Here is a 48,576-nt window from a genome sequence, read left to right on the forward strand (position 1 = left end):
CATATAAAAAATAGAAAGGGTTTCGAAATACGACCATTTCGAAACCCTTTTGTCTACAATCTGAGGTGTTGCCAACAGGCAACACCTTTTTTCTAAACCGATCGTCTACCAGTAACAAGTTGAATAACAAAGATAATACCGGCAATAATTAATAGGGTGTGGATAAGACCCCCACCTATTTTTAACACTAAACCTAATAACCATAGTACAATTAGAATAACGATAATTGTCCATAATATTTTACCCATTGGAAACATCCTTTCGATTAATGTATGTTGTTATTAAAAAGTTACCCTTTCAGATATAGTATTAAACATCTAGTACCTTTTTATGAAAAAAATTAAATGCGAGTAAGCCTTATCTAGCGTAATGGATAAGGTTTATTATTTTTTTGAAAATTTTTCGTTTCATAAATCTAGTGTTTCTGCGATGAAAAAACGATTCTTTTATACAGTTGATTTCCGTTCCAGGCGAACGCTTTCCGCGGGGTGAACGATGAACCATCACCGCCCCTGCGGGTACGGTGTGATGTTTCATCTGTTTCACTCATCCCGCAGGAGTCGCCTTTCACTACAATCATTCATATATGTATTGCTTGGTGGTACCTGTTGTATTGGTAGCGGAATAGCAAATAGTAAGTGTTTCCTAATAGAGAATGTGAGGTGCGACCGAAATTGTATCTTCGGTCGCTTCTTCAAAAGGTAGGAAAGTGTTGCTTCTCTTCTTCCCTAAAGCAGTACGTAACCAGTACCTAAAGTTTGAGAAGGGTGACGGATAGATAAATGCCATACGATTACCGAGAAAGCCCTGTTGATCATGACGTCAGTCATGGTCAACAGCTCTAAAAAAACGGTTATCTTATAGCATGAGTCTTTCCAAAGGACTTCGAAAACGATAGATACAGGTTTTGATCTTAAAGGGCACTTGCACTTTTCTTAATGATTATAGGAAAAAATGTCTATAATTGTGATAGGGCACGGTATGTAGTAAAATAAACAAAGCAGTGATGAAAGGAAGAGACGTATGCCAACACCAAGCATGGAAGACCATATTGAACAAATTTATATATTAATCGAACAAAAAGGATATGCCCGTGTGTCTGACATAGCAGAAGCATTATCAGTATTACCATCTTCCGTAACTAAAATGGTACAAAAACTAGATAAAGATGGTTTCTTAATATACGAAAAATATCGTGGACTAACCCTTACAACAAAAGGAATGAAACTTGGTAAAAAACTAGTGAAAAGACATGACTTGCTAGAGGACTTTTTGCGTTTGATCGGAGTAGAAGAAGCCAATATTTACGGGGATGTTGAAGGTATTGAACATCATTTGAGCTGGAATTCTATCGATCGTATTGCCGACCTAGTATTATTTTTAGAAGAAAATCCAGAACTGCAATCGAGACTTATTGCATTGAAAGAAGAGACAAAAGATTAAAAGGAGAGTGATACATTTGACAGAACTAACATCTGGAGAAATTGTAAAATTGCAAGTAACATCCCAAGAGGGTTCTAAATGGATTCTTAGCCATAATTCTATGGATATATCATTAAACGCATCCGAAGCACCTGAGGACTTGCAAATAGGCGATATGATTGAAGTATTTTTATTTGTTGACCGAAGAGGTAATCTATCTGCCACAACTGGTCTGCCTTCTATTCAAAAAGGGACGTATGGATGGGCACGAGTGATTAAAGTGTCAGAAAAAGAAGGGGCTTTTGTGGATATTGGAACTTCAAAGGAAGTACAAGTAAAAGCAGAAGACTTACCGAAAATTAAAGAACTTTGGCCGGTAAATGGAGATCATCTATATATGACTCTTCGTACGGACAAAGATGGAGAGTTATTTGGACGTTTAGCTACGGAGGATCGTGTAGAAGAGTTGTATATTGACGCACCTACTACATTGTTCAACCAAAACGTACAAGCAAGACCATATAGACTTCTCCCGATTGGAACTTTCTTGTTAAGCGTGCCAGAAAATTATCGCATTTTCGTGCACCAATCGGAACGAATAGAAGAGCCAAGATTAGGACAAGAGTTAACAGTTCGAATTATCGATACGAAAGAAGATGGCTCTTTAAACGGTTCGCTGCTTCCTCGCAAACATGAACGTTTGGGAGACGATGCTGAATCGATTTTCCGCTACTTAAATGATGTAGGAGGCAAAATGCCATTTACGGATAAGTCCTCACCTGATGAAATCCAAGAAATGTTTACAATGAGCAAAGCGGCGTTTAAACGTGCATTAGGTAAATTAATGAAAGAAGGAAAAATTGTTCAAAACGATGGCTGGACTCAATTGAAGCAATAAGGAAATAGGAGTGAAAAGAATCGATTAATCGGAACTTTTTACTCCTTTTTACGTACTAATGGGAGAGCTGACTGGAAAGGGGTTTGATGAAATGAAAAGGTTTTTACAAACAATAATAGCTGTTGTTTTTCTAATGGGAGTTTTTATTGCTCCATCTATTACACTAGCAGACTCAGATGGATCAACAGAAACAGAAGCGATTAATGAAAAATTTGGTGCACCAATTGTCGTTTATGGTGGCAATCTAAGTGAAGCGGAAAAGCAAAGTGTAAAAGAAAGCTTAAAAATAACAGATAGTTCCGATGTACAGGAAATTGAAGTAACAGGGCAAGACTTAGCAAAGTATTTAAAAGATGGAGATGCATCTGCACGGATGTTTTCATCTGCAAAAATTACGAGAAAAGATGCTGGTAAAGGACTAGTCATCAATATCGTTACACCAAACAATATTACAGAAGTAACAACAGAAATGTATGCAAATGCAATGCTAACTGCTGGAATCCAAGATGCAGTCGTTGAAATTGCTGCACCTAAGCCGGTAACTGGTCACTCCGCATTAGTTGGTATTTATAAGGCGTATGAAGTAACAGGTGAAAAGTTAGATCCTGAACGTACAGACGTAGCAAGCGATGAGTTGTCCGTAGCAACAATTCTATCAAAAGATGCTGGGATTGATGAAGCGAAGGTAAGTGAGTTACTTACGGAAATTAAAAAGCAAATTGCTGAACAAAATCCGGTATCGCGTGAGGAAGTAGAAAAAATTGTAACGGAACAGCTTTCCAAATTGAAAATTGAGCTTTCTGAGAAAGACCGCCAGTTACTAATCGATATTATGGACCGTATTCGTCAGCTTGACATCGATTTTAGCAAATGGTCAGATCAGTTAAATGATTTGAGTAAAACAATAGAAGACAAGATTGGTAAAATTGTAGATAACGAAGGATTTTGGCAAAGTGTAAAAGATTTCTTTAAAAATTTAATTGATTCTATTCGTTCTATTTTTAGCTAAACGGAGCACCCTAATTATCTGGCTTAGGATATAGGGTGTTTTTAATTGCGTGCTAGATGCTTTTTTGTTATTATATGATTAATATATCTCGAATTCAAGATAATTAAAGGAGGTAACAATGATGAAATTAGCAGGAATTCACCATGTATCTGCCATCACTGCAGATGCAGACAAAAACCACGATTTTTTTACACGAATATTAGGTATGAGATTAGTAAAGAAAAGTGTGAACCAAGACAATACATCTTCATACCATTTATTTTATGCAGACGCAGTTGGAACACCTGGAACGGACATGACTTACTTTGACATTCCTATGGCAGGTAGAACTTATCCTGGAGTTTCAAGTATTAGTAATACGGGCTTACGTGTTAAAAGTGATAAAGCACTGCAATTTTGGAAAGCTAGATTTGAACAATATGAAATACCTCATGATCAAGTCGTAGAAAGATATGGTAGAAAGTCTCTTTATTTTGAAGACTTTGAGGGTTCAAGAATGATGCTAGTAGTTGATGATGGAAAAGGGATACCATACGGGGAGGCATGGGTAAAAGAGGAAATTTCAGCTGAAAATGCTATTGTCGGCTTAGGTCCAGTTAAATTGACAGTTAGAAAATCAGAACCAACTGAAAAAGTACTTCAAGATGTACTCGGCTTTACATTGGCAGGCTCTTATCCATCGGAAATAGAAGGGATGCCTGATATTCTTGTGTATACAATAGGAAAAGGTGGACCAGCAGGAGAAGTGCATATAGAGACTCGAACAGACCTGCCAATCGAAAGACCAGGTAGAGGAAGTGTCCATCATGTGGCATTTCGTGTTCCAGCTATGGAGGATTATCCTCGATGGGAAGAGTTATTACGTTCCCAAGGCTTTGCAACTTCTGGATTAGTAGATCGTTATTATTTCAAATCAATTTACTTTCGAGAACCAAACGGAATTTTATATGAATTAGCAACTGATGAACCAGGTTTCGATTCTGACGAGCCAATGCAAACACTCGGAGAAAAACTTGCACTTCCCCCATTTTTAGAGGGGCAAAGAGCTCAAATTGAAGCCAAGTTGCGTCCGTTGTCAATTAATAAATAAATGTGTTAAGATTCAGAAAAGGAGTGGTAATAATGGATTTTCAATACAAAGAACTAGGCAGTGATGTTTTTGCATATGAGTATGTTCAGGACGGTGAAAAGCTTGGTGAAATAACGTGGACATTACTTGGAGATATTATGGTAATGGATCACACATACGTTTCAGATAGATTGAGAGGCCAAGGGGTAGCGAAAAAACTACTTGATGCTGCTGCTTCTTATGCGCGTGAAAAGGATTTGAAAATGGAGGCTGTTTGTTCATACGTCGTAGCAGCTTTTAATAAATCTGAAGAATATAATGATGTAAAAGCTTAAACTTATCCAATAAAAAGGCAATCCGCTTCTATTTTAAGTGGATTGCCTTTTTATGTTATGTCCATTAAATTTGCGTAAAGAAAACCAAAATACCTGTTAATACGGATGCACCTGCCAACGTATAAAAGAAATCAGATTGGCTAAATATTAAATTTTTCTCCATCCAAATCATCCTTTCTAAAGTGGGTAATAGTATATTTATACCCATTTCATAGAGCTTCTAAACAGGTTTAACTTACTATACTGTTTGAAATTCTAAAATAGACGAAACTTTTATTAATTCTATTCGTAAATACTATAGATAATATGATTTTTATGGAGGTTTAAAAATGTCGCGTATAGGTGAATTAGTTTTAGGTGTAATAAGTGCAGTTTTTAGTGTAATTGCCATCATTCTACTTTCTGTATCAGTAGTTCAAGGGAGCACTGTATTCCAAGAAGAAGGATTTAATGACCTATTTGAACAAGAAATTATGAGTGATCCTAATTTATCTTCTCAAGATGCAGAAGCGATTACACAAGGTCTAGATGTCTTTTTGGATCTGTTCACTATTTTAGGATGGGGATTCATAATTTCCATTGTTATCAGTTTAGTGTTAAATATTTTGGGCATTTTGTTTATAAATAAAAACAAGAAACCCAAGCTTGCAGGGGTTATGTTTATACTAGCAGGTCTTCTTGCTGGAATTATTTCTTTAACATCAATTCTATTATACATAGCAGCAATTATGTGCTTTGTTCGTAAACCGCCGATGCAATTAGCTGAACAAGAATACTATACATCAACTAAAATGGAATAGTATAAAAATGTCTAGATTATAAAACGATATAAGATGAAAACACCAGCTTAATAGGCTGGTGTTTTCAATAAATACATATATTTTGCTGTAGATAATGGATGACCTTCAAAATATTCGTCAAATTCTTCGAGGCACTCAAAACCAAATTGTTCATAAAAACCACGTGCACCACTATTTTCGCTTTCTACATATACAAATAATTGGCGACCAGTATGCATTTCTTCTAAGCCTGCTTGAAGTAGCTTTCTGCCATAACCAAGCTGTTGATATTCGGGTAATATATAAATGGCGGTCAATTCCGCGTCGCCGTCTTCATCTACATATGTAAAGCTGGCAAATCCAACTGGCTGCCCATTATATTCGGCGAGTAAAAAGATTGTTTTTTCCATTCGTTTTGCAAGCATCGTATTCGAATAGGCTTTCTCTAAAAAGAGTTCTTGTATATTATCTGGGATAATGTTTTTGTATGTGTCGTTCCAACTGATCTTTGCGATTTGTTGTACAGTTGAAATATCATCTAACGTCGTCGCCCTAATCATTTGAAATCACCTCTAAATTCTTTTTGTTATCATACCAAAAATACGAACAATCTTCTACAAATAAGTAGGATAAAATAGAAAACAATATTTAATAATGCAGGAGGAAAAATATGAGCTGGAAATTAATGCAATACAAAGAGTTAGATACAAATCTATTGTATAAAATATTAAAGTTACGAGTAGATGTCTTTGTAGTAGAACAAAATTGTGCATACCCTGAATTAGATGGATACGATCAAAACTCGTTTCACTGTTTGTATTTAGAAGAAGGGGAAGTGCTGGCTTATTGTCGTATACTGCCACCGGGAGAAAAATATGATATATGTTCAATTGGAAGGGTCATTGTAAATGAGAGAGCCCGTGGAAAGGGTTTTGCACGACAGTTGATGGTGCGAGCAATAGAAAGTGCAAAAAAAGAATGGAATGTGACGTCCATTAAAATTTGTGCCCAAAGCCATCTGCAAGAGTTTTATAGATCACTTGGATTTGAGACAGTGTCCGAAGAATTTGACGAAGATGGAATACCCCATGTGTATATGATCCTATATGAAAAATAAAAGGTGTTTTAAATAGAAAATAAGGGTATATATGATAATAGATAAAATTTTAAGATAAACGCGGAGGTAATTAAAATGGCAAAAAATAAATCATTATTATTAGCAGGTCTTGCAGCAGGGGCTTATGCTTATTTCAGAAAAAAAGAGAATAGAGACAAAGCAATGGTAGCTTTTAATAATACAAAAGCAAAAGTAAATTCATATATGGAAGCTCAAAAGCATAATAATTCCGATTTAACGACAGCTGGTAACCCAGACCCTAGAGACATTCCAGACAACAAAATGGTGGATGAAGGAGCAATGACAAGCGTCCAATACTATAACGAAGAAGTGCAGGACAAAACAAAAAAAACTTCAGATGAAACAAAATAAACGAAAGTGCCTGTTTGAAGGCACCTTCGTTTATTTTTTATCCACCCAAATAGATAACAAAGATGTTACGAGTAAAATAATACCTGCTAAAAGGAAACCATCATTTGCCGTTAATTCAAAAAAACCGGTTACACTTGAACCAGCGACAACCCCAATGGAGAAAAAGGCATAGAAGTAACCATACGCTTTGCCGCGGTAAAAAGTATCAGTCGAATCAATTAGTAGTGAATTGATCGAAGGAAATAAAAAAGCAAATCCTACTCCATAAAATCCCATCCAGATGTACATTAAAGCAAGCGCTTCTGTTTGTCCAAGTAATAGCATACTAATTCCCATAAGGGCCATTCCAAAAGCGAGCGTTTTTATTGGCTTAACTCGATCAAAAATTCGATTGGTCGGCATTATAAAAACTAGGATTGCTATAAATCCAAAGGTACTAAGTAATAATCCGCTAGTCTTTGCATCAAATCCAAGGTGGATAATTTTTATAGGAAGCATGTACGCCAATACACCCTGTGAAAACATTAAGAAAAAAGCACCTGCAAAAGCTATCAATAGGCCCTCTTTTTTAATAAGATCTTTAATCGATGCTGTTTGAACAGGTTTAGTAATTATTGTTTTTTTATGAAGAGCTACCGATCTTAAAAGAATAATGGATAGAATACTTAAGAGAAGCATGATGGACCCTGTAATACCAAGTACGAACACTTCACTTTTTTTACTAGCTATAATCCCACTCATTGCTGGACCCACTATTGCAGCGAGACCTACGAATGCTCCGGACAAGGCTACTCCTTTCCCACGCTTTTCGCTTGCAGTGTGATTAGCGGAATAGGTAAAAGCTGCGGGAACGATAAATCCTGCAACTAATCCGTGCACAAAACGTATTAGCAATAGTCCCATCGGCTCTGTTACAAGCTGATACAAAAATAAAGAAACGCTTGTTGCAAATAATCCAAATATTAATATATAAAAAGGTCCTTTTTTATCGGTCAACAACCCAGATATGACGTTACCGATTGTGTTAGAAAATGAATACATACCAACAACCAAACCAGTTATAAAGGGAGTTGCACCAAGATTTTGTGCAAAGGGACTCATAATCGGCAACTGTGCAAACAAGTCAAAAAACGAGAAAAAGATAATAATATAAACGAATAACCGCAATTTAGCCCCTCATTTCTGTTGTTGAACTATTCTTTAGTTTAACATTTAGAAAAATTTTTCACTATAACTATAAAAATATGGAAAAAGCATAGTATAAAGATAGATTCGCAAATAGCCTAATTATTTATGGGCAGATACTTGGTAAAATAGAAAACTTATCCTATATATCTTAAGAAATTCGACTAAAGCAATTGAAAAATAGTGGAAAATGCCGAAATAAACTATAGTGTAATACAAGTGCTAATTAAACTTTTTATTATCTTTCGGATAGATTTTATAAAAAACTAATTATCCGTAAAAAAAATAATTATACTAAATAAAAATAGTTTTAATTTCCAGTATAATGATATAAAATGATTCTGCATGCCTAAACTAACTACCAACCCAAAAGAACTATGGAAAGAAAGATGAGGTTTATATGTACAGCAAAGAGAAAATGTTTTTGGAGTACTTCTCCAAATCCTATAACAAAGAGATGGGTATTACTAATAGAGTCGAAGGTTTAGAACAGTTTTTTGAATTAGAAAAAAAGTTATTTCACAATATGTTTTCATTCGAAATAGAAGAAGCAAAAGCAATATTAAGAACAATGATAGATTTGATAATCGCTAGAACTGGAAAACAAATGATTCTAAATGTAAAAAATTATTACATTCAATTAGCCGCTATCATGGCAAGAAAGCTTTATGAAAGCCAAGTTCCAACAGATAAGGTGATGGCATTTAATATTGCCAGTGTGGATATTATAGAAACAAAAATGAATGACGCCCAATTTTTACAATGTGCTGATGAGTTAGTAGAGTTTTTTGTTATGGTTATCACGGAAAGAAAAAAACCTTCTTTTGGTCATCAAACAGTCAATAAAGTAATACTATTTATAAACGATGGAATCGAGACAAGTTTGACGGTGGAGGATATTGCGACCCACTTCAATATTAGTACAAGTCATTTGTCGCGTATTTTTAGGGAACATACTGGTGTAACTCTGGTAGAATATTTAAATATTCGTAAAGTAGAAGAGTGTCAGTATTTTTTAAGGCACACGAATAAAGCCATTTTGGAGATTTCCAATTCCTTTCACTTTTGTAACCAAAGTTATTTCACCCGTATTTTTAAAAAATACACTGGTGTTACTCCAAAACAATTTAGAAATTTCCAAGAGCATCCAAACTTTAAATACATGTTCCCTAATGAGCCTAAATCCGTTTAAAATTATACGTAGTCTTTTCAATTCCTGCTAAGTAAGATGAAGATTTCACTGTTCTTGCCTCACGTTAAATTTGATAAATAGCTTCATAGTGATGTATACTCGGTATAGTTTGATAATTGTAGGTGAATGGATTGAAAAAGAAAATTAGTTTACTTTCTATTCTTGTATTCGCAACGGTTTTACTTAGCGGTTGTTCAGGAGTAGAAAACAAAGAGGGTACATTTTATAACATATTTGTTCGACCTTTCGAATTTTTAATCCATTTCTTTGGGGAAATGTTCAATGGTAGCTACGGACTGGCAATTATTGCTATAACAGTTCTGATCCGTTTGGCGTTAATGCCGTTAATGCTTAGAAACTACAAGCACCAACAAGGCATGAAAGTTAAAATGGACAAGTTAAAACCAGAAATGGACGAGATCCAAAAGAAATTAAAGGAAACAAAATCTAAAGAAGAACAAATGGCTTTGCAGCAAGAAATGATGGGTCTATATCGTAAACATGGTGTAAATCCATTGAATATGGGTTGTTTACCAATGCTTATTCAAATGCCGATTATTATGGGGTTATATTTTGCGATTTCTCATTCGGCTGAGATTAAAGCACACCCATTTTTATGGTTTAATTTAGGTTCCCCAGATATCGCGATGACACTTGTTGCTGGAGCGGTTTATTTCCTTCAAGCAAAAGTATCATTATGGACAGTTCCTGAACAGCAAAAGCAACAAATGAAAATGATGGTTTATATTTCTCCTATTATGATTATGTTTATTTCGTTCAGTTCTATGGCCGCTTTGCCACTTTACTGGACAGTTGGTGGAGCTTTGTTAATATTCCAAACATACTTAGGAAGAAAATTTTACTCGAATCATCCAGAAAAAGCAGAAGAATCTGTTTAACATGAAACGAAGCTTTTATAGCTTCGTTTTTTTCTTGAGAGGTGTAAGAAATGAAGAGAAATTGGGTTTTTGGTCTATTAATTACAGCGGTAGCCATTACTTCTTTGGTATTTATTATCCTTGGCAATTTAAATTTAGCTGTACTTTTTATGACGGTGATATTTGCTTTAAGTAATGGTTATCGTGCCATAAGTTTTAAAGAAAAAGGCTTTGTCCGTGAGGCGAAATGGATGAAAGGCATGGCGATTGTTTTTGCTGTTTTGTTTTTCGTTGTGTTAGGCTTAATATTATTTTAGTAACGACGCACTGCCTGATAAAGGGTGGTGCGTTTTTAGTAGCCGCATCTTTATTTGGGAAAGTTGCCCTTTGAATCGCAAAATCTGGCAATCATTATCATTAGCTCCAAACTATTATTCTTATGCCCTAGGTCAAAATTTTCTTTTGAATTATTTTTAGTAAGATGGCTATAATTTGAAGAAATATGGATGAAATAATGGTAAACTAGTAGTAACGCAATTGGAAAGAAGGAAGACCGGGATATGCAATCGAGATATAGTTTGTTGCAAGATAAAAAGAAAAAAAAGTGGCCATACATCGTTTCAGGAGTTATTGTTGGTCTACTGATAGTTATAGTCGTGGGATGGATTGGAATAAATGGTTGGAACATAGAAAAGAGTATTAACGCTTTAGGACTTTCTGATAAAAAGGAGAATACTGTAGCGGTAGAGAAAACGGAGGAGGTTCCTGTGAAGGAAGAGCCAGTTGTTGAAACCCCCGTTGCAGAAGAACCTGAAGTAGATTTATCGGGTGCAAAAGGTTACGAGGGTCATGAGACATTGCCGGCTGAACCTACTTATGTAGAAGGCGTTTTAATCGCAAGCAAAAAGTATCCTTTGCCATCTACATATGCTCCAGGAGAAAGTAAAGAAGCTAGAGCAGCATTTGAAAAGATGGCAGCGGAAGCTACGCTTTCAGGCTATAATTTAGTGGCTTTTAGTACATATCGCTCGTTTGAATATCAAACTTCGCTATATGACAGATATGTAAATAATGATGGTCAAGATGCGGCAGATCGTTATAGTGCTAGACCAGGATATTCGGAACATCAAACAGGTTTAGCTTTTGATATAGGGGAACAGCATTTTGAACAGCATTTTGCGAGAGAAAGCTTTGGTGAAACTGAGGCAGGTAAATGGATAGCAGCCAATGCTTATAAATATGGTTTCATTATGCGTTATCCAAATGGTAAAGAAAAAATTACTGGCTATATGTATGAGCCGTGGCATTTCCGATATGTAGGGGAAGAACTTGCTGGCAAGATTTATGATGCCGGAGTTACTTTAGAAGAATACTTCGATTTATAAAAAAGAGGCTTCCGTGGAAGCCTCTTTTTTATAAAATTGGAGAAAGTAGGCGAGCCAATGACTCCTTGAATTTAATCATTTTTGCCCGTTCCTCGTAAATTTCCCACGTCATTTCCGTCGATACTTTCATGTCTTCTTCAAATGTCTCTGCTAATTGATGAGAGGTTTCTCGATCATAGATGAATGCATTTACTTCAAAGTTTAACTTAAAACTTCTTACATCAATGTTTGCAGTACCAACAGTAGAGGCTTCGTCGTCAATCACGACCATTTTAGTGTGTAAAAACCCATTTTCATAAATGTATATTTTGGCTCCAGCTTTTATGAGTTCACCTACATAGGAGTATGTGGCCCAATAAACAAATATGTGGTCTGGTTTGTTGGGGATCATAATACGTACATCAATACCTGATAAGCAAGCAATACGCAATGTGTCCATAAAGCTAGCGTCTGGGATGAAATACGGTGTTTGGATATAAATATACTTTTTGGCCATCATGATTAATTTTAGGTACCCGTTTTTTATTTGTTCCCATTCAGAGTCGGGACCGCTTGAAACAATTTGTAAACCAACTGAGCCTTTTAAGGGAATAGCAGGGAAAAAAATATCGGAGTATTCAATGTCGTGCTCAGCAGATGCTTGGTTCCAGTCCAGTATAAATCGGGTCTGAAGCGGATGGACAGCACTTCCTTCGATACGTAAATGTGTATCTCGCCAATAGCCAAACTTTTTGTTTAACCCTAGGTATTCATCTCCTACGTTAAAACCTCCAATATATCCGATACGACCATCAATCACTACAATTTTCCGGTGATTTCGATAATTCATACGCGGATTGATGAGCGGCAAAATAGCTGGGAAAAACGCTTCTACTCTGCCACCTAGAGCAATCAATTCCTTAAAATGCCGTTTTCTTAATGAACGGGAACCAGTATCATCATAAAGGATTCGAACCTTGACTCCTTGTTTTGCTTTAGCCAAAAGAACTTTATAAATTTGTTGTCCTAAATTATCTAAACGGAAAATATAATATTGAATATGGATATGGTCCTTTGCATTTTCTAGATCATGTAGAAGGGCATCAAATTTTTTGCGGCCATCCGTGAAAATCTCTACATCATTATCCTGCGTTAAAACAGCATGGTTATTGTGTAAATGCATAATAATAAGTTCTTTATAGAGACTGGCGTCATCTAAACGGAAGTCGAATGAATCATCTTCAATGGCCTCCATTTGAAATTCTATCAGCTTATCGATCCCGATTTTGTTTTTCCCTTCCCATCGAAACAAATGCTTTTTCCGCAATTTTCTTCCAAATAATAAATAAATACCGAAACCTACAATAGGTATGAAGAAAAGGACCATGATCCAAGCCCATGTAGAAGAAGCGTCGCGTCTTTCCAAAAATATTAAAGCGATAGCAAGGAAAATATTCAAAATAAGAATACCAGAAACCAATAGACTATAAAAACTCGCTGCCATGTTAACACCTCCAATCCTATTTATGTGAAGTTTATCTTCAGTATAGCTGATTTATGGAAAAGAAAGAAGAAAACAGGAACATTCTAAAAGCTATTTGCATAGAGTGAGCACATACCTAACATTCATACCTCTCTCTAGCAGACGATAAACAAATATATTTTTTAAAACCTTTAAAACCTACTTGACCTATAGGAATAAAAGTAATATTATATGTTAAGCATTAAAAATGGAGGAATTTATATGAATATATTATTTATAATTCTCAACGTAGCGGCTTTATTGTTGTTTGTGGGAATTTTAGTCATTATGCAAAAGAAACATGTTTCCTTTTCGAAACGAGTATTTACCGCACTAGGTTTTGGTATTGTGTTAGGTTTAGCTCTGAACCTTATTTATGGGGCAACTTCAGAAGTGTTGGCCGATTCAGTACAATGGTATAACCTAATTGGAACTGGTTATGTGAAACTTCTTCAGATGATCGTAATGCCATTAGTGTTTATATCGATTTTAGGAGCGTTTACGAAAATAACGATTGGTAAAAACTTTGGAAAAATGGCAGCTATTATTTTAAGTTTTTTAATTGGTACAACGGCAGTTGCAGCAGCAGTTGGAATAGGTTCGGCTGCAATCTTTGATTTAAATGCAGATCAAATTGTACAAGGAGATGCTGAATCAGCCCGTGCAGAATACTATGAAGGACATTCCGCTGATGTTGCCGACAAAGCGCTTCCTCAACAAATATTAGATTTACTTCCTGCAAACCCATTTTTAGATTTAACAGGGGCACGTTCAACTTCTACTATTGCTGTTGTTGTTTTTGCGGCATTTTTAGGATTCGCCTATTTAGGTGTTTCCCGTAGAGATAAAGACAATGCAGCTATTATTAAAAAAGGTATTGATGCAGTTTATGCACTTGTCATGAGCGTAGTGAAAATAGTATTACGTTTGACACCTTATGGAATTCTAGCAATTATGGCTAGAACAGTAGCAACATCAGATTTTGGGGCAATATTTAATCTTGGGAAGTTCGTGGCAGCTTCCTATGTAGCATTGGCAGTTGTTTTTGGAATGCATTTAATCATTATTTCATTATCTGGATTAAATCCAATAACATACTTGAAAAAAGCTGCAGAGCCTTTACTTTTTGCTTTCACTTCTCGTTCAAGTGCAGGTACATTACCTATTAATATTAATACGCAAACAAATAAATTAGGTGTGTCAGAAGGAATTGCCAACTTCTCCGGTTCATTTGGTTTATCCATTGGGCAAAATGGATGTGCAGGGATATATCCAGCAATGTTGGCATTTATGATTGCACCTTCACAAGGGATTAATCCGCTTGATCCAATGTTTATCTTGACAGTCATAGCGGTAGTAGCAATTAGCTCGTTTGGAGTAGCTGGAGTAGGTGGAGGAGCAACATTTGCTGCAATTTTAGTACTTTCAGCGCTAAATCTACCAGTTGCTTTAGCTGGTTTACTAGTTTCAGTTGAACCGTTAATCGATATGGGACGTACAGCTGTAAATGTAAGTGGCTCTATGACAGCAGGAGTAGCAACTGCGAAAATAACAGGTGAACTAGACAAAAATGTATACGATGCTCCACTAGAAACACAAACAGTCGAAGCTTAAAAATAATGAATGAAGAGCCGTCCTTTCGGGGGCGGTTTTATGTTTACTTAAAATAAAAGAGAGAACACTTTTTATAGTAGCGAAATATATGGATAGTGTGTCTTAAAGTGACCGCTATGATTTTCGCAGCAGTCGGACGCTTTCCGCCGGGTGAGCGATGAGCCTTCACCGGCCGCTAATGAAGTCTCATCTTTCTCACTTCATCCCGTTGGAGTCGCCTTCCTTCAGCTCCAATCTCCAATCTCCAATCCATCAAAATAGACGCTTTTATCTGTATATAATATCCATTAAAAGTTAGGAAATGGCTAAGCGAGACCAAATAGCTCGTGAAAGCAACCAATTCACTATGCAGAGCAACCAGTTTGCGCTTGAAAGCAACCAAATTGACAACGAGCGCAACCAATTCTCCACGACAATGCTAGAGGGCACTAATTATTATGCACTTTCCATGAAGAATCCTCTTAATTTAAATGGATTAGATCGTCCATTAAAATTTACGCAACATACCAGTCATTACTCGCAACATTATAGACCGGATGCGCAACATTTCACTACAAACTCGCAACATTTGGGACAGATCGAACTTTTTATGCTCGTATGCTGCCTCGTTATGCCCGCATAGTAACATTCTTTGCTCGGAGCGGAAGCAATTTTCTTTGATTTTCTCTTTAGGCGGTGGCTCATCACTCACCCCACGGAAAGCGTCCGTCCTGCAGCGGAAATCCAAGCGGTCACTTCCTTGCGACGTACTATCCCTATAACGCGAAAACAATTCTCCATAGGGAGGGTTTTTTTATATTTGGTTTATAATTATTTCTCTTTTTACATAAACTTTAAAGTTGGTTTTAAAAAATTTCGAAAATAGTTTGCTATAATTTAACTAAATATTACAACAAGGAGATGGGTGGATGCTGCAAGCGATTAATCTTCATAAGAAATACAAAACAAAAGAAGTAGTTCGCCAAGTGAATATGCAACTAGAAGCTGGTGAATCTGTTGGACTGCTTGGTCCGAATGGTGCGGGTAAATCGACAACTATTTCTATGCTGTCCTCTTTAATAGTGCCGACGAGCGGCGAAGTATTATGGCAGGGGAAGTCTATCAACAAAAATCCCAATGATTTACGCCGAGCACTAGGTGTGGTTCCACAAGAAATTGCTTTGTATCCGGAGCTTTCAGCAAAAGAAAACTTATACTTCTTTGGTCGTGTATATGGTTTGAAAGGACAATTATTAGCAGAACGAACGGAAGAGGTTTTACAAAAAATTGGGCTGATAGATCGAAAAAATGATACTGTGAAAACTTTTTCAGGTGGGATGAAAAGACGATTAAATATCGGAGCTGCTCTTTTACACAAGCCTTCGATTCTAATCATGGATGAGCCGACTGTAGGGATTGACCCTCAATCCAGAGCTTATATTTTGGATACTGTCAGACAGCTTGTAATGGATGGCATGACATTACTATATACAAGTCATTATATGGAAGAAGTAGAGTTGCTTTGCGACAAAATTTATATTATGGATCAGGGGGAAATTATTGCTCAAGGATCGAAAGAGGAGCTAAAATCGCTAGTTTCGGACAATCAAACAATCGAACTTAAAGCACATCTACTACCTGCTGAATTTGAAGATTCCCTAAAAAAGCAGTTTCCAACAGCAAGTGTTCGGAAAGAGGAAGAGTTATTATTAATTTCTTTACCTAAAAACGAAGAGCCCCTTGCTACTATTTTTGCTCTTGCTGCCGTTCATGAAATTACAATTACTTCTGCTGTCGTAAAAATACCAACACTAGAAGATGTTTTTTTATATTTAACTGGTAGAGCTTTAAGAGACTAAGGGAGGATATTTCATGTTATTTAGTCTAATCAGGAAGCAAATGAAGATGCTTTTACGCAACAAACAGCCTCTTATTATTTTGTTACTCATGCCGGTAGTGCTTGTCACTATTTTATCCACTGCCCTTGCTGGTGTGATGAATAGTGGAGGGGAAGTTGCTATTCAAGCAAAACTAGTTTTAATAGAGGACATGGCATGGGAGCAGGAAGAGGGAGCTATCAAAGAGTTTCTCAAGGAGCAAGGGGTTAGTGGATCTGCTCTAGATAATTTGCTGAATGAGCTTAAAAATAATGATCCTATTCAAATTTTAAGCTCTATATTAGCGGAGGCAGATGTGAGTAAATATATAGCTTTAGACAAGAGTAGATCCACTGAATTAGATAGCCTACGAAAAGATAAGGAAATTGATGGTATATTAATGATTCCAGCTGACTTCCGTTTACAATATGTACAGTCGGCTTATTTTAATAACAATTCAATACCCGATATAGACTTATTATTAAGCCAAGAAAATGAAATACGTGCCTCGATCATTCAATCTGTGATAAATGAGTGGCAAGCAGGTTATACAAAGTCATTAGCTTTGTCCAAAGTTGGAATTTCTCCGAATGAAGTGATGCAAAACAATCCAACAGTTGAGAAAGTAGAGCAGGCATTAAAAGAAAATGAGCGGAAAATTCCAGCTTCAATTTATTATACGGTCGGAATGCTTGTTATGTTTGCGCTATATATTCCGAGCTTTTTGGCTGGGTTTGCACTACAGGAAGTACAGTGGAAGGTATATGATCGCCTGTTATTAGCAGGTGTCTCCTCTACTTTATATGCTATTTCGATTTTCGTTACAGGTGCGTTTGTAGCCATTATGCAACAAATTATTATGCTGCTTTTCGGTAAATTTGTGTTAGGGATTGATTGGATAGGTTTAGAAGGAATGCTTGTGATTGTGTTGTCTTACAGCCTATTCATAGGAGGGCTTTCTGCTTTATTGACGACATTACAATTGCGAACGAAATCAGGGGGAGCATCCAATATATTTACTGGCCTAATCGTTTCTGTTTTCTCTTTTTTAGGAGGGTCTTTCTTCAATATCGGGGATGTCTCTAGTCTTCTTGCGAATATCGGAAACTTAACACCGAATGGGGCGACCATGACAGCTATCTTATCGATTCAGAGAGGGCAGGAGCTAGAAGTTATTTGGTCACATATGCCTGTTTTATATATTTGGCTTAGTCTTTGTGTATTGTTCTCGATTGTTTTATTTCCAAAAAGAGGGGTGACGTCATGAAAGGGATATGGCTTGCAAGACTCCAAAACTTAAAAAGAAAGCCGCTCGTTTTGTTGTCAATGACTGTCATGACTATTATTTTTGCGTATGTATTGAGCGGCAGTGTTGGTGGGAGTATCCCTTTTCTAGTTGCTACGGATAATACGTCTATCAGTAAACAAGTTTTGAAAAAGCTCCAAGGGGAAGATGATTATATAGCAACTGTTTTAACCGAAAAAGAACTGCGAAATATACTTGACGAAGAACAAGATAAAATCGGAGTATTACTCAATGAAAAAACGTATTCTGTGATTTCGAGTACAGATTCGGAAGTTGTGAGAATGCTCTCCCTTGAAATAGAAGCAGTATACAATAATCTTGCATTTCGTGACCAAGTAATTGCTAATAGTAGTGAAAGTACATGGGCTGAAGTGGAAAAAAACTTGGTGGAAGAACAGGCTTTTCAAATCAATATAACCCCAATGGATGATTCCCAAGTATTCAGGTATGACGGTGCCCTCCAAAGTTTGTTTGGATTTATGCTCTATTTTGTCTTTTATACAATCTCAATTAACGTACAGTTTATATTAGAAGATAAGCATTCTGGTATATGGAATCGTTTAAAGCTTGCGTCTATAAGCAGATTCCAATTGTATTTCGGACACTTATCTTTTAGTTATGCTATTGGATTTGTTCAGATGCTTCTCGTAATTTTAGTCTTTCGTGTTATTGTAGGAACGAATATGTACGGGGGTTTTTGGAAAGTAGTTATAATTGCTGGTTTCTATGTATTGCTAGTGATGGCATTCTCTCTATTTATCATCTCTGTTGTGAAGACGGTTAGCCAAAGCAGTGTTATTATTTCATTGCTCGCGGTGGCTTTTGCAATGATTGGAGGGGCATATTGGCCTCTTGAAATTGTCCAGTCAGAAAGTTTACTTGCGATGAAATGGGTATCTCCCATTTTTTATGGAATGGAAGCTTTGAAAAGAGTTACCATTTATGGGGAAACCTTAGGCGGGGTTATGACGTATGTAAGTATGATGATATTATTTGCTGTTTTGCTATTAGCAATAGGAATCACTTTACTAGAAAAAAGAACAGAGCGCTATCATTCTAGTGAATAGATGGGGGAGTTCGACATGTATTGGTGTAAAATTGCAAGAACTGAAAAGGAATTTGAAGCAATTGCAAAGTTAAACTATCAAACATTTGTGGAAGAAATTCCACAACATGAGTACAATCCAAGCGGGATGAGGATAGATCCGTTTCATCATGAAAATGTGTATGTCATTGTGTTAAAAGATCAAGAGCTTGCGGGGATGGTTGCGTTTCGTGCAGTCCGTCCTTTTTCGCTAGATTTAAAGCTTGGACCGGTAGAGGATTTGCTACCAAAAGATGCACTTAAAGGTCAATTGTGCGAGGTGAGGTTGCTAGCTGTCGATAAGGCGCATCGAAACGGACGGGTTTTCTATTATTTAGCACGGGCCTTATCCGACTATGCATATGAAAATGGGTATGGGGCAGCAGTTATATCTGGAACAATAAGGGAACAGAAATTATATAATCAGCTAGGTTTTGAACCTTTTGCAGGCACGGTTGGAACAGGAGATGCACTTTTCGTCCCTATGGTGCTGACAAGAGAGCGATTTGACTATTCGGTTGCAGCGCGTTTTAAGCAAAAAAGATATTCTTTTTATCCTGGACCTGTGCAACAATCGGAAACTATTCAACAAGCTTTTCTAGAAAAGCCGATTTCTCATCGATCACATGAGTTTAAAGTGATGCTCGAGCGCGTAAAAGTTGCACTGTTAGATATGAGTAGCGCGGCATATGTGCATCTTTTAGTAGGGAGTGGAACACTTGCTAATGAAGCAATGATTGCACAGTTACATGTATTAGATGGAAAAGGGGTAATCATTACTAATGGAGCGTTTGGAGAACGTTTAGAAAAACAAGCGGGAAGATGGGGACTTACCTATGATGTACAAGCCTACAAATGGGGAATGTCCTTTAATATCGAGGCAATTGAAAAGGTACTTGCAACCGGAAATTATAGTTGGTTACTTATGGCACACGGTGAAACCTCAACCGGGATGTTAAACGATTTAGAATCGTTAACGAGAATCTGTAAGAAGTACAATGTCCTTCTTTGTGCGGATTGCGTAAGCTCTTTTGGTGCACTTCCGTTTTCAATGGATGGTGTATATTTGGCTACTGGTGTGAGTGGCAAAGCAATTGGAACAATGAGTGGACTGGCATTTGTCTTTTCTAACACAGAAATAACTACTAGTGAAAATATTCCTTCGTATGTAGATATCGGATTGACTGCTAAGCATAATATTCCATTTACAATGCCATCTCAATTTGTGCTTAGCTTAGAGAATGCATTGAAAGCATATGGACGAGGGGCTAGATATGCATTATTACATAATCGTATGAAATTTATTAAAGAAGAAGTTAAAAAGCATCAGATAGAGTTATTAGCAGATCAAAACTATCCGATGATTTTTACATGGAAAGAGGAAGACTATCCTTATTTGGCGGAAGACGCTAGGATGTCTGGTTTTGATCTCCATTATAAAAGTGACTACTTGTTAGAACGAGGCTTACTTCAGATTTCCTGCATTCAACCAGATTTTGAAGATGCTTGGGTTAAATTTATGGGATGGTTGGATAATTATCGTACTTATCATGAGTGATTATTTATATAAATAGGACTACCATTATTGAAAAGAAGCGTAGTTCATTCGAGATAGTGTCTTCGAATGTACTACGCTTTTCTAATGTCTATCCTTTTATTTTTTCATAAGTGTTTAAGATAAATGTTTTATAGGGAGTGTCGGGCATTTGAGCAATATTCTCAACAGCTTTTGATATATATTCAAGTGCTTTTTCTTTTTGGTCTAGCTCTAAATAACATAATGCAATATACGCTTCTTTTTCATAAAGTATCGATAAATCGACTGGATAATGTAATACTTCCGGAATTACAACTGCCTCCAGTTTTTCGATTGCTTCCTCAAAATGATGAAGACCGTATAAGGTTTTGCCTCTTTCTAGTAAAAAGAAGGAGATAAATATTTTGTTCTTTATGTTTTTAATGGACAATGTGTTATATAAATCATCTGCTTCTTTGAACATTTTTTTATAAGAATTTAGGTAGTGCATCTCAATATAATAGGTGAAAATCTTCGAATGCTCGTCATCTGCAAACATACTATAAGCAAGGAGTTTTTGTAAATAATAATCCTTCTTCTCTTCATCTCCAACCATCATCGCATGAGTAGCGGCCATTCTATACAAGTTGTCGACTTGTTTGAATATCTTATGTTTATTTGAATACGCAATAGCTTCCTCCATTACACGAATAGCATCATCATGTTTGCCAACGGAAAAATAGAAGACGGCTTCTAAATAGTCGTAGTCCAAACGAGATAGAGGATCAATCCATAAAGGGTTCGCTTCAAGTTTTGCACGTTCCACCAGTAGGATATCAAGGGCTTCCTGATAATTGTGATTTGTAAATGGAATGATTGCAAATAATGTTCCTATTTCACCACGTTTTGTTGTTAAATTTAATTGTTCATACATCGTTGCAACATGTTTTAGAAGACTTTCCGATTTTTCTTGGTTATAAAATGATAAGCCTCTACAATACAACTCAAGTAAACGGGCAGCCTCATATCCTTGGGTTAGTTTTGGGACATATGGTTCTATTAAATCAACTATCTGTTGCCTTTCGTTAGTCAGGTTATCGTATTTCGTATTAGCTAATAACTCTGCTTTTTCTAGCACTTCCCTTAGTTCTTTCGTACTTACTTCTTCTAATAGTTCAGTCACATCAACATTCAATTGATTTGCTATATAATTTAAACTTTCCATTGAAGGGTTAGCTTTGTTGTTTTCGATTAAACTAAGCATTCCTTTTGTAAGTTCTGTGCCTGCTAGTGCCTCAAGCGTTATTTTTTGTTGCTTTCTTATTTTGCGTATTCGTTCGCCTAATGTCGACATATTATTCACCTCATATTATTAGTTTAATTATATTAAACTTTTAATTGAAATGGAAGATATATTATGGTATTATTTGTTTAATTACATTAAACATTTTGAAAAAGGGGAATATTCTATGGAGGAAATTTTAAAGCTTAAAAAAGCCACATATCATTTATGGACCTTTACAATTAGTAAGTTGATTTCAAGCTTTGGAGCGCAGGTGTATACTTTTGCGATTAGTTTCTATATTTTGCAGTTGACTGGATCTGCCGCAAGTTTTGCATTAAATTTGATCTGCAATATTTTACCGAGGACATTAGTCGCTCCTATAGCTGGGTATATTGCAGATAGATATTCAAGGAAGATGATTGTGATCATTGCGCAAATTGCTACAACTATAGCGATAAGTGGTTTATTAATCGTTAGTTTAACGTCTGATTTATCATTAGCAGCAATTTATACGACGACCGTAATTCTCTCGTTAACATCGCTTTTCTCTAGTGTTACATTTAGTTCTTCAATTACGGGACTTGTAGATGAAGGAAGAATTCAAAAAGCAATGTCACTGAACCAAATGTCTATTTCTTTTGCGGCAATTGGGAGCCCTGCAGTAGGTGGCTTATTGTATGGTGCAGTTTCTATGCCTGTATTTTTAATTATTTACATGGTCGCATCTATTATTGCGGTTATTTTGGAGTCAACTATGAATTTTACTTTATTTGCTAAACGAAAAGAAGTGGTGGAAGGGGAAGAAAAAGAGCCAATGCTCCAAAGCATGAAGGCAGGCTTCAATTACTTAATGCAACAACCGATTTTAAAAGTAATGATTATGATTTCTCTCCTTATCAATTTTCTATTCGGTGCATTTCAAGTAGGCTATTCTTTTATATTGATTGATAATTTAAAAATAGGTCCACAGCATTTTGGTTTTACAGAAGGTGCATTTGCGATTGGAATGTTACTTATGTCTATTTACTTTTCTGCTAGGAAAGAACTTAAATATCCTTTCTTAGTTTCTAAGTGGAGTATCGTTACACTTGGGGTATTGATGGGTGCAGTTTCCTTGCCATTGTTAGTAAGTATGTCTTATGTCATGACAGTTAGTTTTTACATTTTACTTATGTTCGGTTTCGGTGTCTCGATGATTGTTACAAATACTCCGATTCAAGTGATGATGCAAAAAATGATTGAAGATGACTATAAAGGGCGAGTGTTTTCTATAATAGAGACTTGTGCAATGGCCTTGATGCCTCTTGGTACGGTATTATTCGGTTTTCTCTACGATGTTTTACCAGCACCAGGTATTCTTCTTGTATCCAGTCTATTACTAATAGTAGTTGTGTTAATACTTGCAAGACCGTCTGTCGTTAGAACTGCTCATCCTGAGTTAAAACAAGGAAAGAAGGGTGCATCATTACCAGCAGCAACAATTGAATAAATAAAAATGCCAAGAAGAGGTGTGATCTCTCCTTGGCATTTTTGGTGAACTACAGCAAATTGAACCAATCGCTCAATCTCCCACTACATTTTTCAATGACTTGGTTGAACGGCGGAATGAGAAAATTAGCACAATCGACAAAACCGCTAATATACCAGATATCATATATATATTATCTGGCTGTACAGTAAATAGCCAAGCAAATAATAATGGGCCGATAATGCGGCCTAGATTGTCCATCGAATAAGCCATTCCAGCCGCAGTACCGTAACTTCCACCAGATTCCTTTGAAGTTAGCGATACAATTGTTGTTCTTGCAAGTGCGTTACCTGCTGTAAATACACATAAGGATAATCCTGCCCAGAAAATACTTGTCGTAAATACGGTTAAGAATAAACCTATTGCAGTGATTATCTGAGCGTATAATAACCATTTCGTTTCAGTACCATTTTTAATACGTCTAACTACACCGCCTTGAATAGCTGCATCGACAAATCCGCTAAACATAAACAGGTAACCAATTTGCAGAGGTGTAATTTCAATTCTTTCGATTTGGAACAATTGGAATGTTGCTTCTAGTCCAGCAAGCAAAAAAGTCACCATAAACGAGAATAAGAACAAATATTTTATACGATAACCCCATAGACTTGCAGCACCTTTTGGAAGAAGGGCTCGTTTGTTTGCTTCTCCAGAACGCTCTGGTTCTTTCAAAATAATGAAGGCATAAACAAAAATCCCAAGTAACAATAGAGCAGACACCGTGAATGGGAGCGCTAAGTTAACATGTCCTAGCACACCACCGATAGCAGGTCCAAAAATAAAGCCTAGACCGATAGACATACCTAGGAAGCCCATATACTTATTACGATTTTCTTCGTCAGACAAGTCTGCTGCAAATCCCGTTACTGCTGCGTATAATGCACCAGAGAATAATCCTCCGACAACTCGTGAAAAGTAAAGCATAAACAGAGAGTCAAAAAATAATGAAAACAACCAAAAACTTAAACTAAATCCTACTAGACCAACTAAAATAAGCGTTTTACGACCAACTCTGTCTGACAACATTCCCCAAAGTGGAGCCGTGAAAAACGATGCTAATGCATAGACAGTTAGCAAACCTCCGACATGAACTTCATGGTAATTTTGCTGTAAAATAACTTCTGGTAACACGGGAATGATAATTCCGAATCCTAGATAAACTAAGAATTGGATGGACATCAATATAAAAATGGTCTTTTTCATATATAAACCTGCCTTCTGCAAATCTTCTCACATATATATTACACGTTTCTATTTACTTTGACACGTTGTAAAGGGTGATTAGAAATGAACAGGAAAAAAAGCGAGCTATCCTCAAAATTAACAGAGGACAGCTCTTATGTTTAATAATTGCGAGGTTCGGATATGCTTTCCAAAGCGTTCGAAATTTCTTGTACATGGGGAAAAGGAAAAGCTAAGTCTGCCAATGATACGAATCCCACAAGTAATCCATTGTCCATTACAGGCAACCTGCGAACCTGATTTCGTGCCATAACAATAGAAGCGTCAGCAGTTGTGTCGTCAGGGGATACAGAAATAACAGATTTCGTCATAACATCTTCTACTTTACTTCTAACGTCTTTAGCGACTGAACGTGTGACAATATCCCGATCGGTAATCATACCAACTAATTTTTTATTGCTAACCACTGGCAAACAACCGATATCAAGCGTTCGCATTTGGTCAGCGACTTCATTTACATAATCTTGTGGATTGCACGTCACAACTTCTCTGCTCATCACATCTTTCACATTCATTAGAAATCACTCCTTTATGAGCTAGCTTGGTTTACAAAAGATTAAAATATGTAACATAAATGAAAGTTTAAAATGAGTAAAAAAGTGGTATGATAAAGAAGAGAAAAATTCGATTTCATTATGATAATTTTAATAAAAGAAAGAAACCTTTTTAACATTAAATCGTAATAATAAATGGAGAGGACGAGGTGGATAGAATGGCAAAGGAAGTTGATTTAAAGAAAATTGTAAGTAATCTTTCAAAGCTGGGTGTTACTGTTACAATGACAAAATCGAGACTTGACATACTTAAAGCGTTAGCACCACCAGCACAAACTCCCCACACGCAAAGTTAAAAAAAGGTGGCTTGAGTAGTTCGTATCTTTCGAACTTCTCAGCCATCTTTTTTTGTGTGTAAAAATGAAAAACAGTTGTGAAATAGCTAAGAGAATCCACTTATTTTGTAAAAGCAACCAATCACATAGTAAAGAGCTATCTCATCTAGAAGATAGCCCTTTAACAAATTCAATGAAGTTAAGATACGCTTAAAGAGCACTTTGAGCTGAGCTTAGCTTAGTCATCCTCATTTTTGGCGAACATATACGTCTTATGGTGAAATTTCATACTAAATACTAAACCAAGTGCGAGCATATTGCCCATAAGCGAACTACCACCATAACTTATGAAGGGTAGTGGTATACCGGTAATTGGCAATAGCTGGATCGTCATACCGATATTTTCGAATACATGGAAGGTAACCATTGCGATTATTCCTGCACATACATACGTACTATAAGCATCTTTTAGTTGCAGGGTAATTTTCGTCAAATGAAAAATAAGTAAAAAGAAAATACTTATAACAATACTAGTTCCAACGAATCCATACTCTTCACCAATAACCGCAAATATAAAATCGGTATGATTTTCAGGTACGTATACTACTCGTCCGCCATAGCCTTTCCCGAAAATCTCGCCTGAACCAATAGCATTTAGCGATGTGATTAAATGCATACCTTCATCAGAAGCATAAGAATAGGGATCTAACCAGGAATAGATACGTGCAAATTGGTATGCTTGCAACCCAAACTTGTCCTCCAAAAAGTCTTGCATATAAAGCGCCATCCAAAGTAGGGATGCCCCAATCGTAACAGAACCTAGCAATAGAGGAAGAATTATTTTCCAAGTAATGCCGGCTACAATAACTAAAGCTGCCGTAATTGCTATAAACACTAGAGCTGTACCAAGGTCGGGCTGTTCAAGAATAAAAGCTAATGGAACAATTAAAGTTATACCAATTTTTCCAAGCAAGATTAAATCTGTCTTTATCGTTTTCATCAGGTATAGTTCATGATGCTTTGTGATTAAACGAGCAAGAGCTAAAATATAAAAGGTCTTCATAAACTCTGCAGGTTGAATGTCCCCAATTGGTAAATGAAACCAACTTTTAGCGTTGTTTCTAGGTGCCACAAGCTCCATACTTCCTGGTAATATAAAGAGGACAGCGAGAAGAAATATACCAATACCATAAATAATCCAAGACATTTTTTTATATTGCTCGGGTTCAAAAAACATAACAAGCCCGACAATGACTGCCCCCACAACGTACCAAAACACTTGTTTAGACACAAAGTTCGTACCGGCATATTGACCAGTAGTTATTGCGGAAGAAATTGCAAGTAAGCTAACGATTAAAAATAATAATATGATAAAAGCAAGAGTCCAATCGAAGCGATCGGCAAAGCCTTTTTTGTTTTCCATAATAGTCACCTAAATTTCCTTCAAATTTACTTTATCATTATAGCTTAAATGAACATTTTTTGCTTGCAGCTATAAAGGACGATGATAGAAATATAGATGTTGCATTGGAAAAATTATGCTATTATAAAATGTAGAGTAAAGGAGTGAGTGTGGTGGCAAAAAAAGAGAAAGAAATAGAAGAGTATTTAGCGCATTTATATGTGCATGTAAATGAAATAGAGCATTTTGTATTGTTTAGTGGTATTTCTGTTCAACAATTTATAAGGTATTTCTCGGATTTGTCCGCTCTTTTATTGCTTAAGCATCGTTATGAAGATGCATCTTTTAATATTCATACCCAATTAGAGTTTGTCGTTCAGGATCAATATAACCGTTTTTTAAAGGATTTTGCAGAAAAACCTACCGCTTTATGCTTATTAGATTTCACAGATGAAAGAAAGTTAAATATGCTATCTCCTCAAGAGCAAGCAGAGCTTTTATATGTAGCACATAAGAAGGAGACATTCCGTTTACCGTTCTATCATCATCTTCAAAATAGATTTGTCTATTTAACGGATGAAGGAGAGCAAATAACCAAAATTTATTTTAGGGATACGGAGGATTTTCATAATCTTGTAGCCAGTGTTTTTAATCAACAAATAACAGAAAAAGCGAAGTCTACAGCCTTTTGGCGTAAAAAAAATAATATTGTTTTACCGGAGCTGACTGCGAAGAAAGTGGAAGCATACTCCGATTATTACGGTGATGGTGTATTGATGTCCTTATTTAAAATGAGTAAAACTAGTTATGGGATAGAAATTAGAAGTTTGCCTGAAAATATTTTTCCAGATGAAGTACTAGGTGATTTAAAACATCATTTAGAAAAACCTGCAGATTTCTTAATAGAGCTTTGAAACAACGCTTTTGCAATGTAATATTGCGAAGGCGTTTATTTTTGCCTTACTCATTAATATGCTAAAATGGGCGGATGAAAAGAACAGAGGTGTTTTAGAGTGGCTTGGTTATTATTAGTTATAGCAGGATTAACAGAGATAGTGTGGGCAATTGGCCTAAAGGAAGCGAATGGCTTTACTAAGATTATTCCCTCCATCGTGACAATTATTTTTCTAATCATAAGTTTTTTCTTATTTGCCAAAGCGATGAAGACGATTCCGATTGGAACGGCATATGCTATTTTTACAGGGATAGGTGCAGCTGGTACAGTGATGGTTGGGATTCTTTGGTTTAATGAAGAGGTTAGCTTTGGTAAGGTATTCTTTTTATGTGTATTACTCATTGGAATCGTTGGACTGAAGTTAGTCGATGACGAAGGGGAGGGTGCATAATGGAATGGATACTATTAGTGATAGCTGGTTTTTTTGAAGTAGCCTTTGTTGTCAATATGAAGCTTTCGGATGGTTTTAAAAATAGTAAGTATACATTTTTCACAGTGATTTCAGCAGCACTCAGTTTTTTCTTGTTATCGCTTGCATTAAAAGAGATTTCCGTTGGTACTGGATATGCCGTGTGGACGGGGATTGGAGCAGCTGGCAGTGTAGTGATTGGTATGTATTTTTTCCAGGAGAAAAAGAGCTTGAAGAAATTATTTTTCTTAAGTTGTATTATTTTTGGTGTGGTTGGGCTTAAATTATTTGCTTAAGTATTCATCTAACCAGACTGTCCGTGATAAACTAGAACTATCCAAAACGTGGAGGTTATTTACAAATGAAAATAAAATTAGGCTTACTATATGGCGGTAAATCTGCAGAGCATGAGGTATCACTACTTACAGCGAGAGCAGTAACACAGGCTATTAATTTTGATAAATACGAAGTATATCCAATATTTATAACGAAAACAGGGGGATGGAAAAAAGGAAAGGCTTTAATAGGACCTGCGGAAACGGTAAAAGAGCTTCAATTTGGTGAAGCGTCTAATAAACCAAATAATATCTCAAGCTTTTTACCTGAAGAAGGACCAAATAACGATGTGGCAGAAACAAAACGGAATGCTAGCCTGGATGTTATTTTTCCATTGCTTCATGGGCCAAATGGAGAAGATGGTACAGTGCAAGGCCTTCTTGAAGTATTAAACTTACCATACGTAGGAAACGGTGTTCTTGCCTCTGCTGCTGGAATGGATAAAGTCGTGATGAAGCAACTTTTTGCTCAAGCAGGATTATCCCAAGTTCCTTATGTTCACTTCATTCGTAAAGAGTGGAAGAACAATCAGGCAAGCCTCATTCAACAAATGGAAGAAAGTTTGCAATGGCCTTTATTTGTAAAGCCTGCTAACCTTGGTTCAAGTGTTGGTATTACAAAAGCTACAAATAGAGAAGAATTGGTGAAGGCAGTCGAGCTTGCGTTTAAATACGACCGTAAAATTATTGTAGAACAAGGAATCGTCGCTCGCGAATTAGAAATGAGTGTTTTAGGGAATGACAATCCGAGATGCTCAGTAGCAGGAGAAGTATTGCCGACAAAAGATTTTTATGATTACGAGGCAAAATATGAAGATGGCACTACAAATTATGCGATCCCTGCTGTTGTTTCTAATGAATTGCTGAAAAAAATGGAAGACGCTGCTATTCGTGCGTTTAAAGTGCTCGATTGTTCTGGTCTAGTTCGTGCGGACTTCTTTGTAACAGATCAAGAAGAAGTCATTATAAACGAAGTAAATACGATGCCTGGATTCACTCCTATTAGTATGTATCCAAAGCTTTGGATGGAATCTGGTCTGTCCTATTCTGGTTTGATCGAGGAACTAATCAATCTTGCAATCGAGCGTTATGAAGAAAAGCAACAGCTTGAGCATTCGAAGGACGGGGAGTGACCAAGTTGAAAAAAAGGTTAAAAGAAATTGCGACTTGGTTGGGGATAGACCCAGCAAGTGAACAAGATCCTCTTGTGACAGGGGTATCGATTAATACACGAACCATTCAACCAGGTGACATATTTATCCCGTTTCGAGGGGAAAATGTAAATGGTCATCGTTTTGTAGAAGATGCTTTTAAAAAGGGAGCGGCTGCATCTCTTTGGTTAAAAGACGAACCAAACCCTCCAAAGGATGTTCCACTACTATTTGTAGAAAGTGGTGAGAAAGCACTCCAGCAAATGGCTGAAGCATACAGAGCGGAATTGAACGCTACTTTTATCGGTATCACAGGCTCTAATGGAAAAACGTCCACAAAAGACTTAGTTGCTGGCATACTTTCCCCGTATTTCCGTGTGAAAAAGACGGAAGGTAATTTTAACAATGAATTAGGATTGCCTATAACGATTCTTTCGCTCGAAGAGGATACAGAATTTGCTGTACTGGAAATGGGGATGAGCTCATTTGGTGAGATTGAATTTCTATCCCAACTTGCAAAACCAATGTACGTAGTTATTACAAATATTGGAGAAGCACATATGCAAGATCTTGGCTCACGAGAGGGAATTGCAAAGGCAAAGTTTGAAATCATTGCAGGTTTAAATGAGCACGGACAACTTTTCTATGATGGAGATGAGCCATTACTTCGTCCGTTTGTAGAAAGTAACCCTTCTCTAATTTCTAAATCCTTTGGTGTAAACAAAGACAATGATTTGCGCATTGGGGAAGTGACATTTACGGAGCAAGGCAGTGCATTTCGTGTAGAAGGTATTTTAAATAAAGAAATGGCTATTCCTATACTTGGGGAGCATCAGGTTAAAAATACGTTAGCGGCTCTCTTGATCGCAAACGAAGTAGGTCTAACAACGGAGCAAATGAAGGCAGCGTTAAAACAAATCGTTCTAACAGATATGCGAATGCAAGTAATTGAGGCAAAGAACGACGCGATTTTTATCAATGATGCGTATAACGCTGCACCCACTTCCATGCGAGCGGCTATTTCTTTTATAGAGAAATCTACGATTAAACCTAATAAATGGCTAGTACTCGGAGATATGCTGGAGCTTGGTGAAAACGAGAAACAATACCATGAGAACATGAGCGAATTTATTTCGAGTGAAGTGTTTGCTGGGGTTTGTTTATTTGGACCAAGAATGGAATGGTTGTATAAGAAATTGTTAACGAACTTTACAGATGAACAACTCATTTGGGTGGAAAGTGATTATAAGCAAGTAATCTCATTTTTAGATAAAAACATAAATGATCAATCGATTGTTTTAGTGAAAGGCTCACGGGGAATGAAATTAGAACGAATCATTCAACCATTTCAAAAGTAAATTGTAGAAAGGAGTAGGGCAATATGAAAACAGGTGTCCTTTGTATTCACGGGTTTACCGGCGGACCATATGAAGTAAAACCATTCGTGGAGTATTTACAGGCAAAGACAGACTGGCAGATTGTTGTCCCTACACTTCCTGGTCATGGGGAAACGCTGGAACTAAATAACGTAACTGCAGAAAACTGGATGATGGAAGCAGAGTTGTGTCTTAGACAGCTTCAAAAAGAAGTGGATAAAATTGTCGTTGTGGGATTTTCTATGGGTGGTGTCATTGCGATGTATTTAGCCAATCGATATCCAATTGCTAAACTTATTTTGTTAAGTGCAGCTGCAAAGTATATTTATCCCTTACAGCTCTTGCAGGATATAAAAGAAATAACGAAAGAAGCGATTGCGGGAAAGCTTGAAGACAATATTTTGTACAAGCAATACAGTTATAAATGGAGAGCAACCCCAATCCATGCAACATTGGAATTTGTCCGATTAGTACGTATGGTCGAACCGTATTATGGGCAAATTACAATACCGGTCTGTTTAGTCCAAGGTAAAAAAGATGGAATAGTACCTTATACTACTGCCCAATTCTTATACGATCAACTTGGCTCTAAGAAAAAAGAGCTCATCTATTCGGAAACGGGTAAACATCATATTTGTTACAGTGAGGACTGTGAAGATTGGTTTGGTCTTGCATTAGCATTCTTGAGCGTCCCAGAGGAGGGAAGTGAATCGTCCAATTAACTAATAATTATAACAGTTGCTAATTCATTGCAACTAGTAATAGAGCATGATATACTACGTTTAGAGCAATGGATACATTTTGTGTGAAGACTCTTCAGCTTTAATTGGAGAGTACTTTTTTTTGAACATAACGGTTTGTTGAAGTAGTATGTTAAATCACTCATTAACGAACCGCTCGGCAAAAGACCGGGCTTTCCCTTTATATAAGACCCCTCTGAACTGTAAACCACAGAGAATTTTAAGTAACGGAAACGTTCCTCGTATAGGCTCGAATTTGCCGCAATTTCATCTGAAAATGTAACCATTTGTCAAAACAAAAGAAAAAGGAGATTAAAATTTTGACAAATTTTTCAGAATTAAATATTAGTGCTTCTACATTAAAATCCGTGCAACGTATGGGATTTGAAGAAGCGACACCAATCCAAGAAGGTACTATTACACATGCTATGGAAGGCCGCGATATTATTGGCCAAGCACAAACAGGAACAGGTAAAACTGCCGCTTTTGGTATCCCTATGATTGAAAAAATTGATACAAAAAACCCTAATATACAATCACTAATCATCGCTCCAACACGTGAACTTGCAATCCAAGTTTCGGAAGAGCTTTATAAATTAGGATACGATAAAAAAGTTCGTCTTCTATCTGTTTATGGTGGTCAAGAAATTGGTCGTCAAATTCGTGCCCTAAAAAATAAACCACAAGTAATTGTCGGTACACCAGGTCGTATTCTTGACCATATTAATCGCCGTACATTGAAACTTGACCAAGTGGAAACACTTATTTTGGACGAAGCAGATGAAATGCTGAACATGGGCTTCATCGAAGATATCAACACAATTTTGGAAAGTGTTCCTGCAGAACGTCAAACATTATTGTTCTCAGCTACAATGCCAGGTCCAATTCGTAAAATTGCAGATAAATTCATGAAAGATCCAGTAGAAGTAAAAATCAAATCAAAAGAAATGACTGTTGAAAATATTGAACAGTTTTTCGTAAAAGCGCATGAGCGTGAAAAATTTGATGTTTTATCTCGTATTCTAAATGTTCACCAACCTGAACTTGCAATTGTTTTTGGTCGTACAAAACGTCGTGTAGACGAATTAGCTCACGCACTTAGCATCCGTGGTTACCTTGCAGAAGGAATTCATGGTGATTTAAGCCAAGCGAAACGTATGTCTGTATTAAAACAGTTCAAATCCAATAAAATTGACATCCTAGTTGCTACAGACGTTGCAGCACGTGGATTAGATATTTCTGGCGTAACACATGTTTATAACTTCGATATTCCACAAGACCCTGAAAGCTATGTTCACCGTATTGGACGTACAGGTCGTGCTGGGAAATCCGGTATCGCTGTAACTTTCGTAACTCCAAGAGAAATGGGTTACTTACGTATCGTTGAAGATACTACGAAAAAACGTATGACTCCACTTCGTCCACCAAGTTCAGATGAAGCGTTAATCGGACAACAACGTGTTGCGATTGACACATTATCTGAAATTGTGGCTAAAAATGATTTAGGCGACTACCGTACACTAGCTGCGGAAATGCTTGAAAAGTTTGAAGCGGTAGATGTAATTGCTGCAGCTTTAAAATCAATGACAAAAGAGCCAGATGATACTCCGATCTCTATTTCGGAAGAACGTCCATTACCAGCTCGTAGAGAGCGTAGTGGTGGTGGAGGACGCAGCGGTGGCGGTGGTTACAAAGGTAATCGCAGCGGCGGCGGTCGTAGTTCATCATCAGGACGCGGAGGAAGCGATCGCGGATCTTCACGTTCAGGTGGAGGATCACGTCCAAGTGGCGCACGTCGTAGCAGCGGTCCACGTGACGGCTCTACTCAACGTAGCACTAGAACTCGTTCACCACGCAACGAAAACTAATCAAACATGTATAAGGATGAATTTCGCATTTCGATGCGGGTTCATCCTTTTTTCATTGTTAGAGCTCTATTGGGGCCCCCGTCAATGACAATGAACCAATTATTTTTTATAGCTTTTACTAATAATCATCTCGCCTCATCCGAAGACAGCTAAAAGAGTACTAATAGAATAGCAAACGAAAAATAATATTACAGTTTTTGAAACATTTTGTCGTTGAAATCGTATACAATGACAGAGAAGAGGTGCTAAATATGAGAAATGAACCAATTAATAGAATATCTGAAAAAGGTCTGCGTGTATGGAGGATATATGGTGTTTTTCAAACGCTAATTGCCTTTTTGATTGGTATAGGTATAAGTGTCGTAAATTTCTTTACCGGTGAATACATATGGTTGTACATAGTGGTGATGGCTGTTGTGCTACTAATAGCATATTTATTAATTTATTTATTTCCAAGAGTTCGGTGGATGCGATGGCGATATGAAGTTCGTGAACAAGAGATAGAATTACAACATGGTTTATTTGTTGTGAAACGGACGTTAGTCCCAATGGTTCGCGTGCAACATGTAGATACGGAACAAGGACCAATTTTAAGAAAATATGATTTGGCGTCTATTACAATTTCTACAGCTGCAACTAATCATACGATACCAGCACTTATTACTGCGGAAGCAGATGAACTTCGTGCCAGAATTTCTGTGCTTGCAAGGGTGGCGGAAGACGATGTCTAAAGAAAAATATACATTGCATCCAATATCAGCAGTTATTAATTTCGTAAAAGTATTAAAAGAAATGATCATACCGCTAGTGGTGGTGTTCGCGGTCAATGGATTCGGCGGAAGTGGGGATTCTGGTAGTTGGTCATCTTATATTACATATGGTATTTACGGAGTTGTTCTTATCTTTTTGTTAGTTAGTGGGATTATAAAATGGAAACGATTTAGGTATTGGTTTGAAGAGCAGGAATTACGTATAGAGTATGGGTTATTCGTAAAGAAAAAGCGATACATTCCTTTTGAACGTATTCAAAGTTTGAATTATACAGAAGGTATTTTCCATAGACCATTTGGACTTGTAAAGGTAAAAGTAGAAACTGCTGGTGGGGGTCCAACAAAAGAAGCGGATGCAGAGCTGACAGCCATTACGAAAATCGCCGCTGATCAGATTAAAAATGAAATGCTACAGGCAAAAAATAAACTACAGGTAGATTTAGATGAAACAAAGGAATTAGAACAACTAGTAAACACAGAAAAACGATCAATTTTCAAGATGTCAGGAAAGGACTTATTTGTATTAGCAAGTACGTCTGGAGGAGTAGGAGTGTTTTTCTCGGGGCTGGCGGTGTTCGCCTCTCAATTTTCAAATGTAATTCCTTATGAAATGATATACGATGAAATCGTAGTGTTTATTAGGTTTGGAGCATTAATTATAGCATTAGCCGTTTTTGTCGTAGTGTTAACCGCTTGGATTTTTTCCGTCATTCTTACATTTATTAATTACTACCAGTTTACGATTAAGGTAGAAGACGATGAGATTATTATAACTAGAGGTTTACTAGAGAAGAAGAAAATAACGATTCCTCTTTCTCGAATTCAAGGAATCCGGGTTGTGGAAAATCCGCTGCGTCAGTTAATGGGATATGCCACTGTGATTGTCGATAGCGCTGGGGGTTCCTTAGCAGAAAAAGATGAAAAGATCCGACTACTTCCGCTAATTAAAAAAACAGAAATCATTCCGACTTTAGCTAACATATTCCCAGAGCTTCAACTTGAGCCTGTTTTTACAAAAGTCCCGAAAAGATCAAGAAAGTATTTCTACCGATTGGATTATATTTGGATGATTCCAGTTGCAGGAGCTGTTAGTTACTTTTTTTATCCATTTGGATTATTCTCGCTGCTGTTATTTCCAATAAGTTATGGGTATGGAATCTGGCAACAAAGGACAGCGGGGTTTTATATGAACACACATCAGTTGGTCGTACAATATCGACTATTTAGCAAAGTTACTGTCTGGATGGAAAAAAGGCGAATCCAATCCATGACGGAACGCACAACATTTTTTCAAAGAAGAGCAAACGTTTCGTCTATTATTACAACGATTAAATCGGGGGTGACGGGTACATCTACAACGATCCCACATATCGAAAAAACAGATGCTGAAATGCTTTTGAGTTGGTATGAACCGAACCGAAAAAACGATATAGAAAAAGAACAGCCACTAGAATAGGGCTGTTCTTTTTACTTCACAGACTTCAGTTTGCTTTTGCGTTTTCTCCACGCAGCAATTCGTTTCGGATGAAAATAAATAATTCCTATAACGAATCCCGTTATTAAACCTGCAATATGAGCTGTTGCATTAATATTTGATTGAAGAAATGTCATAATAACACCAATGACGATAATAGGAACAATGATTTGTTTGAGCTGAGGTAACAAATTTTTCGTATAATAAACTAAAGCTCCAAATGCACCTAACATGCCGTAAATAGCTCCACTTGCACCGACACTCTGATAATCCCAACTATGAATTAAATAAGTAGCGACGTTTCCTACAAGACCTGCTAACAAATAAATAGTTAAAAAGCGCGCTTTTCCAGCAATTTGCTCTAGCTCTGGACCAAATAAGAACAACGAAAACATATTAAATAACAAATGCATAATCGTCGCGTGTAAAAACATCGGAGTAATTAAACGCCAATACTCCCCTTCACTAATTAGAAGATTAAAGCCGATACCGAATCTAAATAAAGGCTCTCCTAAAATTGGGATATTGGTCAAAATATAAATGACGATATTTAATGCCAGTAAAGTAGAAACGACTGGATAGAGTGTAACATATTGTTTAAAATTTTCTCTTCTCGTAAACATTATTTCACCTCAAATTTTCTACTAATAGTATAGCCTGTAATAACTTCATTTGGAAAGGAGAAACATTTCATGATTACTGGGATAGGATTAGACATCACAGAACTAACAAGAATTAAAACAATAAAAAAGAAAACTACAAAATTTGAGGATCGTATACTAACGAATAAAGAAAAAATGCAAATGCAATTGCTATCAGAACAACGACAAATCGAGTTTTTAGCCGGAAGGTTTGCAGCAAAAGAAGCATTTTCAAAGGCGCTAGGAACGGGAATCGGAAAAGAATGTAGCTTTCATGATATTGAAATTTTTCGAGAAAATAATGGGAAACCAAGTTTATATTTTAAAGGAAACCCGGTTAATGGCTTTGTTTCAATCACTCATACAAAAGAATATGCAGCTGCCCAAGTAATTCTCCAATCATAACCGGTCGTCCAACTACATACAATGAACGAACGCAGTGATAATAGAAAGGATGGACTGATTGAAAAGCCGAGTGGCTAAAATGTTATTTGTATTAGCAATGATGATCATGGTACTTTCTGCATGTGGGGCCGAGTCAAAAGAAGACGTATTAAAAAAACTGAGTAATAAGTGGGTGGATGCAAAAGGATACGAGTTAACTGCGGAGATGAGTATTTTAACTGGTCAAGACCCAAGAGTGTATGATGTGGAAGTTTGGCATACAAAGCCTGATTTTTACAAAGTCAAAGTGTCCGATGCAAATGCTGAAAACACGCAAATGATTGTTCGTAATACAGAAGGAGTTTTTGTTGTAACACCGGCACTTAACAAAACGTATAAGTTCCAAAGCAATTGGCCAGCGGAAAATAGCCAAGCATACTTAATTGGTTCTCTTGCGCAAGACATTAAAAAAGATAAATCTTCTACGTTTAAAGAAGAAGGAAATAACTATGTATTTGAAACAAAAACAACGAATAATCATAAAAACATGTTGCCTTCCCAAAAGATTTATATCGACAAAAAGACTTTATTGCCAAAAGAAGTTTCGATATTAAATGAAAATAAAGAAGAACAGATCCATATCAAATTTAAACAAGTATCCCTTGGGAAAACGCATGCTGCAGGGGAGTACAAAATAGATTCAACGCCAACCGGTAAAACTGAGGGGGACACTGTAGAGGCATCTGCAGAAATGGATAACCCTGAATTTGAAACACATTATCCAGTGATCCAATGGGATAATGTTCACTTAATCGATGAAAAAGTAATGAATGCAGAAGATGACAAACAAGTTGTTTTGACATTTAGTGGTGACAAGGAATTTACTATTATTCAACAGCTAAGTGATCCAAGTGTATCCTCTACTATTCCAGTATTTGCACCGGGTGACCCAGTAGATTTAGGTGTAGCTATCGGGGCAGTAACAGACCAATCACTTTCTTGGGAACAAGATGGAATGTCGTTTTTCATTGCATCTTCCACTTTGAGTAAAGAAGAGATGATTGAAGTAGCGGCATCTATGACAATAGCTGGACTAAAATGATTTTTTATTTGACGATGGCTTCCTTCGAGTAGGATAATAGGTTAAATCAAACTGAGGGAAAAAGAGGGAAGTCACATGTCGCAGACATACTACCGACCAACATATATCCAAATAAATTTACAAGCAATTCGCTCCAATATTAAACGCTTGAAAGAAACATTGGCGGAGAACACAGAAATAATGGCAATAGTAAAAGCAAATGCGTATGGACATGGTGCGGTTGAAATCTCAAAAGCTGCTCTCGAAGCGGGTGCTTCCTGCCTGGCAGTAGCTTCTCCTGAGGAAGCCTTGCAGTTGAGAAATGCAGGAATAACTGTAGATATACTTGTTCTAGGAGCTTCCCCCATTTCTTTTTTACAGGAAGCTTCAGAACGAAATATCACCTTAACAGCATATTCATTAGAATGGCTACATGCTACTCGTCATTTTACAGATTCTTTTAAAGTGCATATTAAAATAGATAGTGGCATGGGAAGAATTGGTATAGTACATGAACAAGAATTACTCAAGGCATTAGCCTTTATTCAAGAAAGAGAGTGGATAGAGGTAACAGGGGTCTATACGCATTTTGCGACCGCTGATGAAGAAGGGGAAGAGCACTTTAAAAAGCAAGTAGCAACATTCGAACGATTGCTTCAATTGTTCGAAAAAAGACCATCCGTCGTGCACACGTCGAATAGTGCTGCTGCTCTTAGGTACTCATGTCAAAACTATGATGCTGTACGTTACGGTATATCGATGTATGGAATTGCTCCATCTCCCTGGATGGATGAAAGTCTTCCGTTTTCTTTAGAAAAAGCACTTTCCCTACATACAGAGGTAGTGCATGTGAAGAAAGTAAGCAAAGGTACTACGATTGGCTATGGTGCGACATACACAGCCAAGTCGGATGAATGGATTGCAACGCTTCCGATTGGTTATGCAGATGGGTTACTTAGAAAGCTGCATAGCCAATCAGTGTTAATAAAAGGAAGAAGAGTTCCGATTATAGGTAGAATTTGCATGGATCAATGTATGATTCGTTTGGATGAACAGGTAGATATCGGTGAAAAAGTTGTGTTGCTAGGGAAACAAGTGAAGGAAGAGATTAAAATAGAAGAATGGGCAAACGCTTTGCAGACAATACCATATGAAATTTGTTGTACCTTTTCTAACAGACTCCCTAGATTATATAGTAAATAATAATTCGACAAAACTCGTACTTAATGCATGATTTGTCTAACCATTTCTTATAATGTCTTTTATTATGCCTCTAGTAATGGTAAGATTAAGTATATTGTCATATAGGGAAATGTTTTGTCGGAGGTGTTTGCTGTGGTAAGTGATAAAAAGAAAAAGGAAGCGATAATAGAGCTTCCGAAGCAAATAGTTAATGAAGGAGTAAAGATTGTTAAACAATCATTAACTAGTGAAAGTATCGTTCGTGTCCAAGCAAATGAATATGTTAAGAAAGGCCAGGCAAATCTTATAAGAGAAGCGATGATGAAAGGTTATGTTGAAATGTCTCATATAAACTTATCCATCTGTTCGGAATGTTTACATGCAGAATATGAAGCACAACATACGACAGAGCGACTCGTAAGTGGAGGATGAAAATTTGATCGTAAAACGTGGGGACGTTTTTTTTGCAGATTTGTCACCAGTAATCGGGTCTGAACAAGGTGGAACCAGACCCGTTTTGGTGATACAAAATGATATAGGAAATCGATTCAGTCCTACTGTCATCATTGCGGCAATTACTGCACAAATTCAAAAAGCAAAATTGCCTACACATGTGGAAATCAACGCGAAGCAGTATGATTTTGAACGCGATTCGGTTATCTTGTTAGAACAATTGCGTACGATAGATAAGTCTAGGTTAACGGATAAAATTACACATTTGAATGAAGACGTCATGTGTGAGGTAGATCATGCTTTAGGTATTAGCTTAGGAATAGTAAAATTTTAATACATAGACAAAACGCAATGTGTAACCGACAAATACGCATTGTGTTTTTTAATTTTTGCTAGTAAAGTTGGTAATTTCTACTGAATCATGTTTAAAAGATGTAAATCACTTCACTATTCGTTACAATATAGATACTAATATTTATATGAGGAGATGTACTCGTAAAGATGAACAAACAGATTGCAGCATACATTCATGAAAATATTGATGAAATATTAGAAAGATGGAAGGCATTGATGGAGGATGACAAGGATGATCGTTTCTTTCAAGTCATGTCTAACCAAGTCATTGATAATACGGTGCATGAATTTGGAGACCTGATGATTTCTAGTTTAACAGAAGGTGAAGAGACATATGATGGCAAACTAAATGATTTTTCAGTCCAAATTGTTCGCTATGGCTGGTCAATGTCATTCGTGTTAAGAGCATTAACAAACTTTACAGAAGTAATTTACGAAAAAATGGAAGAAGTAGGATTTTTAAATGAAAGTAATTATAAATCATTTAGAGAAGTGTTGACTAAATGGATTACACCACTTAATCATAGTGTTGTAGATGCATACTCTAAAGTTTGGGAAAAAACAGTAGACTTACAAAAAATAGCATTGCAAGAACTTTCCGCATCACTTATTCCGGTGTTCGATAAAATTTCTGTTATGCCTTTAGTTGGAACAATTGATACAGAGCGTGCCAAGCTCATCATGGAAAATTTACTGCAGGGTGTGGTAAAACATCGAGCGGAAGTTGTATTGCTCGATATTACTGGTGTTCCAGTGGTAGATACAATGGTTGCTCATCACATTATTCAAGCGGCAGATGCTGTTCGGTTAGTGGGTGCAAAATGTATGCTTGTTGGCATTCGACCAGAAATTGCACAAACCATTGTAACACTTGGTATAAATTTAAATGATTTTACTACAACTAGCACCTTGCAAAGAGGAATGGAACAAGCACTTGCATTAACGAATAGAGCAATAGTAGAGGTGGACTTATCATGATAACAAGGATTCCAATTTTAAAATTAAGAGATTGTTTAATCGTTTCTATCCAATGGGAGTTAGATGATCAAACCGCTATAGCTTTTCAAGAAGACTTGTTGGCCAAGTTGCATACCACAGCAGCTAGAGGGGTGGTATTAGACTTGACTCCTATCGATTTCATTGATTCATTCATTGCGAAAGTGCTCGGCGATGTAATTAGTATGTCAGGCTTAATGGGAGCAAAAGTTGTCATTACCGGTATTCAACCTGCCGTTGCAATCACGCTGATTGAACTAGGTATTAGGCTAGAAAATGTCGTAACGGCCCTAGATTTAGAAAATGGATTGGAAAAATTAGAACGAGAATTGGAGGACTAATCCATTATGAACATTAAGTCTTCTGTTGATATTATAACGGAGTGGGACATTGTTGCTGCTCGACAGCTTGGAAGAAATGAAGCGAAAGATGTAGGCTTTGGAACAGTTGACCAAGCGAGAATTACAACGGCAATCAGTGAGCTTGCTCGCAATATTTATTTATATGCAGGGAAAGGTAACATAGAAATAAAGCAAATTGCAGAAGGCAATCTTAAAGGATTATTAGTTATTGCATCTGACAAAGGACCGGGTATATCAGACGTTCGTAAAGCAATGGAAGATGGCTATACGACATCGGGTGGACTAGGAGCTGGCTTACCTGGAGTAAAGAGGCTCATGGACGACTTTAAGGTTGAAACAATTTTAGGGGAAGGTACGACAATTAGTGCAACCAAGTGGATGAGGTAGGAGGTAAAATGAAGAATGCCTCAAGAATTTAAGAAGCAATATAAGGAAATTTTAGAAAAGTATATTCTGAAACAAACTGAGCATAATTTGTATGAAGGCCAAAATATTAGTAAACAATTGATCCAAAAGAATATCTCTCCTGAAGAAGTCATCAGTATCCATAAAGCATCTTTAGAAGAGCTAATGTTGGAGTTACCAGGCGATGTATGGCATTCTTTTGATTTATTAATAGAGGTAATGGTCCGTTATGGACTAGCCTTAAAAGAACATCAAACTTTACTACAAAAGCAGCATGATTTAAAAATGGAGATGGAGCTTGCTGCGAATGTACAGCAAACTTTACTCAAAACCACAGTGCCAAAAGTAATTGATTTAGATATTGGTATTATTACCGTACCAGCCAAAGAAATGAACGGAGATTATACCCACTTTTTACATGACAACACTACAGTAGGTATCGCAGTAGCAGATGTCATCGGGAAAGGCATCCCGGCAGCTCTTTGCATGTCTATGATTAAATATGGTATGGACAGTTTGAATGGGGCAGAGACGAATCCAGTAATTGTGTTGGACGTCATCAATCGAATCGTAGAGAAAAGTGTTAGCGACTCAATGTTTATTTCTATGTTTTATGGAAAATATGATACATCAAAAAGCGAGTTTACATATGCTTCTGCTGGACATGAACCACCCCTTTTTTACTGTGCCAAATCATGCAGTTTTTCAGAGTTACAAGCAAAAGGTCTATTGTTGGGTGTTATTCCGAATGTAAAGTATGAACAACATTCAATCATACTTGATAAAGGTGATTTTATTGTGATGATGACGGACGGCGTAACAGAATGTCGTTCAAAAGAAGGTTTTATAGAACAAAAAACTATCATGGATATTATTGAGAGCGTAAGAGATCTATCTGCACAGGAAATGGTAGAATACGTGTTTCATAAATTAGAAGAGCTACAAGACTTTGAACAACGAGATGATTTTACGCTTGTCATTTTCAAAAAAGTTTAACCTTATAAACAGCAATATGTTCAAATGCCAAGGTAAAAATGTTTAGCGAGGGCTAATTGGTGGTATAGAAAACTATATAGGGAAAACGGGGGATAAATGAATGAACATTTCGGTTGAATTACATCAAGAAGATATGCAAAAAGTACAAGGTATTATTAGAGGAGAGATTGATGCATTTACAGCACCGATCCTTAGAGAAAAATTAACGGAGATTAATTTAAAAGAAAATCTTCAAGTGATATTAGACTTAACGGATGTATCATATATGGACAGTACCGGTTTAGGTGTTTTTGTAGGCTTTTATAAGAGCGTAAACGCATCAAACGGTCATATGGAGTTAACTGGTCTTTCATCTCGTTTAAAACGATTGTTTGATATTACTGGTTTAGGAGAAATAATGGATATTCAGACAATTAGTGAAGAGGTGAAAATAGATGAAACCGTTTGATTATGTTGAAATTCGAGTGCCGGCAAAGCCACAGTATGTAAGTGTAGCTCGTCTAACTATTTCGGGTTTGGCAAATCGCATTGGATTTACGTATGATGATATAGAAGACTTGAAAATAGCAGCAAGCGAAGCGATTACTAATGCTGTTCAGCATGCCTATAAAGCTGATGAAGACGGCGAAGTTGTGATCGGTTGCGCTTTATATAAAGAAAAAATGGAAATCATGGTAGCAGATCATGGGAAAAGTTTTGACTTTGAAGAAACGAAAGCAAAAGTGGGTCCTTATCAAGAGTCCGAAGAAATCTCATTTTTAAGGGAAGGCGGGCTTGGTTTATACTTGATCGAGACGTTAATGGATGAAGTAAAAGTCCATCACCAAGAAGGTGTAACTGTATTTATGACGAAGCATGTCGGAGTAGAGCAGGTGGATGGTAATGTCAAACACATCTCTTCCTAACAAGCAATCAAAAGAAAAGATTCTAGAATGGATAAGTGAATACCAACAGACGGAAAGTGAAGAAGCCCAGACTAATCTGGTTTTGAACTACACTAGGTTGGTCGAATCTATTTCTAGGAAGTACTCTAACGGCAAGTCCCATCATGAAGATATTGTTCAAGTAGGGATGTTAGGATTACTAGGGGCAATTAGAAGATATGACCCGACTTTCGGTAAAAACTTTGAGGCATTCGCTATTCCGACCATTATTGGGGAAATTAAAAGATTTCTTCGGGATAAAACGTGGGCAGTCCATGTGCCTAGAAGGATAAAAGAGCTAGGTCCCCGAATAAGAGCAGCAGCTGAAGCGTTAACGGTTGAATTACAACGCTCCCCTTTAGTACCAGAAATCGCCGACTACTTGAGTGTGGAAGTAGAAGATGTACTAGAAGCGATGGAAATGGGGAAAAGTTACCAAGCATTATCAATGGATCATTCACTAGAATCTGATTCAGATGGAAGCACGATTACGTTATTTGATGTAATTGGAAAGGCAGACGGAGAGTTTGAAAAAACCGATCAACGTTTACTCGTTGCCAATGCCCTTGGTATTTTGTCTGACCGAGAAAAAGAAATAATTCAACTTACATACATGGAGCAGCTGAGCCAAAAGGAAACAGGAGATCGACTCGGTATTTCTCAAATGCATGTTTCAAGAATTCAGCGAAAAGCTATAAAAAAATTGCAAGAGGCAATATTAGCGTCAGGTGGAGTAGTGAAGTGAAGGATTTTTCAAGCGAGAAAGTAGAGTTGCTAGTATTTCAAGAAGCCAAGACGGGTAATTTAGAATCAGGGGATTCCTATTATGTATCTAGAAATAAAGACTTTATGCTTTGTGCGATTGCAGATGGGCTAGGAAATGGTCCTGTTGCAAAAGAGTCGGCGGATATTATTCCAGAAATATTAGAGCAATACCCCGAAGAATCATTAGATGAATTATTATTACGTTGTAACGAACGAATGGTTCAAAAAAGAGGCGCGGCTGTCGCCATCGTAAAAATAGATTACAATGTGCAAACTATATCCTATAGTTGTGTAGGAAATATTAAATTTTATATGTACCAACAAGAAACAGATAAAATGATATATCCTTTACCTGTTATGGGGTACTTGTCTGGAAGAAAACAAAAAATAAAGACACAAACTTACTCCTATATGAAAAATGATTTATTTTTACTTCATTCTGATGGAGTGAACATGAACAGCCCAAAACAAACAATAAAAAACTCACACAATGCCAAATGCCTTTATAATTCTGTGCTGAATGTAATTGAACATGGCGATGATGCTACATTTATAGTAGGAAGCTTACTCTAGAACATAAGAGTAAGCTTTTTTATGTTAAAATTAAAGTAAAGTTTTAGGTAGTTGTCACAGGTACTGAATTGAGATGGATGCAAATCAAACTCAATTGGAAATGGTGACAAAATACTGCCAAGGAATTTAATTGGAAAAGGGTGTGTTTGTTTTGGAAAACAAGAAAATGCTTCAGCTCGTTTCTAAAGAAACAGGAGTAAAATCATCACAGGCCGAACAGGTTATAAAGTTATTAGAGGAAGGAAATACCGTTCCTTTTATCGCGCGTTATAGAAAAGAACAAACAGGCTCTTTAGACGAGGTTCAAATAAAAGCAGTAGAAGATCGCTACAACTACATACAACAATTAGAACAACGTAAAGAAGAAGTAATTCGATTAATCGATGAACAAGGGAAATTAACAGAAGAATTGAGAGCTTCCATACAGAATGCAACAGTTCTTCAACGTTTAGAAGACCTGTATCGCCCCTACAAGCAAAAACGTAGAACAAAAGCTACAGTGGCAAAGGAGAAGGGCTTAGAACCACTTGCTAATTTATTGATGACTTTCCCGAAAGAGTCCCTCTCCGTTTTAGCAGAAGACTTCTTGAACGAAAAATTAGAAGTACTTACGGTAGAAGATGCTCTTCAAGGGGCTCGGGATATTCTAGCAGAACAATTTGCAGATGATGCAAAAAACCGTGAGCAAATACGCAATATTTCACGCACAGATGGAATGATCATCTCTTCAGTAAAAAAAGCAGAACTAGACGAGAAAAATGTATTTGAAATGTATTATGAATATGAAGAACCAGTGAAAAAAATTGTACCTCATCGCATTCTGGCACTTAATCGTGGTGAAAAAGAAGATGTACTAAAAGTGAGTCTTCATACACCGGTAGATAAAGTAATGACAATTATGCAAATTAGATGGATACCTAATCATTCATCAAGTGAAGCGATAGAACAAGTAAAACTGGCAATCGAAGACTCATATAAACGACTCATACAACCATCTGTGGAACGTGAAATTCGCGCCGAGCTTACTGAAAAAGCGGAAACACAGGCAATCCATATTTTTTCAGAAAACTTGCGTAACCTTTTACTCCAACCACCACTAAAGGGAAAAGTAATTCTTGGCGTGGACCCTGCGTATCGAACGGGCTGTAAACTGGCGGTGGTAGATGACACAGGTAAGCTGTTAGAGGTATCCGCTATCTATCCACACGCACCTAAAATGGATGTAGTGGGTTCAAAAAAGAAAGTTCTTTCTTATTTGAAAAATTATCCAATTTCTCTAATTGCAATTGGGAATGGTACTGCTTCTCGCGAAACGGAGCAATTTATTGTAGATTGTTTGAAAGAAGTGGACGGGGAAGTTGCATATGTTATTGTTAACGAAGCTGGAGCCAGTGTATATTCGGCTTCCGAAACAGCCAGACATGAGTTTCCTGATTTACAAGTAGAACAACGAAGCGCAGTATCAATTGCAAGAAGACTGCAGGATCCACTTGCTGAACTTGTAAAAATTGATCCTAAAGCGGTTGGTGTGGGGCAATATCAACATGATGTATCACAAAAAAAATTATCCGAGTCACTATCCTTTATAGTAGAAACTGCTGTTAACCAAGTTGGCGTAAATGTGAACACGGCATCTGCATCTCTTTTACAATATGTTTCGGGCTTATCGAAAACAGTTGCGGAAAACGTCGTGAACTTGCGAAACGAGCAAGGGAGATTCACGTCGAGAGCACAATTAAAGAAAATTCCTCGCCTAGGTGCTAAAACATACGAACAAGCAATAGGGTTTTTAAGAGTGCCAGATGCAAAAAATCCATTCGATGCTACGGGAATTCATCCGGAGAGTTATAAGGCGGCTGAACAAGTTTTAGAAATTGCTTGCTTGAAAAAAGAGCAAATAGGTTCTAAAGAAGCAGAAGAAGCTTTAAAAAACATTTCTATAGAGGAAGTCAGTAAAGAATTAGAAATTGGTGAAATCACGTTGAAAGACATTGTAGATACACTTATCAAACCAGCACGTGATCCGCGAGAAGCCTTTCCACAGCCTATTTTAAAAACGGATGTACTTAAATTGGAAGATTTAAAAGCAGGAATGGAACTCCAAGGAACTGTTCGGAATGTAGTTGATTTTGGTGCCTTTGTCGACGTGGGTGTTAAACAAGATGGACTTGTCCATATTTCAAAACTGAAAAAAGGTTTTGTGAAACATCCACTCGATGTGGTTTCACTAGGCGACATTGTTACAGTTTGGGTAGACCAGTTCGATGCGAACAAAGGGAGAATTGCTCTGACAATGCTTCCACCAGAACAACAAGTGTAACTAATTAAGAGTTGTCCAGGACTAGTCTAGTCATTGGACAACTCTTCTCAATAGGAGAGAAAAATAATGACAGATCAACAATTGACTGAACTAATTTGTAATATATCAGAAGATGTTTTTAGAAAAGACTTTCAACATAGAGCATTTTTTAATAAACGTTTGCGTACTACCGGTGGAAGGTATATGTTAAGAACGCATCATATAGAAGTTAACCCACTTGTTTTAGAAAAACATGGGATGGAAGAATTGATTGGGGTAATTAAACATGAGCTTTGTCATTATCATTTACATATAGAAGGAAAAGGCTATAAACACCGAGATGCTGATTTTAGAGAACTGTTAAAAAGAACGAATTCTCCAAGATTTTGCTCTCAATTGGTTGAACGCAATGAGCGTACTCAAACTAAAAACTATACGTATCAATGTATAAAATGCTCGTTGCAATATAACCGAAAAATTCGTTTAAACACGCTCAAATACAGATGTGGCAAGTGTTTGGGAAATCTTATTTTAGTTTCTTCAAAAAAAGTTAAATAAATTTCATAAAAGTAGTTGACGTTTTATAAAAGGGTCTTTATAATAGAAAAAGTCGAGAAGAACAAAACGACAAAAATTATTCCGAAGTAGCTCAGTGGTAGAGCAATCGGCTGTTAACCGATCGGTCGTAGGTTCGAGTCCTACCTTCGGAGCCATTTATATGGCCCCTTGGTCAAGCGGTTAAGACACCGCCCTTTCACGGCGGTAACACGGGTTCGAATCCCGTAGGGGTCATTTCTATTTTTAATAAAAGTTTTTAAGGTCCCGTGGTGTAGCGGTTAACATGCCTGCCTGTCACGCAGGAGATCGCCGGTTCGATCCCGGTCGGGACCGCCATGTTGGGGTATAGCCAAGCGGTAAGGCAACGGATTTTGATTCCGTCATGCCCTGGTTCGAATCCAGGTACCCCAGCCATTTTTCTTGCGAGCCATTAGCTCAGTTGGTAGAGCATCTGACTTTTAATCAGAGGGTCGTAGGTTCGAATCCTACATGGCTCATCAAATTGTTATTGACAAACTTACTCAATGAGAGTAAAATAGGCTTTGTTCCAATTAATAACTACGCGGTCGTGGCGGAATGGCAGACGCGCTAGGTTGAGGGCCTAGTGGGGGATAACCCCGTGGAGGTTCAAGTCCTCTCGGCCGCACCAAAGCACATATGCGCCCGTAGCTCAATTGGATAGAGCGTCTGACTACGGATCAGAAGGTTGTGGGTTCGACTCC

Annotated in this window: 53 protein-coding genes and 6 tRNA genes; 50 read left to right on the forward strand and 9 right to left on the reverse strand. The window is 37.0% G+C overall.

The annotated features are described in order from the left end of the window. Positions 1-92: 92 nt before the first annotated feature. Positions 93-248 (reverse strand): lmo0937 family membrane protein, encoded by a 156-nt coding sequence (locus tag FS486_RS18220; protein WP_144513597.1) that lies wholly within the window; start codon positions 246-248, stop codon positions 93-95. A gap of 775 nt (positions 249-1,023) precedes the next feature. Between FS486_RS18220 and mntR the strand changes: the two genes are divergently transcribed. The 6 genes from mntR to FS486_RS18250 all read left to right on the forward strand — a co-directional run bounded on the left by mntR (position 1,024) and on the right by FS486_RS18250 (position 5,533). Further along, positions 1,024-1,443: a transcriptional regulator MntR gene (mntR, locus tag FS486_RS18225; RefSeq protein WP_144513599.1), complete on the forward strand. Its 420-nt coding sequence runs from the start codon at positions 1,024-1,026 to the stop codon at positions 1,441-1,443. Between the two features lie 16 nt (positions 1,444-1,459). Continuing rightward, the gene (locus FS486_RS18230; RefSeq protein ID WP_144513601.1) at positions 1,460-2,320 is read left to right on the forward strand and encodes a CvfB family protein; all 861 of its coding nucleotides are present in this window, start codon (positions 1,460-1,462) and stop codon (positions 2,318-2,320) included. A 91-nt stretch (positions 2,321-2,411) separates the two neighbouring features. Further along, positions 2,412-3,329, forward strand: a complete 918-nt coding sequence (locus FS486_RS18235; RefSeq protein ID WP_144513603.1) for a DUF1002 domain-containing protein — start codon at positions 2,412-2,414, stop codon at positions 3,327-3,329. Between the two features lie 121 nt (positions 3,330-3,450). Next, entirely contained in the window at positions 3,451-4,419 is a 969-nt protein-coding gene (locus FS486_RS18240) for a ring-cleaving dioxygenase (RefSeq protein WP_144513693.1), read from the forward strand. A gap of 32 nt (positions 4,420-4,451) precedes the next feature. Next, positions 4,452-4,733: a GNAT family N-acetyltransferase gene (locus FS486_RS18245; RefSeq protein ID WP_144513605.1), complete on the forward strand. Its 282-nt coding sequence runs from the start codon at positions 4,452-4,454 to the stop codon at positions 4,731-4,733. 329 nt (positions 4,734-5,062) lie between these two features. Next, the gene (locus tag FS486_RS18250; protein ID WP_144513606.1) at positions 5,063-5,533 is read left to right on the forward strand and encodes a DUF4064 domain-containing protein; all 471 of its coding nucleotides are present in this window, start codon (positions 5,063-5,065) and stop codon (positions 5,531-5,533) included. A gap of 47 nt (positions 5,534-5,580) precedes the next feature. Here FS486_RS18250 and FS486_RS18255 read toward each other — a convergent pair whose 3' ends face one another. Next, positions 5,581-6,072, reverse strand: a complete 492-nt coding sequence (locus FS486_RS18255; RefSeq protein ID WP_144513608.1) for a GNAT family N-acetyltransferase — start codon at positions 6,070-6,072, stop codon at positions 5,581-5,583. Positions 6,073-6,182: 110 nt separating this feature from the next. Between FS486_RS18255 and FS486_RS18260 the strand changes: the two genes are divergently transcribed. Together FS486_RS18260 and FS486_RS18265 are read left to right on the forward strand one after the other, a co-directional pair. Continuing rightward, the gene (locus tag FS486_RS18260; protein ID WP_144513610.1) at positions 6,183-6,629 is read left to right on the forward strand and encodes a GNAT family N-acetyltransferase; all 447 of its coding nucleotides are present in this window, start codon (positions 6,183-6,185) and stop codon (positions 6,627-6,629) included. Between the two features lie 75 nt (positions 6,630-6,704). Then, a complete protein-coding gene (locus tag FS486_RS18265) occupies positions 6,705-7,001 on the forward strand; it encodes a hypothetical protein (protein ID WP_144513612.1) in 297 nt (98 codons plus the stop codon). A 30-nt stretch (positions 7,002-7,031) separates the two neighbouring features. Here the strand turns inward: FS486_RS18265 and FS486_RS18270 are convergent, their stop codons facing one another. After that, positions 7,032-8,168 (reverse strand): MFS transporter, encoded by a 1,137-nt coding sequence (locus FS486_RS18270; RefSeq protein WP_144513614.1) that lies wholly within the window; start codon positions 8,166-8,168, stop codon positions 7,032-7,034. Between the two features lie 418 nt (positions 8,169-8,586). Here FS486_RS18270 and FS486_RS18275 point away from each other — a divergent pair, with 418 nt between their 5' ends. The 4 genes from FS486_RS18275 to FS486_RS18290 all read left to right on the forward strand — a co-directional run bounded on the left by FS486_RS18275 (position 8,587) and on the right by FS486_RS18290 (position 11,641). Further along, positions 8,587-9,378 carry a helix-turn-helix domain-containing protein gene (locus FS486_RS18275; RefSeq protein WP_144513616.1) on the forward strand — a complete coding sequence of 264 codons (792 nt, stop codon included), beginning with the start codon at positions 8,587-8,589 and terminating at the stop codon, positions 9,376-9,378. 131 nt (positions 9,379-9,509) lie between these two features. Further along, positions 9,510-10,277, forward strand: a complete 768-nt coding sequence (yidC, locus tag FS486_RS18280) for a membrane protein insertase YidC (RefSeq protein WP_144513618.1) — start codon at positions 9,510-9,512, stop codon at positions 10,275-10,277. A gap of 50 nt (positions 10,278-10,327) precedes the next feature. Further along, the gene (locus tag FS486_RS18285) at positions 10,328-10,573 is read left to right on the forward strand and encodes a hypothetical protein (RefSeq protein WP_144513620.1); all 246 of its coding nucleotides are present in this window, start codon (positions 10,328-10,330) and stop codon (positions 10,571-10,573) included. A 243-nt stretch (positions 10,574-10,816) separates the two neighbouring features. Continuing rightward, a complete protein-coding gene (locus tag FS486_RS18290) occupies positions 10,817-11,641 on the forward strand; it encodes a M15 family metallopeptidase (protein ID WP_144513622.1) in 825 nt (274 codons plus the stop codon). A 28-nt stretch (positions 11,642-11,669) separates the two neighbouring features. Here the strand turns inward: FS486_RS18290 and cls are convergent, their stop codons facing one another. Beyond that, on the reverse strand, positions 11,670-13,124 hold the full coding sequence (cls, locus tag FS486_RS18295) for a cardiolipin synthase (protein ID WP_144513624.1): 1,455 nt from the start codon (positions 13,122-13,124) through the stop codon (positions 11,670-11,672). 240 nt (positions 13,125-13,364) lie between these two features. On the opposite strand from cls, the gene FS486_RS18300 reads away from it, so the two are divergent. The 6 genes from FS486_RS18300 to FS486_RS18325 all read left to right on the forward strand — a co-directional run bounded on the left by FS486_RS18300 (position 13,365) and on the right by FS486_RS18325 (position 20,560). After that, positions 13,365-14,756, forward strand: a complete 1,392-nt coding sequence (locus tag FS486_RS18300; protein ID WP_144513626.1) for an L-cystine transporter — start codon at positions 13,365-13,367, stop codon at positions 14,754-14,756. 301 nt (positions 14,757-15,057) lie between these two features. Next, positions 15,058-15,378: a hypothetical protein gene (locus tag FS486_RS18305; protein WP_144513628.1), complete on the forward strand. Its 321-nt coding sequence runs from the start codon at positions 15,058-15,060 to the stop codon at positions 15,376-15,378. A 286-nt stretch (positions 15,379-15,664) separates the two neighbouring features. After that, positions 15,665-16,594 carry an ABC transporter ATP-binding protein gene (locus tag FS486_RS18310; protein WP_144513629.1) on the forward strand — a complete coding sequence of 310 codons (930 nt, stop codon included), beginning with the start codon at positions 15,665-15,667 and terminating at the stop codon, positions 16,592-16,594. Positions 16,595-16,607: 13 nt separating this feature from the next. Next, entirely contained in the window at positions 16,608-17,879 is a 1,272-nt protein-coding gene (locus FS486_RS18315) for an ABC transporter permease (RefSeq protein WP_144513631.1), read from the forward strand. Beyond that, the gene (locus FS486_RS18320; protein WP_144513633.1) at positions 17,876-18,985 is read left to right on the forward strand and encodes an ABC transporter permease; all 1,110 of its coding nucleotides are present in this window, start codon (positions 17,876-17,878) and stop codon (positions 18,983-18,985) included. Before FS486_RS18315 ends, FS486_RS18320 begins: the two co-directional genes overlap by 4 nt. 15 nt (positions 18,986-19,000) lie before the next feature. Further along, positions 19,001-20,560, forward strand: a complete 1,560-nt coding sequence (locus FS486_RS18325; protein ID WP_144513635.1) for a GNAT family N-acetyltransferase — start codon at positions 19,001-19,003, stop codon at positions 20,558-20,560. Between the two features lie 88 nt (positions 20,561-20,648). On the opposite strand, the gene FS486_RS18330 is transcribed toward FS486_RS18325, so the two are convergent. Beyond that, positions 20,649-21,872 carry a helix-turn-helix domain-containing protein gene (locus FS486_RS18330; RefSeq protein WP_144513637.1) on the reverse strand — a complete coding sequence of 408 codons (1,224 nt, stop codon included), beginning with the start codon at positions 21,870-21,872 and terminating at the stop codon, positions 20,649-20,651. Between the two features lie 115 nt (positions 21,873-21,987). On the opposite strand from FS486_RS18330, the gene FS486_RS18335 reads away from it, so the two are divergent. Beyond that, positions 21,988-23,292, forward strand: coding sequence for an MFS transporter (locus FS486_RS18335; RefSeq protein WP_144513638.1), 1,305 nt, complete (start codon positions 21,988-21,990; stop codon positions 23,290-23,292). Positions 23,293-23,364: 72 nt separating this feature from the next. On the opposite strand, the gene FS486_RS18340 is transcribed toward FS486_RS18335, so the two are convergent. Together FS486_RS18340 and FS486_RS18345 are read right to left on the reverse strand one after the other, a co-directional pair. Then, entirely contained in the window at positions 23,365-24,534 is a 1,170-nt protein-coding gene (locus tag FS486_RS18340; protein WP_144513640.1) for an MFS transporter, read from the reverse strand. Positions 24,535-24,674: 140 nt separating this feature from the next. Continuing rightward, positions 24,675-25,088 (reverse strand): CBS domain-containing protein, encoded by a 414-nt coding sequence (locus FS486_RS18345; RefSeq protein ID WP_144513642.1) that lies wholly within the window; start codon positions 25,086-25,088, stop codon positions 24,675-24,677. A gap of 197 nt (positions 25,089-25,285) precedes the next feature. Here FS486_RS18345 and FS486_RS20245 point away from each other — a divergent pair, with 197 nt between their 5' ends. Continuing rightward, entirely contained in the window at positions 25,286-25,423 is a 138-nt protein-coding gene (locus tag FS486_RS20245) for an Lmo0850 family protein (RefSeq protein WP_170206517.1), read from the forward strand. Positions 25,424-25,640: 217 nt separating this feature from the next. Here FS486_RS20245 and FS486_RS18350 read toward each other — a convergent pair whose 3' ends face one another. Beyond that, a complete protein-coding gene (locus FS486_RS18350) occupies positions 25,641-26,825 on the reverse strand; it encodes an FtsW/RodA/SpoVE family cell cycle protein (protein ID WP_144513644.1) in 1,185 nt (394 codons plus the stop codon). Between the two features lie 152 nt (positions 26,826-26,977). On the opposite strand from FS486_RS18350, the gene FS486_RS18355 reads away from it, so the two are divergent. The 9 genes from FS486_RS18355 to FS486_RS18395 all read left to right on the forward strand — a co-directional run bounded on the left by FS486_RS18355 (position 26,978) and on the right by FS486_RS18395 (position 35,864). Further along, positions 26,978-27,718, forward strand: a complete 741-nt coding sequence (locus FS486_RS18355; protein WP_144513645.1) for a hypothetical protein — start codon at positions 26,978-26,980, stop codon at positions 27,716-27,718. A 99-nt stretch (positions 27,719-27,817) separates the two neighbouring features. After that, on the forward strand, positions 27,818-28,150 hold the full coding sequence (locus tag FS486_RS18360; protein ID WP_144513647.1) for a DMT family transporter: 333 nt from the start codon (positions 27,818-27,820) through the stop codon (positions 28,148-28,150). Further along, positions 28,150-28,464, forward strand: a complete 315-nt coding sequence (locus FS486_RS18365; protein ID WP_144513649.1) for a DMT family transporter — start codon at positions 28,150-28,152, stop codon at positions 28,462-28,464. The genes FS486_RS18360 and FS486_RS18365 overlap by 1 nt, the downstream gene beginning before the upstream one ends. A gap of 65 nt (positions 28,465-28,529) precedes the next feature. Then, complete coding sequence (locus FS486_RS18370; RefSeq protein ID WP_144513651.1) at positions 28,530-29,636, forward strand: D-alanine--D-alanine ligase; 1,107 nt, start codon at positions 28,530-28,532, stop codon at positions 29,634-29,636. A gap of 5 nt (positions 29,637-29,641) precedes the next feature. Next, positions 29,642-31,012 (forward strand): UDP-N-acetylmuramoyl-tripeptide--D-alanyl-D-alanine ligase, encoded by a 1,371-nt coding sequence (locus FS486_RS18375; RefSeq protein ID WP_144513653.1) that lies wholly within the window; start codon positions 29,642-29,644, stop codon positions 31,010-31,012. Between the two features lie 23 nt (positions 31,013-31,035). After that, positions 31,036-31,752 (forward strand): alpha/beta hydrolase, encoded by a 717-nt coding sequence (locus FS486_RS18380; RefSeq protein WP_144513655.1) that lies wholly within the window; start codon positions 31,036-31,038, stop codon positions 31,750-31,752. 338 nt (positions 31,753-32,090) lie between these two features. Further along, positions 32,091-33,638, forward strand: a complete 1,548-nt coding sequence (gene cshA / locus FS486_RS18385; RefSeq protein ID WP_144513657.1) for a degradosome RNA helicase CshA — start codon at positions 32,091-32,093, stop codon at positions 33,636-33,638. Positions 33,639-33,889: 251 nt separating this feature from the next. After that, positions 33,890-34,369, forward strand: coding sequence for a PH domain-containing protein (locus tag FS486_RS18390; protein WP_144513659.1), 480 nt, complete (start codon positions 33,890-33,892; stop codon positions 34,367-34,369). Beyond that, positions 34,362-35,864: a PH domain-containing protein gene (locus tag FS486_RS18395; RefSeq protein WP_144513661.1), complete on the forward strand. Its 1,503-nt coding sequence runs from the start codon at positions 34,362-34,364 to the stop codon at positions 35,862-35,864. Before FS486_RS18390 ends, FS486_RS18395 begins: the two co-directional genes overlap by 8 nt. 11 nt (positions 35,865-35,875) lie before the next feature. Here the strand turns inward: FS486_RS18395 and FS486_RS18400 are convergent, their stop codons facing one another. Next, entirely contained in the window at positions 35,876-36,505 is a 630-nt protein-coding gene (locus FS486_RS18400) for a rhomboid family intramembrane serine protease (protein ID WP_144513663.1), read from the reverse strand. Positions 36,506-36,574: 69 nt separating this feature from the next. Between FS486_RS18400 and acpS the strand changes: the two genes are divergently transcribed. The 21 genes from acpS to FS486_RS18505 all read left to right on the forward strand — a co-directional run bounded on the left by acpS (position 36,575) and on the right by FS486_RS18505 (position 48,503). Beyond that, a complete protein-coding gene (gene acpS, locus FS486_RS18405) occupies positions 36,575-36,928 on the forward strand; it encodes a holo-ACP synthase (protein ID WP_144513665.1) in 354 nt (117 codons plus the stop codon). 58 nt (positions 36,929-36,986) lie between these two features. Next, on the forward strand, positions 36,987-38,009 hold the full coding sequence (locus tag FS486_RS18410) for a LolA family protein (protein ID WP_144513667.1): 1,023 nt from the start codon (positions 36,987-36,989) through the stop codon (positions 38,007-38,009). Between the two features lie 75 nt (positions 38,010-38,084). Next, positions 38,085-39,191: an alanine racemase gene (gene alr / locus FS486_RS18415; protein ID WP_144513669.1), complete on the forward strand. Its 1,107-nt coding sequence runs from the start codon at positions 38,085-38,087 to the stop codon at positions 39,189-39,191. Between the two features lie 132 nt (positions 39,192-39,323). Next, entirely contained in the window at positions 39,324-39,602 is a 279-nt protein-coding gene (locus tag FS486_RS18420) for a transcriptional regulator (RefSeq protein ID WP_260858157.1), read from the forward strand. Positions 39,603-39,606: 4 nt separating this feature from the next. After that, entirely contained in the window at positions 39,607-39,957 is a 351-nt protein-coding gene (locus FS486_RS18425; RefSeq protein ID WP_144513673.1) for a type II toxin-antitoxin system PemK/MazF family toxin, read from the forward strand. A gap of 167 nt (positions 39,958-40,124) precedes the next feature. Next, positions 40,125-40,955: an STAS domain-containing protein gene (locus tag FS486_RS18430; protein ID WP_144513675.1), complete on the forward strand. Its 831-nt coding sequence runs from the start codon at positions 40,125-40,127 to the stop codon at positions 40,953-40,955. Further along, a complete protein-coding gene (locus FS486_RS18435) occupies positions 40,952-41,314 on the forward strand; it encodes an STAS domain-containing protein (RefSeq protein WP_144513677.1) in 363 nt (120 codons plus the stop codon). The genes FS486_RS18430 and FS486_RS18435 overlap by 4 nt, the downstream gene beginning before the upstream one ends. Positions 41,315-41,320: 6 nt before the next feature. Further along, positions 41,321-41,722 carry an anti-sigma regulatory factor gene (locus FS486_RS18440; protein ID WP_144513679.1) on the forward strand — a complete coding sequence of 134 codons (402 nt, stop codon included), beginning with the start codon at positions 41,321-41,323 and terminating at the stop codon, positions 41,720-41,722. A gap of 15 nt (positions 41,723-41,737) precedes the next feature. Beyond that, complete coding sequence (locus FS486_RS18445; protein ID WP_144513681.1) at positions 41,738-42,736, forward strand: PP2C family protein-serine/threonine phosphatase; 999 nt, start codon at positions 41,738-41,740, stop codon at positions 42,734-42,736. Positions 42,737-42,836: 100 nt separating this feature from the next. Beyond that, complete coding sequence (locus FS486_RS18450) at positions 42,837-43,184, forward strand: anti-sigma factor antagonist (protein WP_144513683.1); 348 nt, start codon at positions 42,837-42,839, stop codon at positions 43,182-43,184. Beyond that, positions 43,171-43,641 carry an anti-sigma B factor RsbW gene (gene rsbW / locus FS486_RS18455; RefSeq protein ID WP_144513685.1) on the forward strand — a complete coding sequence of 157 codons (471 nt, stop codon included), beginning with the start codon at positions 43,171-43,173 and terminating at the stop codon, positions 43,639-43,641. Before FS486_RS18450 ends, rsbW begins: the two co-directional genes overlap by 14 nt. Beyond that, on the forward strand, positions 43,619-44,404 hold the full coding sequence (gene sigB / locus FS486_RS18460; protein WP_144513687.1) for an RNA polymerase sigma factor SigB: 786 nt from the start codon (positions 43,619-43,621) through the stop codon (positions 44,402-44,404). The genes rsbW and sigB overlap by 23 nt, the downstream gene beginning before the upstream one ends. Beyond that, positions 44,401-44,997 (forward strand): PP2C family serine/threonine-protein phosphatase, encoded by a 597-nt coding sequence (locus FS486_RS18465; RefSeq protein ID WP_260858158.1) that lies wholly within the window; start codon positions 44,401-44,403, stop codon positions 44,995-44,997. The genes sigB and FS486_RS18465 overlap by 4 nt, the downstream gene beginning before the upstream one ends. A gap of 151 nt (positions 44,998-45,148) precedes the next feature. After that, on the forward strand, positions 45,149-47,317 hold the full coding sequence (locus FS486_RS18470; RefSeq protein WP_144513689.1) for a Tex family protein: 2,169 nt from the start codon (positions 45,149-45,151) through the stop codon (positions 47,315-47,317). Positions 47,318-47,383: 66 nt separating this feature from the next. Continuing rightward, positions 47,384-47,854, forward strand: coding sequence for a SprT family protein (locus FS486_RS18475; RefSeq protein ID WP_144513691.1), 471 nt, complete (start codon positions 47,384-47,386; stop codon positions 47,852-47,854). Between the two features lie 80 nt (positions 47,855-47,934). Beyond that, positions 47,935-48,009 (forward strand) — tRNA-Asn (locus FS486_RS18480). A gap of 7 nt (positions 48,010-48,016) precedes the next feature. Continuing rightward, positions 48,017-48,088: transfer RNA gene (locus tag FS486_RS18485), tRNA-Glu, on the forward strand. Between the two features lie 26 nt (positions 48,089-48,114). Beyond that, positions 48,115-48,190: transfer RNA gene (locus FS486_RS18490), tRNA-Asp, on the forward strand. Between the two features lie 3 nt (positions 48,191-48,193). After that, positions 48,194-48,268: transfer RNA gene (locus tag FS486_RS18495), tRNA-Gln, on the forward strand. A gap of 10 nt (positions 48,269-48,278) precedes the next feature. Continuing rightward, a tRNA-Lys gene (locus FS486_RS18500) sits at positions 48,279-48,351 on the forward strand. A 65-nt stretch (positions 48,352-48,416) separates the two neighbouring features. After that, a tRNA-Leu gene (locus FS486_RS18505) sits at positions 48,417-48,503 on the forward strand. The last annotated feature ends 73 nt before the right edge of the window (positions 48,504-48,576 follow it).

This window comes from Bacillus sp. FJAT-22090 (assembly GCF_007676755.1).
Classification (GTDB): Bacteria; Bacillota; Bacilli; order Bacillales_A; family Planococcaceae; genus Psychrobacillus.

What these genes read in the sequence shown, in the direction of transcription:
- FS486_RS18220 (WP_144513597.1), bottom strand. Translation starts at nt 248, where the DNA reads ATGGGTAAAATATTATGGACAATTATCGTTATTCTAATTGTACTATGG.
- mntR (WP_144513599.1), top strand. Translation starts at nt 1,024, where the DNA reads ATGCCAACACCAAGCATGGAAGACCATATTGAACAAATTTATATATTA.
- FS486_RS18235 (WP_144513603.1), top strand. Translation starts at nt 2,412, where the DNA reads ATGAAAAGGTTTTTACAAACAATAATAGCTGTTGTTTTTCTAATGGGA.
- FS486_RS18240 (WP_144513693.1), top strand. Translation starts at nt 3,451, where the DNA reads ATGAAATTAGCAGGAATTCACCATGTATCTGCCATCACTGCAGATGCA.
- FS486_RS18245 (WP_144513605.1), top strand. Translation starts at nt 4,452, where the DNA reads ATGGATTTTCAATACAAAGAACTAGGCAGTGATGTTTTTGCATATGAG.
- FS486_RS18250 (WP_144513606.1), top strand. Translation starts at nt 5,063, where the DNA reads ATGTCGCGTATAGGTGAATTAGTTTTAGGTGTAATAAGTGCAGTTTTT.
- FS486_RS18255 (WP_144513608.1), bottom strand. Translation starts at nt 6,072, where the DNA reads ATGATTAGGGCGACGACGTTAGATGATATTTCAACTGTACAACAAATC.
- FS486_RS18260 (WP_144513610.1), top strand. Translation starts at nt 6,183, where the DNA reads ATGAGCTGGAAATTAATGCAATACAAAGAGTTAGATACAAATCTATTG.
- FS486_RS18265 (WP_144513612.1), top strand. Translation starts at nt 6,705, where the DNA reads ATGGCAAAAAATAAATCATTATTATTAGCAGGTCTTGCAGCAGGGGCT.
- FS486_RS18275 (WP_144513616.1), top strand. Translation starts at nt 8,587, where the DNA reads ATGTACAGCAAAGAGAAAATGTTTTTGGAGTACTTCTCCAAATCCTAT.
- FS486_RS18285 (WP_144513620.1), top strand. Translation starts at nt 10,328, where the DNA reads ATGAAGAGAAATTGGGTTTTTGGTCTATTAATTACAGCGGTAGCCATT.
- FS486_RS18290 (WP_144513622.1), top strand. Translation starts at nt 10,817, where the DNA reads ATGCAATCGAGATATAGTTTGTTGCAAGATAAAAAGAAAAAAAAGTGG.
- cls (WP_144513624.1), bottom strand. Translation starts at nt 13,124, where the DNA reads ATGGCAGCGAGTTTTTATAGTCTATTGGTTTCTGGTATTCTTATTTTG.
- FS486_RS18300 (WP_144513626.1), top strand. Translation starts at nt 13,365, where the DNA reads ATGAATATATTATTTATAATTCTCAACGTAGCGGCTTTATTGTTGTTT.
- FS486_RS18305 (WP_144513628.1), top strand. Translation starts at nt 15,058, where the DNA reads ATGGCTAAGCGAGACCAAATAGCTCGTGAAAGCAACCAATTCACTATG.
- FS486_RS18310 (WP_144513629.1), top strand. Translation starts at nt 15,665, where the DNA reads ATGCTGCAAGCGATTAATCTTCATAAGAAATACAAAACAAAAGAAGTA.
- FS486_RS18315 (WP_144513631.1), top strand. Translation starts at nt 16,608, where the DNA reads ATGTTATTTAGTCTAATCAGGAAGCAAATGAAGATGCTTTTACGCAAC.
- FS486_RS18320 (WP_144513633.1), top strand. Translation starts at nt 17,876, where the DNA reads ATGAAAGGGATATGGCTTGCAAGACTCCAAAACTTAAAAAGAAAGCCG.
- FS486_RS18325 (WP_144513635.1), top strand. Translation starts at nt 19,001, where the DNA reads ATGTATTGGTGTAAAATTGCAAGAACTGAAAAGGAATTTGAAGCAATT.
- FS486_RS18330 (WP_144513637.1), bottom strand. Translation starts at nt 21,872, where the DNA reads ATGTCGACATTAGGCGAACGAATACGCAAAATAAGAAAGCAACAAAAA.
- FS486_RS18335 (WP_144513638.1), top strand. Translation starts at nt 21,988, where the DNA reads ATGGAGGAAATTTTAAAGCTTAAAAAAGCCACATATCATTTATGGACC.
- FS486_RS18340 (WP_144513640.1), bottom strand. Translation starts at nt 24,534, where the DNA reads ATGAAAAAGACCATTTTTATATTGATGTCCATCCAATTCTTAGTTTAT.
- FS486_RS18345 (WP_144513642.1), bottom strand. Translation starts at nt 25,088, where the DNA reads ATGAATGTGAAAGATGTGATGAGCAGAGAAGTTGTGACGTGCAATCCA.
- FS486_RS20245 (WP_170206517.1), top strand. Translation starts at nt 25,286, where the DNA reads ATGGCAAAGGAAGTTGATTTAAAGAAAATTGTAAGTAATCTTTCAAAG.
- FS486_RS18350 (WP_144513644.1), bottom strand. Translation starts at nt 26,825, where the DNA reads ATGGAAAACAAAAAAGGCTTTGCCGATCGCTTCGATTGGACTCTTGCT.
- FS486_RS18365 (WP_144513649.1), top strand. Translation starts at nt 28,150, where the DNA reads ATGGAATGGATACTATTAGTGATAGCTGGTTTTTTTGAAGTAGCCTTT.
- FS486_RS18370 (WP_144513651.1), top strand. Translation starts at nt 28,530, where the DNA reads ATGAAAATAAAATTAGGCTTACTATATGGCGGTAAATCTGCAGAGCAT.
- FS486_RS18380 (WP_144513655.1), top strand. Translation starts at nt 31,036, where the DNA reads ATGAAAACAGGTGTCCTTTGTATTCACGGGTTTACCGGCGGACCATAT.
- FS486_RS18390 (WP_144513659.1), top strand. Translation starts at nt 33,890, where the DNA reads ATGAGAAATGAACCAATTAATAGAATATCTGAAAAAGGTCTGCGTGTA.
- FS486_RS18395 (WP_144513661.1), top strand. Translation starts at nt 34,362, where the DNA reads ATGTCTAAAGAAAAATATACATTGCATCCAATATCAGCAGTTATTAAT.
- FS486_RS18400 (WP_144513663.1), bottom strand. Translation starts at nt 36,505, where the DNA reads ATGTTTACGAGAAGAGAAAATTTTAAACAATATGTTACACTCTATCCA.
- acpS (WP_144513665.1), top strand. Translation starts at nt 36,575, where the DNA reads ATGATTACTGGGATAGGATTAGACATCACAGAACTAACAAGAATTAAA.
- alr (WP_144513669.1), top strand. Translation starts at nt 38,085, where the DNA reads ATGTCGCAGACATACTACCGACCAACATATATCCAAATAAATTTACAA.
- FS486_RS18430 (WP_144513675.1), top strand. Translation starts at nt 40,125, where the DNA reads ATGAACAAACAGATTGCAGCATACATTCATGAAAATATTGATGAAATA.
- FS486_RS18435 (WP_144513677.1), top strand. Translation starts at nt 40,952, where the DNA reads ATGATAACAAGGATTCCAATTTTAAAATTAAGAGATTGTTTAATCGTT.
- FS486_RS18440 (WP_144513679.1), top strand. Translation starts at nt 41,321, where the DNA reads ATGAACATTAAGTCTTCTGTTGATATTATAACGGAGTGGGACATTGTT.
- FS486_RS18445 (WP_144513681.1), top strand. Translation starts at nt 41,738, where the DNA reads ATGCCTCAAGAATTTAAGAAGCAATATAAGGAAATTTTAGAAAAGTAT.
- FS486_RS18450 (WP_144513683.1), top strand. Translation starts at nt 42,837, where the DNA reads ATGAACATTTCGGTTGAATTACATCAAGAAGATATGCAAAAAGTACAA.
- rsbW (WP_144513685.1), top strand. Translation starts at nt 43,171, where the DNA reads ATGAAACCGTTTGATTATGTTGAAATTCGAGTGCCGGCAAAGCCACAG.
- sigB (WP_144513687.1), top strand. Translation starts at nt 43,619, where the DNA reads ATGTCAAACACATCTCTTCCTAACAAGCAATCAAAAGAAAAGATTCTA.
- FS486_RS18475 (WP_144513691.1), top strand. Translation starts at nt 47,384, where the DNA reads ATGACAGATCAACAATTGACTGAACTAATTTGTAATATATCAGAAGAT.